Origin of the sequence: Streptomyces sp. B5E4 (assembly GCF_039871555.1) — a bacterium.
GTDB lineage: Bacteria > Actinomycetota > Actinomycetes > Streptomycetales > Streptomycetaceae > Streptomyces.
In genome coordinates this window covers 115,344-170,738 of record NZ_JBDPMI010000008.1, presented here as the reverse complement: position 1 = coordinate 170,738, position 55,395 = coordinate 115,344, and the positions used below count along the sequence as shown (strand labels likewise).

Sequence of the window (55,395 nt, the reverse complement as noted above, 5' to 3'; positions counted from 1 at the left end):
CGCGGCGGAGTCCTTCGGCGGGCTGCACGTGCTGGTCAACAACGCCTACGCCGTCCACCGTGACCCGCCCCGCTTCGAGGACTGGCAGGAACCCGACTGGTACGAGGACTTCGAGGTCACCCTGCACGGCGCGGCGCGCTGCACCCGCGCGGCGCTGCCGCTGCTGGCGGCCGCCCCGGGCCGGGCCGCGATCGTCAACATCGGCTCCGTCAACGCCGAACGCCACTACGGCGAGCACGCGTACAGCGCCGCCAAGGCCGCGCTCGTCTCCCTCACCCGCACCCTGGCCGTGGAGAGCGCGGAGCGCGGGGTGCGGGTGAACCTCGTCGAGCCCGGCACCGTACGCACCGCCGTCTGGGCGGACCGGCCCGAGGTGCTGGCCCGGGTCGTGGAGCACTATCCGCTGGGCCGCGTCGGCGAACCGGACGACATCGCGGCGGCGGTGGCGTTCCTCGCCTCCCGCGACGCGGCCTGGATCACCGGCGTCAGCCTGCCGGTGGACGGCGGGCTGCTGGCGAGCCACCTCGCGATGTCCCGCGGCATCGCGGGCGACGGGGCGTGACCGGCCGCCGCGGCACCGCGGCGGGCGGCCCCGCCCGCGGGCGCCGGTGACGGCGGGCTTCCGCTCGGCTACGTTGTCGGGGCCGCGCCCCCGACCCCGGACGGTGGAGTTCATGTCAGAGGAAACGTTCAACGACGGCGCGCAGCAGGTGGTCGTCGACACCTCCGTGCCGCACTCGGCGAGGATCTTCAACTACTGGATCGGCGGCAAGGACAACTACGAGCCGGACCGCACCGCCAGCGCCCGGTTCCAGCAGGTCTTCCCGGAGATCGTCGATCTCGCCCGCAGCGGGCGGCAGTTCCTCCGCCGGGTCGTCGGCCACCTCGCCGGGGAGGCGGGCGTACGGCAGTTCCTGGACATCGGCACCGGGCTGCCCACCGCCGACAACACCCACGAGGTGGCCCAGCGCGTCGCCCCCGACTCCCGGATCGTCTACGTCGACAACGACAAGCTCGTCCTCGCCCACGCCCGCGGCCTGCTCACCAGCACCCGCGAGGGCGTGACCGCGTACATCGACGCCGACGTCGAGGACCCCGAGGCGATACTCGCGGGCGCGGCGCGCACCCTGGACCTCGACCGGCCGGTCGCCGTCATCCTCATGGGCATCCTGGCGCACGTCGACGGCTACGAGCAGGCCCGGTCGGTGGTGCGGCGGCTGATGGACCCGCTGCCGCCCGGCAGTTACCTGGCGATACGCGACGGCGTCGACGAGAACGAGAAGTACAGCCGCGCCATCGCCGGCTACAACGCCACCGGCGCCGTGCCGTACCACCTGCGCAGCGCCGCGCAGATCGCCGGCTACCTCGACGGCCTGGAGCTTGTCGAGCCCGGCGTGGTGTCCTGCCCGCTGTGGCGGCCCGAGCCGGTGGACGTCGGCAGCCCCGTGGAGATGGCGGTCCTGGGCGGGGTCGGCCGGAAGCCGTAGCGGCCTCGCGCCCCCGTGGCACGCCCGCCGCCGCGGGCATCTTTGCCGCTCGCAAAGTTCGGGCCAAGGTGCGCTTTCGCCCCCTGTGGCGGGTTACCCTTCGCCGGGTAGCGTGAGCTTTGACGGCGACGGCCCATCGCCTGCGGAGGACCGATGACGGTGCCCATGGCGGCAGTGCACGACCCCGAGATCCCGCTCGCCGGCGAACACGGGCGCGGCGGCCGGCCCGTCTGCAGATCCGTCCTCGGCTCCCGCCTGCGCCGGCTCCGCCAGGACCGCGGGATCCGGTTGCAGGCGGCCGCCCGCCAGATCGGCGCCTCGGTCGCCAAGCTGTGCCGGCTGGAGCTGGGCCAGGGCGGCTGCAAGGACCACGACGTCGCGGCGCTCCTCGACTTCTACGGCGTCGCCGACGAGAACGAGCTCGACGAGTACGCGGCGCTGACCCGCGGCGCCAACGCGCCGAGCTGGTGGCAGGAGTACAGCGACCTGATACCCAGTCAGGCGGAGACCCACCTCGGCCTGGAGGAGGCCGCCACCGTCATCCGCAGCTACCAGTCCCAGCGCATCCCGGACCTGCTGCAGACCGCCGCGTACGCCCGCGCGATCACCCGGCTCGGCTTCCCGCGCGACCCGGTGCAGACGGTGGAGCGCCGGCTGCACCTGCTGGAACGTCGCCAGGACGCCCTGACCCGCGCCGATCCGCCGCGCTGCTGGGTGCTGCTCGACGAGGCGGCGCTGCGGCGCTCCGTGGGCGCCCCGGGGGTGATGGAGGGCCAGTTGCAGCACCTGCTCCGGCTGCACCTCGAACACCCCACGGTCACGCTGGACGTGGTGCCGCTGGCGGCCGGCGGGACGGCGGCGGTGGCGCAGTCGCTGACGATGCTGCGCTTCGCCGAGCCCGAACTGCCGGACGTGGTCTGCCTGGACCAGCTCACCGGCACCGTGCGCATCGACAAGCCGAGCGAGGTCGACCGCTACCGGCTGGCGCTGGACAACCTCGCCGCGGCCACCAGCACCAGCACCGACGCCGCCGAGTTCCTGACCCGCCTGCTGCACGGCCACTGACGGCGCCGGGCGCCGCCGGGGCGGGCGTGCGGCGCACCGCGCACGGTGACGTGTGCGGCCGGGCCGCACGGTGCGTACGCGCCGCACCGATTCCTTTTCACGAGGGCGACGGTCATACGGGCAGACACCCGAGACCCGGAGAGCCGTCGCTGCCCGTCCCCGCCGCCCCCTCGCCGACCCGCCGCACGCCCCGCGCGCGGGAGCGCGGCAGTGGCTCGCGCTCTCGGTCCTCGTGCTCGCCGGGACGGTCCTGTCCCTCGACTCACCGGGCTGTATCCGGCCCGGACCTCATCGTCGGCGCCGCCCCGCCGGCGCGCGCGGGCTCCGCCGCCGCGCGGGGCGCGTTCGTCGACGGCTTCCGCGTCGTCGCCGCGCCGGCGGCGGTCACCGCCGCACTGCTGGCCGTGCCGGCACCGAGGAAGCCGGGACGATGACCGAGGCCGCGCCGCCGATCCCCCCGCCCGCCCCGACGGCGGGCGTGGCTCTCGTACGGGCGCAGCCGGCCCCGTGCCCAGCGAACTGCCGGAAGCCCGCCGACGCCGGCCCCGCCGCCGTCGCCCGGGAAACCGTCGAACCGGCGGCCGCGTCACCGAGATCGTCGACTGCAAAGGGGCGCGGACCGGGGCCCTGTTCGCCGCCTTCGGACGGCCGCGGACCGCCGGGCGACACACCCCACCGGCCCGCTGTACCGCCCCCGCGTGCCCACCGGCCACACTGACCCCATGACGGAAACGGAATCCTTCGCGTACGACGTGGTGGTCCTGGGCGCCGGTCCCGTGGGCGAGAACGTCGCCGACCGCACCCGCGCCGCCGGCCTGTCCACCGCGGTGGTCGAGAGCGAACTCGTCGGCGGCGAGTGCTCGTACTGGGCCTGCATGCCCAGCAAGGCCCTGCTGCGGCCGGTGATCGCGCGCGCCGACGCCCGCCGCGTCCCCGGGCTCGCCGGCCTGGTGACCGGCGACCTCGACGCGCCCGCGGCCCTCGCCCACCGGGACGAGTACACCTCCCACTGGCAGGACGACGGCCAGGTCGCCTGGCTGGAGGGCATCGGCGCCGACCTCTACCGCGGCCGGGGCCGCCTCGCCGGGCCGCGCACCGTGGCCGTGACCGACGCCGACGGCGTGGTGCGCACGCTGACCGCCGGGCACGCCGTCGCCGTCTGCACCGGCAGCCGCGCCGTACTGCCCAAGCTGCCGGGCCTCGCCGACGTCCGGCCGTGGACCAGCCGGGAGGCCACCAGCTCCGCGACCGTCCCCGGCCGGCTGATCGTCGTCGGCGGCGGCGTGGTCGGCGTCGAGATGGCCACCGCCTGGCAGGCACTCGGCTCCCAGGTCACCGTCCTCGTCCGGGGCGGCGGCCTGCTGGACCGCATGGAGCCCTTCGCCGGCGAGCTGGTCACCGAGGCGCTGACCGAGGCGGGCGCGCAGGTACGCACCGGCACCTCCGTCACCTCCGTGGTCCGCGAGAACGGCACCGTCCTCGCGACCACCGACGCCGGCGACACCATCGAGGCCGACGAGATCCTCTTCGCCACCGGCCGCGCGCCCCGTACCGACGACATCGGTCTGGAGACCGTCGGCCTGGAGCCCGGCTCCTGGCTGGCGGTGGACGACAGCCTGCGGGTCGAGGGCAGCGAGTGGCTGTACGCGGTCGGGGACGTCAACCACCGCGCGCTGCTGACCCACCAGGGCAAGTACCAGGCGCGCATCGCGGGCGCGGCCATCGCCGCCCGCGCGCAGGGCGTGCCGCTGCTGGAGTCGGACCCGTGGGGCGCGCACGCCGCGACCGCCGACCACGGCGCCGTCCCGCAGGTCGTCTTCACCGACCCCGAGGCCGCGGCCGTCGGGATGTCGCTGGCGGAGGCGGAACGGGCCGGCCACCGGGTCCGCGCGGTGGACGTCGAGCTCGGCTCGGTCGCCGGCGCGGGGCTGTACGCGGAGGGCTACCGCGGGCGGGCCCGCATGGTCGTCGACGTGGACGAGGAGATCCTGCGCGGCGTCACGCTCGTCGGTCCCGGGGTCGGGGAGCTGATCCACTCGGCGACCGTCGCGGTCGCCGGGGAGGTGCCGGTGAGCCGGCTGTGGCACGCGGTCCCGTCGTACCCGACGATCAGCGAGGTGTGGCTGCGGCTGCTGGAGGCGTACCGCGGCTGACCGCTTCCCGGCCCGGGAAATCCCGTCGCCCCCCGCGGACGGGGGCCGCTAGCCTCCGCAGGGCGCCGCCGCGAGACCCGCGGCCGTGGAGGGAGACGGGATGGCGGACGAGCGTGGGGGAAGCGGGCGGTTGAGCCTGCTGCTGGACCAGTTCGACATGGCCAGGGAGGCGGCGGAGCTGCGGCTCGCCGGGCTCGGCGACGAGGAGTTCCGCTGGGAGCCGGTGCCCGGCTGCTGGTCGGTCCGGCGGCGCTCGGAGGCGACCACGCCGCGGGCGTACGGGCCGGGGGAGTGGGTGCTCGACAAGGGCGCCGCCGACATCCCCCACAGCGAATACGCCGGGGTGGCGCAGGAGGTCGCCGACGGCATGTCCGTGGAGAAGGTCGCCCGGGACTGGGACGTGAGCGTCGAGCGGGTCCGCGAAGTCCTCGCCCACACCGGCCCGCTGGAGCCCGACGAGGCCCCGGTCACCACCATCGCCTGGCGGCTGGGGCATCTGCACACGGGCGTCGCCGGCGGCTGGGAGTGGACCTTCGGCGAGCGGCGCCGGGACCCCCGGCTGCTGGTCGACTTCACGCCCTCCGCCGAACTCGCCGTGGCACGGTTCTGGGAGGACGTCGACCGCTGGCGCGACAGCGTCGCCACCGTGACCGAGGAGCAGTTGGACACGGTCGGCTTCTCGCAGTACCCGTACGCCTCCGACTCCGACAACGCCTACGTCGAGGTGCTGTGGGCGGGCAACCTGGAGTTCATCCACCACATGTCGGAGATCGCGCTGCTCCGCGACCTGTGGCGGGCCCGCTTCACCGGGGCCTGAGCGCACCGCGTGCCTCGTACACCCTCCGGGGCGTACGAGGCACGCGGCCTACGGGGCGCCCGGCCTCAGATGCCGAACTCCGAGGGCGACAGCCCGAGCACCGAGCACGCCTCGCGGATCACCTGCTGCTCGGCCGGGTCGACGTGGCCGTCGGCACCGGCGATGACGAACGCGGTCTGGATCACCGCCCGCGCCTCCGCCGGCTTCTTCTTGGCCTTGGCGATCTCCTGCAGCGCCTCCGCCTTGCCGCCCTGGAAGTCGACCGTGAGCCGGTCGAGATGCTTGGTGAACCGCTGCCGCAACTGCTCCGGCGGGAAGTTCTGCAGCACGTCGTTGCTCACGATCATCGACTCCATGCGCTCCCGCTCGGCGGGGTGCACGTGTCCGTCCGCAGCCGCCACGAGCGCGCAGACCGCCATGCTGGCGTCCCGGTACGCGCCGCTCTTCAGCTCCGTCTTCATCGAGCTGAGCTGCGACTTGAACATGCTCACGAGCTGGGCCTTGCTCCCGCCGCCCGAGCCCGCCGAGCCCTGGCTCCCGGACCGCGCTCCGCCGCCCCGGGACTGCTGAAGGCCCTTGGCCTGGTCCTTGATCCGATCAAACATCGACACTGAATGCCACCTCGGGTTGCGGGCGTGCGCCCGGCTCGTCGGCACCGCGGTCGTCGTACCGAAGACAGCGGTGCCGCGGTCAGTCTCTCAACGCATCGGCAGGACGCGGAGGTTCCGCATGCACCCGTCCGGGGGAACGGCGGAACCGCGGTGGGCGCGGCGCCGTCGGAGAGGCGTACCGGGGGAAACGAGGGGGGAACGGCATGACGGGGGATCGGGCCGGCGCGCGGGTGCGCGGCAGCACGTGGTTGATCACGGCGGCGATCGTCGTGGGCGCGCTGCTGGCGAGTGGTGTGTGGTGGGTGGTGGAGGGCTCGGACGGCTCGCGCGTGTCCGGCCCCGACGGCGCCACGGGCACGGTGGTGCCGGGGGCGAAGGCCGTGCACTTCGAGCAGGGGCACGGGCTCGCGGCGGTACGCGCGCTGCTGCGTTCGCCGGCGGACGTGCAGGCGTTCGCCGGCTGGTATCCGCAGGAGAGCGTCGGCGCCCGGCTGCGGGAGAGGCTGCTCGACCGCGACCTGGACGCCGAGGCGCTGGTCGCGACCGGCTGGAGCAGCGGCTGCACCAGCGCCGAGGGCGCGGTGCTCACGTACGCCGAGAACACCGGCTACGCGGCGCGGCTGACCGGCACGACGACGTACGAGACGTGCGACAGCCCCTGGGACGTGCTCACGGTCTTCGCCGTCCCGGAGAAGGACGTCGGCGCGGACCCGAGGATCGGCGGTGCCCCGCCGGGACCGCCGGGACCGGCCGAACTCCTCGCGTACGCGCCGCTGGACGGCGCCGCGGCGGGCCGCGGGCCGCGGGCGGCCGAGGTCAGCCAGCCGGACCAGTTCGACGCCTTCGTCCGCCCGCTGCCGGCGGAGGCGGCCGCGGTGCTGCGGAGCAGGCTGGGGAGCCTGTACGACTCGGAGCTGCCGGGTCCTGCGCGGCGCTTCGCCTTCGAGGGGCGGGGCTGCGGTGACGAACCGCTGCTGGAGATCACGTCGCAGCGGCTGGTGCCGGTGCGGGCGGGCGGCGCGTGCCGGGATCCGCGGCCGTATGTCGCGGTGTTCTCGGTGCCGGCGGACCGGGTGCCGTCGAGCGCGGTCATCGGTGGCCGTCTGCCCTAGCGATGTCGCACACACCGGCGAAAGTATCCGGAAGCCACTGTTGTCGCGCCGCGGGCCTCTTCCTGCGGGTTGCGAGCGCTCCCACTCCGGCTTGGAGGTCCCTCCATGCGCTTCCACCCGCTCACCAGGCCCCGACCACTCGCATGGGCGGTCGCCGCCGTCGTGGCCGTCGCGGCGATGTTCGCCGCCACCCTCGACGCCCGGCCGGGGTTCGCCGCCGACCGCGGTGCGAGCGCCGCGCAGGCGGCGCCGGGGGTCGAGGACGGCGACGCCTTCGGCCCGTACACCGGCAACCCCGGCGCAACTGCCGGTGGACACCCACGAGATGGTCGGCATGATCGCGCCCCGCGGACTCCTCCTCATGGAGAACCCGCACGTCGACGGGCTCGGCGCCCGGTCCGGCAGCGTGGCGGCACTCGGCGGGGCGGAGGTCTGCAAGGCGCTCGGCGCGGGCCGGAACATCAGCTACTGGTCCGACGTGCGGGACGGCACCCACTGCGCCTCCCGGGCCGGGTGGCGCGGGCCGCCGCAGCAGAGCATCGCGACGTTCCTGCGCGGCGCGGGCAGCGCCCCCGGCGTCTTCCGGATCTCGCCGAAGAAGCCCGGCAACCTCGCCGAGTGGCGCACCTGGCAGACCCCGGTCCTCACCGACGGCGGCTGCGCCCGCCGGAGCCTCTCACGCCACCCCCTCGGCCTACGCGGACCCGAGGGGGTGGCTCCGCGCGCTGAGCTGCGGCGCTCTCTGTGAGACCTTGGGCATGATCACCGGCTCCGCGGCGGCACCGCCGCGGCGCTCGCAGCCGCGCGACGTCACCGGGAGGAGCGCTGAAGTCGTACACCGCCGACGCCCTCAAGGGGCTCCCGCGCCTGGCCGGCCTCGTCGAGCGGCTCCGCGCGCCCGCCGTGGCGCAGACGATGCGCGCCGCGATGGCCGCCACCCTCGCGTACGTCGTCGCCCTCCAGCTCACCAGCGGGCCCAAGCCGCTCACGGCGCCGCTGACCGCGCTGCTCGTCGTCCAGGTGACCTTCTACGCCACGCTCACCACCGGCATCCGGCGTGTCACCGCCGTCGTGGTCGGGGTGCTTATCGCCAGCGGGTTCAGCGCGCTGGTCGGGCTGAGCTGGTGGAGCCTCGGGCTGATCATCCTCAGTTCGCTGGTCGCGGGCCGCATCGTGCGGGTGGACGAGTTCGTGCCCGAGGTCGCGATCAGCGCGATGCTCGTCCTCGGCGTCGCCCACGTGGGGGACACGGCGTTCACGCGGATCCTGGAGACGCTCACCGGCGCCGTCGTGGGCCTCACGTTCAACCTGGTGCTGGCGCCCCCGGTGTGGGTGGAGAGCGCCGGCGAAGCCATCGAGGACCTGGCCCGCCGCATGCGCCGCCTGCTGCTGCGCAGCGCGGAGCAGCTCACCGAGGTCACCTCGCCCGCGGTCGCCGCCGACCGGCTGTACGCGGCGCGTGAGCTGGACGAGTTCGTCGGCGAGGTCGACACCTCGCTGCGCCGCGCCGAGGACAGCCTGCGGCTCAATCCCCGGGTGAGCGAGGGCCTGATGCACCGGGTGGTGCTGCGCACCGGGCTGGACACGCTGGAGATCTGCGCGGTGGTGCTGCGCGTCCTCACCCGCAGCCTGGCGGACCTGGCGCAGGCCCGGCGGAAGGGGGAGCCGCTGTTCCCGCGCGACGCGGGTGTGGCGCTGCAGGACCTGTTCGGCTACCTCGCCGACGCGCTGGTGAGTTTCGCGCAACTGGTCTCGACCGAGGTCTCCGAGAGCGCCGAGACCGCGGCCGGCCGGCTGGAGGCGGACCTCTCGGCGGCCCGCAGGGGACGCGACCGGGTGGAGTCCCTGCTCCTGGAGACCGTGGGGCGCGACGAGGAGAACTGGTTCCTGTACGGCGCGCTCCTCGCCGACGTCAACCGGATCCTCGACGAACTCGACACCGAACACCGCTCCGCCCGTCTCCTGGAAGCACTGGACCGCAGCAGCCGCGACTACCGCGAGCACATCCCCCGGCTCTCGCGCCTCAGCGCCTGGCTCACCCGCTGACCCCGCGGGCCGGCGGCGGCCCGGGCCGTACCGCCCGCGTCAGCGATGGGCCCCTGCCGCCGCCGCCAGTTCGTCCAGCGCCCGCAGCGACTCCGCCTCCGGCAGTGTCGGCAGGTCCAGCAGCACCCGCTCCAGACCCAGCTCCGCGTACGTCTCCAGCGCCGCCGGCTCGTGCGACGCGGAGTACGGCACCACCGGCGCGTCGCCCGCCACCTCGCGCAGGCGCCGCATCCGCCCGCCCAGCTCCCCGGCCGGCACCCGGCTGGGCAGCCACGTCGCGCCGTACGCCGCGACCCGCTCGAAGGCCGGTTCGCCGCCCCCGCCCACGTAGAGGGGCGGATGCGGGCGCTGCACCGGCTTGGGCCAGCAGAACACCGGGTCGAAGTCGACGAACTCGCCGTGGAACTCCGCCTCGTCCTGCGTCCACAGCGCGATCATCGCGCGCAACCGCTCGTCCAGCAGCCGCCCGCGGGTGCGCGGCTCCGTGCCGTGGTTGCGCATCTCGGATACGCACGTCGCGTACCCGCTCGGCTACGCGCGCCACGCACGGTCGCACACCCCGCGGGCACCCGCAAGATCAGCCCCCGGCGGCGACCGCCCGGCGGGCGGGCCCGGCGTCCCGGTGGCACAGTTGCGTGCAGAGGGGCGGCCGCGTCCCGCGGCTCGCCCTGCCGGCGCTACGCGCAGGTCCGAAAGGACGGAACAGTGACGCAGAACGAGCAACGCACGGTGCACGCTCTCCTGGGGGAGTACGGGACCACGTATGCCGAGGACGCGGGCATCCGGCTGCGGAACACCCCGCAGCCCCTCTACCGGCTGCTCGTCCTCTCCTGCCTGCTCAGCGCCCGGATCCGGGCCGGTGTCGCGGTCACCACGGCCCGCGCGCTGTTCCACGCCGGGATGGGGAGCCCGCGCGGGATGGCCGACGCCACCTGGCAGCAGCGGGTCGACGCGCTCGGCGAGGGCGGCTACCGGCGCTACGACGAGAGCACCGCGACCCAGCTCGGCGACGGAGCCCGGCTGCTGCTGGACACCTACGGCGGCGACCTGCGCGGGCTGCGCCGCGAGGCGGACGGCGACGCCGCCCGGATCGGCAGCCTGCTGCAGCGGTTCCCGGGCCTCGGCCCCGCCGGCGCGGCGATCTTCCTGCGCGAGGTCCAGGGCGTGTGGCCGGAGGCCGCCCCGTACATCGACGCCAAGGTCGTGCAGGGCGCCGGCCTGGTGGGTCTGCCGAAGGACCCGTCCCGGCTCGCCCGCCTCGTGGGGGAGCCGCAGCTCCCGCGGTTCACCGCGGCGCTGGTGCACTGTGCGCTGGAGAAGGGCGCGGCGCAGCAGGTCAGGGAGCACGCGCACGCCTGAGCGCAGGCGGTCCCGCCCTGCCGGGCCCAGGGCGCCCGCATGACATCCTCGTGGCATGACCGTCGATGTCCGCCCCGCCTCGGTCTTCGAGGACGTCCGGGCCGTGCTCGGGCCGAAGTCCCCGGATGCCGGCGTGTGCTGGTGTCTGAGCTACCGGATCCCCTCCAAGCTCAACCAGGAGCTGCGTGGGCCCGCCCGCGGCGAGTACGTCGCGGGGCTGTGCGCGGCCGAGCCGGCGCCCGGGGTGCTCGCGTACGACGGGGACGTGCCGGTGGGGTGGGCGGCGGTGGCGCCGCGGGCGGAGACGAGCTTCGCGCGCAACCGCAGGATCCCTCATCTCGACGACCTCCCGGTGTGGGCGCTGTGGTGTGTTCGCGTACGCCCCGGCCACCGCAAGAAGGGCATCTCGCACGCACTGATCGCCGGCGCGGTCGACTTCGCCCGCGCCCACGGCGCCCCGGTGGTCGAGGCGTACCCGCTGGACAACGGGACCGCCCGGGTCGACCTGACGATGGCGTACGCCGGGCTGAGGAAGAACTTCGAGCGCGCCGGCTTCACCCACGCCGCCGACACGACGTCGGTGCTGGCCGGCCACCCCCGGGTCCTGATGCGGCTCGACCTGCGCTGAGCGCGTACCGGCGAGCCCGGGGACACTCGGGTCGGAAGAGGAGGGATGTCTAAAATGCCGCCGGATGGGGTACACGAGGCTGAATGAGAGTCGGCGTGATCGATGCGGGATCCCACACGGTGCGCCTGGTGGTCGCGGACGCGGACGGCCAGGTGCCGCTGCCCGTGCACACGGCCAAGCGGCAACTGCGCCTCGCGGAGCTCGCCGACCCCGACGGCCGGCTCGGCGACCGGGCGGTGGCGGAGCTGGCCGCCGCCGTGGGCGCCGCGCGTGAGGAGGCCCGGCGCTGGCGGGTGGCGGAGCCGTTCGCCTTCGCCACCGCGGTCGTACGCGACGCCCCCAACGCGCGCGACATCGTCCGCGCCGTCCGCGAGCGCACCGACGTGGTCCTGCAACTGCTGCCCGGCGAGAAGGAGGCCGAGCTGACGTTCCTGGCGGCCCGCCGGTGGATGGGCTGGCGCGCCGGCCCCATGGCCGTCCTCGACATCGGCGGCGGCTCGTTCGAGGTCGCCTGCGGCCGCAGCCGGCTGCCCGACTTCGCCATCGCGCTGCCCCTGGGTGCCGCCCGGCTGACCCGGGAGTTCTTCGGCAAGCAGGACCCGCCGCCGCCCGCCGCGGTCAAGGCCGTACGCCGCCACGTGCGGCACCGGCTGCGCGACGTGGCCGCGCGCATCCGCTGGGAGGCGCCCCGTACCACCGTCGTCACCTCCCGCACCATGCAGCAGCTCGCCCGCCTCTGCGGTGCCGCACCCGGCCGGCACGGCCCGTTCGTCCCCCGCACGATGGCGCAGGAAGACCTCCGCCGCGCCCTCAAGCAACTGCGGGGGCTGCCGGCCGCCGAACGCGCCCGGCTGCCCGGCATCTCGCCCGCCCGCGCCCGGCAGTCGCTGGCCGGCGCCGTGGTCGCGCACACGGCGATGAAGCTGATGAGCATCGACGTGGTCACCGTCTGCCCCTGGGCGATCCGCGAGGGCATCCTGCTGCGCACCGTCGAGGAGGGCAGCGTGAGCTGGTGGACGGCCCCGGCCGGCGACGAGCCCCGCGTACCGGGACAGCGCAGGCCGCACCCGGGCGGCCTCGGGCTCGACCAGCTCCTGCCGCCGGTCAACCTGGCGAACTGAGCCCGCTTCGGCCCTCTCCAGCGGCCGAACCGGCGGCTGTGGCGGCGCGTTGACCACGCTGGCGGCAAGCGGCGTGGTACCCCGGATCTCATGGACGCAGAGGCCCAGGACAACGACGGCAGCGCGGCCCGGGATCCCGCGGCCCGAAGACGCCACCCCCTGCTCTTCCGTGTGGCGCAGGCCAAGCTGCGGCCCCGCTGGCGGCTGAGCGAGATCACCGTCACCGAGGAGCCCGAGATCCGGCGCGCCGTGCGCGCCGCCGCGCTCGGCAACGCCATGGAGTGGTTCGACTACGGCATCTACGCCTATCTCGCCGTCACCCTCGGCGAGGTCTTCTACTCCGGTGCCAGCGAGGGCACCCGCACGATGCTGTCGCTGGCGACCTTCGCGATCTCCTTCGCCGTACGCCCCCTGGGCGGGGCCTTCTTCGGCCCGCTCGGCGACCGCGTCGGCCGCAAGCAGGTGCTGGCGCTGACGATGATCCTGATGGCCACGGCCACCTTCTCCATCGGGCTCATCCCCAGCTACGACACCATCGGCCTGTGGGCACCCCTGCTGCTCATCGTCGCGCGGCTGATGCAGGGCTTCTCCACCGGCGGCGAGTACGGCGGCGCGGCGACCTTCATCGCCGAGTACGCCCCCGACAAGCGGCGCGGCTACTACGGCAGCTTCCTGGAGATGGGCACCCTCGCCGGCTACATCGGCGCCTCCGGGCTCGTCCTCGTGCTCACGGCGGGCATCGGCGAGGACGCCATGGCCTCCTGGGGCTGGCGTATCCCGTTCCTCATCGGCGGGCCGCTCGGCGCGATCGGCCTCTACCTGCGGCTGCGGCTGGAGGAGACGCCCGCCTTCGTCAAGTCCGAGGCGGGCCGGGCCACCGTGGCGGAGGTGACGGGCGGTGCCGAACCCGTCGAGGCCGGGAAGGCCGAGGGGAAGCAGGCGCCGGGGGAGCTGCGGCGGATCGTGGCGGGGCAGCGGCAGACGATGCTGCTGTGCATCGCGCTGGTGGCGGCGTACAACGTGGCCAACTACATGCTGCTCACGTACATGCCGACGTATCTCACGGAGGTCCTGGACTGGCCGCGCGCCGAGCAGCTCGCCGTCGTCATCGCCACCATGGTCGCGATGATCTCCGTCGTCACGCTCGTCGGCCGCGCCAACGACCGGGTGGGCCGCAAACCGCTGCTGATGATCGGCATGGCGGGCTTCCTCGTGGTGACGGCGCCGGCCTACGTCCTGGTGCGGGAGGGCTCCGTCCTCGCCGTCTTCGGCGGCATGCTGCTGCTCGGCGGGAGCCTCATCTGCCTCCAGGGCACCATGTCGGCGACGCTGCCGGCGCTCTTCCCCACGGAGATCCGCTACGGCTCGCTGGCCATCGGCTACAACGTGTCCGTCGCGGTCTTCGGCGGCACCACCCCCGCGGTCATCGAGGGGCTGGTGCACGTCCTGGACACGCCGATGGCGGCGGCGTACTACACGATGGCCTTCGCCGTCGTCGGCATCGTCTCCGTGTCGCTGCTGACGGAGACCGCCGGGCTGCCGCTGCAGGGCTCCCCGCCCGCGGTGGCGACGGCGGCGGAGGCAGAGGAGGTCGTACGCATGCAGCGCCGGAACCCGCTCTGACCGCCGCCGGGCCGCTCGGGCTCAGCCGTGCAGGGCGGGCCGGTAGATCAGCTCCTGGATGCAGCCGTCGAGGGTCCGGGTCTCGATCAGGTCGAGGTCGAAGTCGGCCGCGCCCTCGAAGACCGGAGCGAGCCCGGACCGGCCGGTGATCACGGGGAAGAGCGTCACGTGCACCCGGTCGACCAGGCCGGCGGCCATCAGGGACCGGTTCATCGCCAGGCTGCCGTGCGAGCGCAGCGGCACGTCGGACTCCTCCTTCATCCGCGCGACGACGTCGACGGCGTCGCCGTGCGCGATGGTCGCGTCCGGCCAGTCGAAGGGCTCCGTCAGGGTGGTCGACACGACGGTCGCCGGCAGTTGCGTCATCCGGGTGACCCACGGGTCGCGCACGTCGTCGCCCTCGGAGCTCTCGGCGATCATCCGGGAGAACATCCGGTGGGTGTGGGCGCCGAAGACCATCCGCTGCTCCTCGCCGTACAGGCCGAGGCGGCGGTCGAGCAGTTCGGGGCCCTGCTTGCCCCAGTAGCCGGTCCAGTCGCCGCCGGCGGCGCCGTAGCCGTCGAGGCTGCTGAAGACGTCGAAGGTGTACGTGGCGGTCATGATGCGCTCCTCACGAGGCCGTTGATCGGTACGGAGGTAGGACGGGGCGGGGGACCGAAACTCATCGCCGCGCAGGTTTCGTACGGGCGCCGCCGGGGGAGGGGTCCGGAGATTGGGAGCGCTCCCAATCGGTGTCCCCCACCCCCCTCCCGGAGGAGGAGTCGCAGTGTCATCGCTCTCGAACGATCGCACCGACGCGCGGAGCCTGCCCGTCCGCGCCCTCCTGGCCGTCCTGGCCGCCGCCGCGCTCCTGCTGACGCCCTGGACGGGCGGCACCGCCCAGGCCCACGGCTCCGCCGCCGACCCCGTCTCCCGCAACTACGGTTGCTGGCAGCGCTGGGGCAGCGACTTCCAGAACCCGGACATGCAGCAGCAGGACCCCATGTGCTGGCAGGCGTGGCAGCACGACACCAACGGCATGTGGAACTGGAACGGCCTGTACCGCGAGGGCACCGGCGGCAACTTCCAGGCCCACATCCCCGACAACCAGCTGTGCAGCGCCGGCCGCACCCAGGACGGCCGCTACGACTCCATGGACACCCCCGGCGCGTGGAAGACCGACGCCATCGGCACCAGCTTCACCGTCGACGTCCTCGACCAGGCGTACCACGGCGCCGACTACCTCTACGTCTACGTGACCCGGCAGGGCTACGACGCGCGGACCGACGCGCTCGACTGGGGCGACCTGGAGCGCGTGGCCACCGCCGGCCCGTACGGCCCCGCCAACCACTACACCGCGAACGCCAGCGCACCGGGACGCAGCGGCCACCACATCGTCTACACCATCTGGAAGGCGTCGCACGCGGACCAGATCTACTTCTTCTGCAGCGACGTGACGTTCTAGCCGCGCGAAGGCTGGCGGAAGTCCGCACCCGTCCGACGTCGTCCCAGCTCAGGCCCGTACCGCGGGCACTTCGGGATGGCGCAACACTGCGGCAACGCACTTCCGCGCGACACGCGCCTGTCGTGCCGTCATGCCTTCCGCAGCACGCCTGAGAGAGCAGCCCGCCGCCGGCCGGACGAGCCCGGCCGGCGGCGGTGCGGGCGCTCACGGCACGGCCGCCGCGCGGCGCCGCCGGCTGCGCGCGGACCGGGCGCGCCAGCTTGCCGACCTGCTGCGCGGCCAGGTGCTCGGCGGTGCGTACGCCGACGGCGTGCTGCCGCACGAGTCGGTCCTCGGCGCCGACTACGACGCCACCCGCAACACCGTGCGCCAGGCGCTCGACCTGCTGCGCTCCGAACGCCTGCCGGATGGACAGGGGCCACGACCGGAGCCGGGGAGTCGACACCCCGCCCTGGGTGGCGAAGGCGGAGCGCCGCCGCCGGGAGACGGACCCCGCGAACCGGACCGGCGTGCTGGTGGCGGAGCTGTGCCAGATCGGCCGCACGCGGGGCTTCCTGGTCCGCACCGGTGCGGACGGGCGCACCCGGGAGATCGGCGCCGAACCGCACGAGATGGGCGGCAAGGTGCGGATGCGCCAGGCGCATCACGAGGTACGGGCCGTACTGGGCCGCGGGCCCGACCGTGCGCTGGAAATGGCCTGGGACGGCATCGGCGACCGGCTGGGCTGACCGGCTCCGCCCCGCCCGTACGGAATGCAGCGCTCCGGCGGGCCAACGCGCATGTTGCAAAAGGAACTCGACCGGGGAACGCGCCGAACATACGCGCGGAAGGCATGTCTATGATCAGTCATCAGTCTGTCCGGCACCCCCGTCAGCCCGACCGGCCCCCGGCCGCCCGATCGTCGATGGATCTCATATGCCTCTGCACCACGTGCGTAGAAAGGCGGTCCCCCTCGCCGCCGCCGTAGCGATGCTGTCCGTGCTGGCCGCCTGTGGCGACAGCGACGACGACGGCGGCGATGACGGCAAGAACAGCGCCTCCCCGGCCGCCGAGGCCGGCGGCGCCACGGACCTGAGCAAGGAGTGCCCCGAGACGATCGTGGTCCAGACGGCGTGGTGGCCGGACATCACCTCCGCCGGCGCCATGTACCAACTCCTCGGCGACGACATGGACGTCGACGCGAACGCCAAGAAGGTCACCGCCCCGCTCGTCGCCTCCGGCGGCAAGGACACCGGGGTGAAGCTGGAGCTGCGCTCCGGCGGCCCGGCGATCGGCTTCAACCCGACGTCCTCGCAGATGTACACGGACGACAGCATCCATCTCGGCATCCCCCAGGGCTTCGACGAGGCGATCCAGAACTCCGACAAGCAGCCGACGCTCGCGGTCATGTCGCTGCTGGCGAAGAACCCGCAGGTCATCATGTGGGACCCGGAGAAGCACCCGGACGTGAAGTCGATCGAGGACATCGGTAAGACCGACACCACGGTCGTCTACGTCCCCACGCCCTACATGGACTACCTGACCAGCAAGGGCATCCTGAAGAAGGACCAGGTCGACAGCTCCGGCGACGGCTCCCCGGCGCGCTTCGTCGCCGCCGGCGGCGACATCGCCACCTCGGGGTACGCCACCGAGGACCCGTACATCTACGAGAAGGAGCTGCCCGACTGGGGCAAGCCGGTCGCATCGCAGCTCGCGTACGAGTACTACCCGAACCCCGGCCCCTCGCCGGTCATCCGCCCGGCGGACAAGGCCGAGCTGGCGCCGTGCCTGGAGAAGCTGGTGCCCGTCATCCAGCAGGGCGCGGTCGACCTGATGGAGAACCCGGACCCGGTCATCGACAAGGTCATCGAGCTGCGCGACACCTTCAAGGCCGACCAGCCGTTCTCCAAGGGCGTCGGCACGTACTCGGTGGAGCAGATGCAGGCGCTCGACCTCGTCGCCGAACCCGGCAAGCCGGTGGGCGAGTTCGACACCGGGCGGGTGCAGGAGCTGATCGACGTCGCCGGGCCGGTCTTCGAGTCGCAGAAGAAGCCGATCAAGGACGGGCTGACGCCCGAGGACCTGGTCACCAACGAGTTCATCGACACCTCGATCACGCTCGGCGGCGAGTGAGGCCGGTGGCTGCGGGTACGGAGGCGGACATGACGATGGACGAGGCCGGGCGCGAAGGGAGAATGCCGCTGCCGGACGCGCGCAAGCCCCACCCCTCGCGCTTCTGGGACTACGCGCTGGGCGGCCGTGACAACGTGCACGCCGACCGCGACCTGCTGGAGGAGGCCGAGCAGATCATGCCCGACCTCAAGGTGCTCACGCGGGAGCAGCGGCTCTTCGTCGACCGCACCGTCGAGTACTGGGTCGGCGAGGCCGGCGTGCGGCAGATCCTCGACATCGGCGGGGGCATGCCCACGGACATCTACGACAACGTCCACGAGGTCGCCCACCGCATCGCCCCGGAAACCCGGGTGGTGTACGTCGACAAGAACCCCGTCGCCGTCGCGCACATGGCGGCGCTCCAGGCCGACGGCGAGTACACCGTGGCCCTCGAAGGCGACGCGCGCGACCCCGACAGCATCCTGTTCAACGACGTCGTCAGGGCCACCCTGGACTTCACGATGCCCGTCGGCGTCCTGCTCTCGGGCATCCTGCACTTCCTCACCGACGAGGAGGACCCGGCCGCCATCGTGTCGCGGATCCACGAGGCGGTGGTGCCGGGCAGTTACCTGGCGGTCAACCACATCTCGTCCGACATCGACCCGCGTGTGCCGGACGTCATCGAGATATTCCGCCGGGCCAGCGACCCGCTGATCGACCGGGGCCGCGCCGAACTGGAGCGGATCCTGGGCGCCTGGACTCCGGTCGAGCCGGGCCTGGTCCCGGTCAGCCGGTGGCGCCCGGCGGGCGAGGTGCGACACGCGTGCGACGCCTACGGGGCCGTGCTCCGCAAGGTGTGAGGCGAACCGCGCCGCACGGCGCGGGCGGTGCGGGTCCTGGCCTGCCACCGCCGTACGCCACGCCCCAGAAGAAACCTTCCGGCAGCCGTCCCGCCGGGAATTGACGAATAGTCGCCGTCCGCGTACCGCCGGTGAATGGGCGGCGCGTTTTTCCGACGGTGGGGGAGCGGATGTCAAGCGGTCGCCAAGCCCGCGTAAAGTCAAAGGCAAGCGAGGGCTGGGAGGATCCGGGCATGTTCCCAGGCCGATCGCGGGGCTGCTCACCCTTGCCCACGCCTGCTTCGGGCCGGCGGGGAATTTGCGGTTCCGATTGCTGTTGAGGTCGACCCCCTGGAGGGAAGAATGCCCGAGGCCGCCAAGCTGGAAACCATCTTTTCGGCCGTGGAGGAAACCTCTCGGTTAGTGGACGCGCCGTGTTCCCGGGAGAAGGTCTGGCCGGCTCTGGAGACCTTCGGCCGGTGGATCGTGGACGACGCCCACATCATCTTCAGCATGGGGACGGGCGAGCGGTACCGGGGCGAGCTGGCTTTCGACTTCACCCTGCCCGCCGAGGCGGGCGACCCTTATGCCGCCGCGGTGGCCGGCGGTCTGCTGGACAAGACCGACCATGCGATCACGGGGCTGTTTCCCGAGATTCACGAGCGCTTTCCCGTCGACGCCTACGCGGTGGACTTCGGCGTCGTCGGCGGTTTCCGGAAAGCGGTGACCTTCTTCCCGCTCGCCAAGCCGCAGAGCATGAAGGCGCTCACCGAACTGCCGTCCGTTCCACCGGCCCTCGCCGAGCACGCCGGTTTCTTCGCCGAGGCCGGTCTCGACGGCAAGGTTTCGGCCATCGGCGTCGACTACCGCAGCCGCAGTTGGAACCTCTACATCAGCGGGCTCACTCCCGAGTACACGCGCCCCGACGCCATCATCCCCGCCCTTCGCAGCATGGGGCTGCCGGAACCGAGCGAGCACATGCTGGAGTTCATCGGCACCTCGTACGCCATGTACCCGACCTTCGGCTGGGACACCACCCGGATCGAGCGCATGTGCTTCTCCACCAGGACCTCGGACCCGGACCTGCTGCCGTCCCGAATAGCGCCCGAGGTCGGGAAGTTCGCCCGCGACATGCCGACCGTGCACGGCGGCGAGCCCAGTTACGTCTACGCCGGCACGGTGGCCCGGGGGGAGGAATTCTTCAAGCTCGCCTCGTACTACCAGATGTCATCTCAGGTATCCGACCGGGTCCGTCCCGCGGACTGAACCCGGCCGGAAAGCACGTGAGCACAAGGAGCCGAGCATGACCGAGACCCCCGAACGCACCGAATCCGAGGACCCGGCCACGCTGTCCGTCCACCTCCGCAACCACGAACCCGCTCCTGCCGCAAACGCCTGCACCCGGCGTTCCGGCGCAACCGGGGGAGGCGCCTGATGGCCGCTCCCGTGCTCATCGCCGGCGGCGGCATCGGCGGGCTCACCACCGCGCTGAGCCTGCACGCCGCGGGCATCGACTCGCTCGTCGTCGAGAGCGCCCGCCGCATCGAGCCCCTCGGCGTCGGCATCAACCTCCTCACCCACGGCGTCCGCGAGCTGACCGAACTGGGCCTCGGCGACGAACTCGCCGAACTCGGCGTGGCCACGGCCGAGTACGTCTTCTGCGACAAGTCCGGCAACCAGCTCTTCACCCAGCCGCGCGGCAAGGCGACCGGCTCCCAGTGGCCGCAGTACTGCATCCACCGCGGCGAGCTGCACCTGATGCTTCTGGAAGAGGTCCGCCGGCGGCTCGGCGCCGACGCCGTCCGCACCGGCACCCGGCTGCACGACTTCACCCAGCACGACGGCGGCGTCGAGGTCCGCGTGACGGACCGCGACAGCGGTGCCACCGAGACCCTCCAGGCCGCCGCGCTGATCGGCGCGGACGGGCTGAACTCCACGGTCCGTGCCCGGCTGCACCCCGACGAGAGGCCACTGGCCTGGTCCGGCCAGCGGATGTGGCGCGGTGTGACCGAGGGCGTCCCGGCGTTCCTCACCGGCCGCTCCTGGGTCGGGGCGAGCGACGGCGACGTGACGCTCGTCGCGTACCCGATCGGCAAGGACCGCACCAACTGGGTCTGCCTGGTGCGGGTCGCCGAGCCGGGCCTGCTGCCCGAGGCCGCCGACGGCCCCGTCGACGACCGCCGCGAGGGCCTCCTCAAGGAGGTGCTGTCGCACTACGAGGGCTGGTCGATGGGCTGGCTCGACGTGCGCGACCTGCTGGAGCGCTCCGGGGACGTCCTGGAGTACCCGATGGTCGACCGCGACCCGCTGCCCGCCTGGGGCAGCGGCCGCGTCACGCTCCTCGGCGACGCCGCCCACCCCATGTACCCGGCGGGGGGCAACGGCGCAACACAGGCCGTCCTGGACGCGCGCGTGCTCGCCTACGAGCTGGCGCGGGCGGACGGGGACGTGCCGGCGGGGCTGGCTGCGTACGAGCACGCCCGCCTGGAGGAGGCCAACGGCGTCGTCATGGCCGCCAGGGCCATGGAGCGGGCCACGAGCCCCGACACGTGGGACCGCGCCCGGGTCACCCAGATGATGGAGATGTACCGCAAGAAGGCCGAGAGCGAGGTGGCGCAGCTCAACTCCCGCCCCTCCTACGACCCGCCGCACCGCGAGTAGAGCCGCCGGTCGCGACGGGCCCCGGCCGGAACGAGGACTCGGTGCGCGGGCACGCAACGGTGCCCGGCGGCGTCCCGGCGACGGGAACGCCGCGGAGTCGAGACCGAAGGGGCCCGCCGGCATCCGCCGGCGGGCCCCGGCTGCTCTCCGACGCGGCACCGGCCGCGGCCGGCTCCGGCCTCCGGCCGCGGACCGGCGCGTACGTCCGCATCCGTCCCCCCATGGCGGCGTACGCGATCTCCCCCCACCAGCACCACCGCCACATCCGACGCATGCGCCAGGAGACGCCATGACCTCGTCCGTGTCCCGACCACTCGATACCGCCGCTCCGGTGTTCACCGACCACCACGACCTGCGGGCCCGCAACCGCCTGGCCGTCGAGCAGTACATGCAGACCGGCGCGGAGGCCCGGCTGCGCCGCTACACCCTCTACACCGACGACGGCACAGCGTCGCTGTTCTACACCGACATGGGGCGGCCCATCGTCGTCAGGGGGCGCGAGAACCTGAAGCGGCACGGTGAGTTGTCGATGGAGGTGCTGCCGGACTGGCAGTGGATCGACGTGCACATCTATCAGACGCAGGACCCCTCGGTCATCTGGGTCGAGTGCCAGGGCGAGGGCACCATCCGCTTCCCCGGATATCCCCAGGGCCGCTACCGCAACCACTTCATCCACGGCTTCACGCTCAGCGACGGACGGATCCTCGCCAGCCGCGAGTACACCAACCCGATCGAGCACATGCGCGCGCTGAGCATCGAGACCCCGCACATCGAGCGGGACTGGATCCCCTCCTGACGGGCGCGTGGCACGCCCCGTGCCGGGGTCCCTTACCTGCGGGGTAATCGACCCCGGTCCGTCCCGCTGCGAAGATCGGGAGTACGGACCGCGCCACCGAACGGAAGGACCGCCATGCCCGCCTACGCCCTCGCCAAGCTGCAGGACGCCGCCCCCCACGCGGAGGTCGCCGACTACATCGAGGGGCTGCCGGCCACCTTCGAGCCGTACGGCGGCCGCTTCCTCGTGCACGCCACACCGCACGAGGTGAAGGAGGGCGACTGGCCCGGGGGCGTGGTGATGATCGGCTTCCCCGGGATCGCCGAGGCGCGGGCCTGGTGGGACTCGCCGGCCTACCGGGAACTGGCGCCGCTGCGCTCGCGGCACATCGACGGCGACATCATCCTGGTCGAGGGCGTACCCGAGGACTACGTCCCGACCGTGGCGGTCCGTACGATCCGGGAGGCCGCCGCCCGGGGCACCGCGTAGCGGCGGGGCGTCACCGCGGTCCGGGGCCGGGATCCGCGTCCTCCTCCGGTCCGGGGGCGGGCGCCGGCGGCGGGGGCGGCATGTCGGGGACGCCGAGGCTCCGTACGGCCCGGGGTACGACCACCGCACCCGCCAGCAGGGCGGCCGAGGCCGCCAGGCACGCCACCGTCCAGTCGGCGCCCTCGTAGAGCACCCCCGCCGCCAGCGCCCCGGCCAGCCCGCCCAGCAGGCTCGCCGACTCGTACACCCCCATGGCCCGGCCCGTCCGCCCCGGCGACGCCTCGACGATCACCGCCTGCTGCACCGGCAGCACCACCGCCCAGGACAGCCCGCTGAGGATCCACAGCCCCGCGATCACATACGGGTTGGGCGCCCACGCCAGCCCCGCGGCGAACCCCGCGCCCGACACCGACGCTGCCGTGAGCGCCCGCCGCCGGCCGAAGCGCACGACCAGCCCGTGCAGCCGCTCGGCCGCGGCGCTCATCACGATGGCGCCGGGCAGGAACACGTAGGCCACCTCCACCACCTCCAGGCCGAACTCCCGCTGGAGGTGGAAGAGCAGCAGCAGGGAGACGGCCGCCTCGGCGGTCATGGTGAACGCGACGGCGATCAGCACGGGGCGCAGCCGGCGGCCGACCGAGCCCAGCCCGGCCGCCGCCGCCCCCGCGCCGTGCCCGCTTCCCGCCCCGTCCGCGCCGTCCTTGCCCTCGCTCCCGTGCGGCCTGCGGGGCGCCGTCAGCAGCGCCACCGCCGCCGCCGCGCACGCCGCCGCGCACCCCAGGAACACCCCGCGGTAGTCGATCTGCCCGATCAGCGTCATGCCGGCGACGAACGCGATCCAGGAACCCGTCTCCTGCGCGGCGAACAGCCGCGGGAAGACCGAGGAGTCCTCCGCCAGCCGCTCGCCGACCAGCGCCCGCACCGCCACCCACAGCAGCGCTCCTCCCACGCCGCCCGCCGCGGCCGCGGCCCAGGCGGCGGGCGCGCTGCCGGCCAGCCCGTACCCGGCGGCCGAGACGGCGTAGAGCGCGGCGCCCGCGGCGGCCACGACGGTGCGCTCGTACCGGTCCGCGAGCACGCCCGCGACCGGCCGCACCAGCACCGAGAAGACCAGCTCCACCGCGAGCAGCACGCCGACCTCGGCGGCCCCCAGACCGATCGCCGCGCCCGCCCACAGCGGGAGGAGGAAGTCGATCAGCTCGTACGGGCCGCCCACCAGCGTCGCCGCCAGCAGCCCGCGCTCCTCCCTGGTGCGCGCCGGGCGCGCGCCGCCGTCCGCACCCGAGGCGTCCGCCGATTCTGCGCCGGCCACCGGCCACCCCCTTACTCCGAACGGCGTTCGGACTTTGGGTGAACGATACACTCCCCGCGACCGATCGGGGACTTCGTGAGCACCAGCAGCAGCGCGGCCGAGGAGGCGCAGCGCCGTGCCCTGCGGCTGCTGTGGGCGGGCGAGCCGGACCGGGCCCGCGGCCCGGTGCGGGGGCTGACCCTGGCGGGCATCGTCGCCGCCGCCGTGGAACTCGTCGAGGAGCAGGGGCTCGACGCACTGTCCATGCGGGCCCTGGCCGGCCGCCTGGGCATCGGCACCGCCTCCCTCTACACCTACCTCCCGGGACGCGCCGAGCTGGAGGCGCTGATGCTGGACTCCTGGGCCGCCGGTGACGTGCTCCCGCACGAACGGCCCGGTGACTGGCGGCAGAAGCTGGAGGCGAGCGCCCGCGAGGACTGGGAGGATCTGCGCCGCCGGCCGTGGATCGCCCGGCTGGGCTCCACCGTGCAGGTACCGGGGCCGAACATGCTGCGCTGGCTGGACTCGATGCTGCGGATCTTCGACGGCACGGGGCTGAGCGAAGCGGAGAAGCTCGCCGTGGTCGAGTCCGTCGATGCGTACGTGCGCGGCCTCGGCCGGCTGCATCTGCCGGAGGCCGCCGAGGCCGGCGCACCGGCCGGGGAGCGGGTGCGCCTCCGCGACGAAGGCGTCGCCGGGCTGGTCGACTTCGCCCGGTTCCCGGCGCTGCGCCGGGCCGTCGTCGCGGGCGCGGCGCCGTATCAGGGCGACCAGTTCGAGTTCGGGCTCCAGCGCCTGCTCGACGGCATCGCGGTCCTCGTCGTGAGCCGGGAGTAGCGGGTGGCGCGGGGGGCGCAGGCGGGCCCTTCGGGTGCGAACCGGGCGCACCCGGCCGCGGGAGGGGCGCCGGAACGCGTGAGCCCCGGCCGGCGGGTGGCCGGCCGGGGCGACGTGCCGTGTCGCGTGTGCTGTGCCGGGGCTAGAAGACGCTGACGCCGTAGGCGTTCAGGGCCTCGACGACCGGCTGGTAGAACGTCGTGCCGCCGGAGGAGCAGTTGCCGCTGCCGCCGGAGGTCAGGCCGAGGGCCGTGCTGCCGGCGAAGAGCGGGCCGCCGCTGTCGCCGGGCTCGGCGCAGACGTTCGTCTGGATCATGCCGTACACGACGTCACCGCCGCCGTAGTTGACGGTGGCGTTCAGGCCCGTGACGGACCCGCCGTGCAGACCGGTGGTGCTGCCGCTGCGCCGGACGGACTGGCCGACCGAGGGGTTGGCGGCGTTGGTGATGTCCTGGTAGCTCCCGTTCCACAGATACACCCGGCCGTCCGCCGCTGCGGGGTTGGAGTGCCGGATGATGCCGTAGTCGTTCGTCGGGAAGCTGGTGCCGGACCTGGTGCCGATGGACCACGAACTGCCGATGTTGGTGCAGTGACCGGCGGTCAGGGCGAACTTGGTGCCGCTGCTGTTCTGGACGTTGAAGCCGAGCGAGCAGCGGGCGCCGCCGGTGGTGATGGCTTCGCCGCCGGCGATGTACTTGGTGAACTTGCCTTCGGTGCGGTTGATGTCGACGGCTCCGGCGTGCTCGCCGGCCGCCTCGGTGATCCGGGCCACCTCGGCCTTCGAGACGGTGCTGTCGACGGTGACCACGACGGTGTCGCTGGCGCGGTCGACGTACCAGGCGCTGCCCGCGACGTCCGCTTCGCCGACCGCCTGGTCGACGGTCCGGAGCTCTGCCGCGCTGAACGAAGGTGAGGCTTCCTGTGCGTTCGCACCCGCGGGCAGCGCGAGCGCTGCCACGGCGGCGAGGCCGGCGGTCGCGGTGATGAACCGCAGTTTGCCGCGGGAAGCCCCGGTGGGGGTGGTGCGAGGGATCTTCACAGATGTCTCCTCTGGTCTGGGGGAAACCAGGGCCCGAGGTGACGGGCCCGTGAGACACACCGTCAGCGGCCCGGCTTTTGCCGTGCCCCTGACATGTCGTAGGGGAGTCTTGGGCACCCGGCGGCGAAGCGCAAGACCGCCCCGGCCGGGTGCCGTCCCGTGCGCCCCGCCCACATCCCCGCGCCCCACCCGTACGCCCCGCCGCGCCCGTTCGCGGCGCGCGCGCCCAAATGCCCGCCGGATTCGGCCCGTTACGACCGCCCCAGGGGTTTTCGACCCGTACTCTGTGACGGCGCACATTCATCGCCGCGACACCCGCGCGACGTATTGCACAGTCGGCCCGAAACAGAATGGCAATTCATTGCCAGGCATCCCTGCCGAGGCGCTTGCTCGTGTTGAAATGGCCTGTCGGACAGATATGGTGCAGGAGCAGGTCCGGATCCGTGCAAGGGGCAAGGGGGGCTCGACCCGGTGGTGCGTGTTTCAGTCCGATCTTCCACCGCGGCCGTGGTTCCGCCGCGGCGCTCCCACATCCCGAGTACGCGACCCGCGCAGCGGTGTGCCCGCGGCGCGCCAAGGCCCGCCGGGAATTCCGACCGGCCCCGCTGACCGTGCGGGTCCTGTTCCGTGCAGCAACCCCGGAATTCCATGAAATCCGCCGGTGCGGGAAGCACCTCCGACGCCCACGTGCCCGGCGGGCGTTGACCGTCTGAGGGACAACGAAGTCCTTACGGTCCATATCCTTCCAGCCGCCATCCAGAGAAAAGGGAAGCGAGACCACTTATGTCCACCGACAAAGAGGTACGTGACCACAACCGCGCCATCGTCGACAAGTACATGCACTGCCGCGGCCAGGACCGGCTGGAGCGGCACCTGCTGTTCACCGAGGACGGCACCGGCGGGCTGTGGACCACGGAAACCGGCGAGCCCATCGTCATCAGCGGCCGCGACACCCTGGGCGAGCACGCCGTCTGGTCGCTGAAGTGCTTCCCCGACTGGGCCTGGATCAACATCGAGATATTCGACACCCAGGACCCCAACCGCTTCTGGGTGGAGTGCGACGGCGAAGGCAAGATCCTCTTCCCCGGCTACGAACCCGGCCACTATCGCAACCACTTCCTGCACTCCTTCCTCTTCGAGGACGGCAAGATCAAGCAGCAGCGCGAGTTCATGAACCCGTGCCAGCAGTTCCGCGCCCTGGGTATCGAGGTGCCCTCGGTACGCCGCGAAGGCATCCCGACCTGACCGCTGCCGGCCCACCACCCGCGAACCTCGACACGCACACCCGGCAGGGGGAGACCGTGCCAACCTCAGTCCAGGAATTCCACGCGCGACCCGCTCTCCAGCAACCCGTGTGGGAGGACACCGGCCAGGTGCGACGGGTCCGCGAGGCCCTCGACGCCGCGCCGCCGCTCGTCACCGACGACGGCGCGGCGCGGCTGCGGCGCGTCCTCGCCGACGTCGCCGAGGGGCGCGCCCACCTCATCCAGGCCGGCGACTGCGCGGAAGACCCCGCGGAGTCCACCCCGTACCACGTGCGGCGCAAGAGCGCGCTCCTCGACGCGCTCGCCGGCACCGCGGCCGGGATCACCGGCCGCCCCGCCTTACGCGTCGGCCGCATGGCGGGGCAGTTCGCCAAACCCCGCTCCAAGCCCGTCGAGCAGATCGGCGACGTCACCCTGCCCGTCTACCGCGGGCACATGGTCAACGCCCCCGAGCCCGACGTGCGGGCGCGCCGCCCCGACCCGTGGCGCATCCTCTCCTGCTTCCGCGCCGCCCAGGCCGTCGTACGCGAACTCGACAGCGTCAACACCGGCCGCCCCGACGCCGAACGGGTGTGGATCAGCCACGAGGCGCTCCTCCTCGACTACGAGATACCGATGCTGCGGCGCACCGCCGCCGGCGCGCAGTACCTCGCCTCCGCGCACCTGCCGTGGGTCGGCGAGCGCACCCGGCGGCCCGACGGCGCCCACGTCGCGCTGCTGGCCGACGTCGTCAACCCCGTGGCGTGCAAGGTCGGTTCCGGCACCACCGCCGAGGACGTCACCGAACTCGCCGCCCGCCTCGACCCGGACCGCACCCCCGGGCGCCTCGTGCTCATCGCCCGCATGGGCGCCGGATTCGTCTCCAGCCGGCTGCCCGCCCTCGTGCAGGCCGTGAACGCCGCCGGACACCCCGCCGTGTGGATCTGCGACCCCATGCACGGCAACACCATCACCGGCCCCGACGGGCAGAAGACCCGCCTCATGGGCGCCATGCTCGCCGAGATCCACGGCTTCTGCGACGTCCTCGGCGCCGCCGGCGGCACCAACGGCGGACTCCACCTGGAGACCACCCCGGACCCGGTCACCGAGTGCGCCACCGACGTGGCCGCCATCGGCTCCGCCGGCCGGCGCACCACCTTCTGCGACCCCCGGCTCAACCCCGGCCAGGCCCACCGGCTCGTCGCCGCGTGGGCCCAGGCCCGCTGACAGCGACACCGGGCACCGGAGCCACCCCGGCCCCGGCGGCGCGGCCCGGCCCACCAGCCCGCGCGCCCACCGCACCCTGAAAGGAGCCCCACCGTGGTCGGCATACCCGCCATCGACCCGTACGAGCTGCCGACGGCAGAGACCCTGCCGGCCAACCTCGCGCAGTGGACACCGGACCCCGCCCGTGCGGCGCTCATCGTCCACGACATGCAGCGGTTCTTCCTGCGGCCCTTCCCCGAGCAGGTCCGCTCCCCGCTCGTCCACAACGCCGCGCTGCTCCGCAAACGCGCCGCCGAACTCGGCGTACCCGTCGCCTACTCGGCACAGCCCGGCGGCATGACCCCCGAAGAACGCGGCCTGCTCGTCGACTTCTGGGGCCCCGGCATGCGCACCGCACCCGAAGACCGCGAGGTCGTCCCCGAACTCGCCCCCGCCGACGGCGACTGGCTGCTCACCAAGTGGCGCTACAGCGCCTTCTTCAAGTCCGGGCTGCTGGACAGGCTGCGCGCCGAGGGCCGCGACCAGCTCGTGCTGTGCGGCGTCTACGCCCACGTCGGCGTCCTCGCCACCGCCATCGACGCCTTCACCCACGACATCCAGGTGTTCCTCGCCGCCGACGCCGTCGCCGACTTCAGCGAGGACCGGCACCGCATGACCGTCGACTACGTGGCCCAGCGCTGCGGCATGGTCGTCCCGAGCGCGGAGATCTTCGCATGACCACCGCCCCCGGACCCCGCCCGGACGCCGCGGACCCCGGCACCGCGCTGCTCGACCGGCTGCTGACCGGGCCCCTCCCGCCCTCCTACGCCCTCCTGCACCGCCCCGAAAGCGGCACGCCCGGAACGGTCGACGTCCTCCTCGGCGACGTCACCCACCCCGCCACCCTCGCCGGCCTCCCGCTGCCCGCCCCCGCCGGCCCGCCCGCCGCCACCGCCCACCGCACGCTCCTCGTCGTGCCCTACCGGCAGCTCACCGAACGCGGCTTCGCCGCCCCCGACGACGGCGCCCCGCTCATCGCCATGAACGTCACCGAGCAGGCCGCCGTGCCGCTCGCCGACACCCTCACCCGGCTCCCCGACACCCCCGCCGCACTCACCGGCCACCGGTTCGACCTCTCCGACGAGGAGTACGCCGACGTCGTACGGCGCGTCGTGACCGGCGAGATCGGCACCGGCGAAGGCGCCAACTTCGTCATCAAGCGCACCCTCCTCGCCGATGTCGGCGAGGACCCCGCGCGTGCCGCGCTGACCGTCTTCAGGCGCCTCATCGCCCTGGAGCCCAGCGCCTACTGGACGTTCGCCATCCACGCCGACGGCCGCACCTTCGTCGGCGCCACCCCCGAACGGCACCTGTCCGTCCACGAGGGCCGCGCCGTGATGAACCCCATCAGCGGCACCTACCGCTACCCCGCCGGCGGCCCCACCCTCGACGGCCTCACCGCGTTCCTGCGCGACCGCAAGGAGACCGACGAGCTGTACATGGTGCTCGACGAGGAACTGAAGATGATGTCCCGCATCTGCCCCGCCGGCGGCCGGGTCACCGGCCCCGCGCTGAAGGAGATGGCGCGGCTCGCCCACACCGAGTACTTCATCGAGGGCCACACCGCACGCGACGTACGCGACGTGCTGCGCGAAACGCTCTTCGCACCCACCGTCACCGGCAGCCCCGTGGAGAGCGCCGCCCGCGTCATCGCCCGCCACGAACCACACGGCCGCGGCTACTACAGCGGCATCGCCGCGCTCGTCAGCGACGAGCCCACCGGGAGCCGCACCCTCGACTCGGCCATCCTCATCCGCACCGCCGACCTCGCGGACGACGGGCGGCTCTCCCTCTCCGTCGGCGCCACCCTCGTACGCCACTCCTCCCCGGAGGGCGAGGCGGCGGAGACCCGCGCGAAGGCCGCCGCGCTCCTCGACGCCCTGGGCGCCGACGGCGCCGCGGACCCGGCGGCCGGCCCCGCGGGAGCCGCGGCAGCGCCCGCCTCCGCCGAGCCCGCGGCCGCCGACGCCGCCACCGGTGCCCCGCGCTTCGCCGACCACCCCGCCATCCGCGACGTGCTACGCGACCGCAACACCGGCATCGCCGACTTCTGGCTGGCCGCCACCGCCGCCCGGCCGCTGACCGTACCCGCGCTGGAAGGCATGAAGGTCCTCGTCGTCGACGCCGAGGACACCTTCACCGCCATGATGGTCCAGCAGCTCGAAGCCCTCGGCCCCACCGCGGAAGTGCGCCGCTTCGACGAGCCCTACGCCGTCGACGGCTTCGACCTCGTCGTCATGGGCCCGGGGCCCGGCGACCCCCGCGCCGCCGCCGATCCGAAGATCGCCGCGCTGGACACCGCCGTCGCCGGCCTGCTCCGCGACCGCACCCCGTTCCTCGCCGTCTGCCTCAGCCACCAGGTGCTCAGCCTCCGCCTCGGCCTCGACCTGGTCCGCCGCAGCCTGCCCAACCAGGGCGTCCAGCGCGCCATCGACCTCTTCGGCCGCCGCGAACACGTCGGCTACTACAACACGTTCGCCGCCGTCAGCCCCGCCGACGACCTCGACATCCCGGACGTCGGCCGCGTCCGCGTCAGCCGCGACCCGGCCACCGGCCAGATCGACGCGCTGCGCGGCCCGCACTTCTCGTCCTACCAGTTCCACGCCGAATCCGTCCTCACCGTCGACGGCCCCCGGCTCATCGGCGACGCCCTGCTCGGGGCGATCGGCCGGTGAGGCACGCAGCGCCCACCGCATGAGCCCCCCGACCGGGGGCACCCACGAACCCGTATCCGCCCGTCAGGAGCCGTACATGCCCGAACTCGACTACATGCTGGTGGACGCCTTCTCCCGCACGCCGCTCAACGGCAACCCCGTCGCCGTGTTCCTCGACGCCAGGGAACTGACACCCGACCTGATGCAGCGCATCGCCCGGGAGATGAACCTCTCCGAGACCACCTTCGTGCTGCCGCCCCGCGAAGGCGGCGACGCCCACATCCGCATCTTCACCCCCGTCAACGAACTGCCCTTCGCGGGACACCCGCTGCTCGGCACCGCCGTCGCCCTCGGCGAAACCCGCAAACAGGACGAACTGCGGCTGGAGACGGCGATGGGCGTCATCCCCGTCCACCTCACCGACGACGACGGCGCCGTCAAGGTCAGCATGCGCCAGCCCCACCCCGTGTGGGAGCCCTACGCCGAAGCCGACGAACTCCTCGCCGCCCTCGGCGCCGACACCTCCGTCGCCCCCGTCGAGGTCTACCGCAACGGCCCCCGGCACGTCTTCGTCGGCCTGGAAAGCGTCCCCGCGCTCTCCGCACTGCGGCCCGACCACCGCGCCCTGTCCGCCTTCCCCGACATGGCCGCCAACTGCTTCGCCGGCCAGGGCCGGCAGTGGCGCGCCCGGATGTTCTCACCCGCCTACGGCGTCGTCGAGGACGCGGCCACCGGCTCGGCGGCAGGACCGCTCGCCATCCACCTCGCCCGGCACGGCCTGGCCGCCTACGGCGAACAGGTCGAGATACTCCAGGGTGTCGAAATGGGCCGGCCCTCCCTCATGCTCGCCACCGCCGAAGGCGACGGCGAGCAGATCCACTCCGTGCACGTCGGCGGCAACGGCGTCACCGTAGGACGCGGCACCCTCTTCCTCTAGAGCCCGGACGCCCGGCGGGCGGCCACCGCAGAAAGGCACCAGATGCACACCAGCAAGTTCGAAAGCCTCACCGTCGAGAACGACCCGGACTTCCCCGAGTACGACGACCCGCCCGCCGACCCCGTGGACCTCGTGCGGCGCTGGCTGGACCGCGCCGTCGAACTCGAGGTCCGCGAACCCAAGGCGCTCGCGCTGGCCACCGCCGACAAACGGGGCCGGCCCTCCGCGCGCATCGTCCTCGTCAGCGCCGTCGACGACCGCGGCGTGCTGTTCACCAGCCACGCCACCAGCCGCAAGGGCCGCGAGATCGAGGAGAACAACTGGGCCGCAGGACTGCTCTACTGGCGCGAGACCGGCCAGCAGATCAAGCTCTCCGGCCCCGTCGAACCCGTCCCCCTCGCCGAGTCCGACAGCCTGTGGCAGGCCCGGGCCATCCCGCTGCACGCCATGTCCGCCGCCTCCCGGCAGAGCGAACCGCTGGCCGACCCGGCGGCGCTGCGCGCCGAAGCAGCCCGCCTCGGCGCCGACGGCAAGGCCCTCGACCGCCCGGAGCGCTTCTACGGCTACCGGCTGCAGCCCCACGACATCGAGTTCTGGGCCCACCGCCCCGACCGGCTCCACCTGCGGCTGCGCTACGACCGCGAAGGCGACGGCTGGACCTCCGTCCGCCTCCAGCCGTAGCCGCGCGCGTACGACGGCGAACGGCGCGGGCGGACCGTCAGGTCTCAGGCCTTCGTCGCCTCGATGATCGCGGCGTGCCGCGAGACGTGCAGCACCTGCCCCGGCTCCAGCCCCGCCTTGCGCATCAGCGCCTCGTACTCCGCCTGCGTCCTGCCCTTGCCGTTCAGGACCGTCAGCATCACCATGTCCACGTCCTTGGCCGGATGCGGCTCGTTCCCCTCCGGCACCAGCGCGTTGACCATGAGCATCCGGCCGTCGTCCGGCATGGCGTCCCGGCACACCTCCAGGATCCGCACACACTGCTCGTCGGGCCAGCTCGCCAGCACGTGCTTCAGGATGTAGACGTCGCCGCCCTCCGGCACCGCCGAGAAGAAGTCGCCGCCCACCGCCTGCCACCGGCCCGACAGCTCCGGCACATCCAGCACATGCGCCGCGACCACCGGCTCACGGTCCATCAGCGTGCCCTCAAGATGCGCGTTACGGCGCAGGATCGCCAGCAGCTGCCCGCCGCGACCACCGCCCACGTCCACCACCTTGCGGGCGGAGCCGAAGTCGTACGCCGCGGCGACCTGATCGCTCAACGCCTCCGAGAACGACGCCATACTCGCGTCGAACCGCATGCCCAGCTCACGGTTGCCGAACAGATACTGGTAGAAGGGCATCCCGAATTCCGCCTCGAACGGGTTCCCGCCCGTACGGACCGCCTCGGACAACCCCGACGCCGGCCGCAGGAAGATGTCGTGGCCGTGCGCCTCCACGTACGAGCGCATCGATCCCGGCACATCCTCGCGCAGCAACTGCGCCAGCGGCGTCAGCGCGAACCGGCCGTCGTCCTCCTGCCGGAACACCCCGTACGCCGCCAGGTAACGCAACAGCCGTGCCAGATAAGGGCCGTCGAGCCCCGCCTCCGCGGCCAGGTCCTCGGCGCTGCGCGGACCGCCGGCCAGCAGATCGGCGAGCCGCAGTTCCGCGGCCGCGTGCAGTGCGGCGGTCCGCAGATAGCCGAGCGACAAGTCCAGTAGCTGCTCGGTGACATCGGTAGATTCGTCCATGCGCACACCTTAGGTCGCACCCGGCACGGCGGACAGGTGGTCAGCCGTGGCAGGTTCCTGTTACCATGCGCCCCGCAGCCGGGCGGTTACTCGAAGACGATGCCGAGACCGTCGAGATCGGCCTTGATGTCGATCGCCGTGATCCTGCCGTTCTCCGCCGCGAAGCAGAACGCCACATGCGGCCGCCCGCGCACCAGCCACACCAGGCCCGCCCCACCGTCGATCAGCGCCGGAGCCGGATTCCACGTCCGCCCCGCGAAGACGCGCGTCACGGCGTCCGCACCGCGGATCTCCGGCACATCCGTGATCGGATGCATCCCGCGCAGCCCGGCCTCCAGACTCATCCGCATCGCCGCCGCATCCGTACGCAGCACGATGTCGGGCGCCAGCATCGCCAGCAGCGCCTCGAAATTGCCCTCCCGGGACGCCGCGAGAAACGCCGTCGCGAGATCCGACTTCCCCGACGGGCAGGAGCCGGCCGCGTCGTACACACCGAAGGCCTCCCCCCGCCGCGCGGTCGGCGTCGACCGCTGCACACGCCGCCGCGCCCGGCTGGCGAGCTGCCGGGCGGCGGCGGGGGAGCGGTCGACGATCGTCGCGATCTCCTCGAAGGGCACCGCGAACATGTCGTGCAGCACGAACGCCAGCCGCTCGGCCGGCGTCAACGTGTCGAGGACGACCAGCAGCGCCAACCCGACCGAGTCGGCGATCACCGCCTCCTCCTCGGGATCCTCCGGCGACAGCTCGTCCCGCGGTTCGCCCGCGTCCGTCGTGTCCACCAGTACCTCGGGCCGTGACCTGCGGGACTGCAGCATGTTCAGCGACACCCGGGCGACGATCGTCGTGACCCAGCCGCTGAGGTTCTCCACCTCGCTGGTGTCCGAGCGGCTGAGCCGGATCCACGCCTCCTGGACGGCGTCGTCCGCCTCCGGGACCGAACCGAGCATCCGGTACGCCACCGCGCGCAACCGGGGCCGGTCGGACTCGAAACGCTCCGCCAGCCAGTCGTGTTCACTCTTCAATGCCACGGTTCCTCTCCCCGTTACCCGTCATGAATCTGACCCGCGAGAACACGCCGATGTGACGAGCCCGCGCCCACCCGGCCGAGGGCTACCTGCCCCGCTACCGTGACCGGATGCGCGAAACCCCCGATGAACTGCGACGCCTCCAGGAACTGCTCGACACCTCCCTGGCCCGCTCCACCGGTCACCTCCGCTCGATCATCGACACCGACCGTACGCTGACCGCGGAACAGCTCACCCGCGTCCTCACCGGCATGTGCACCCTCGCCCTTTCCACCGTGACCGCCAAGGGCGAACCCCGCATCAGCGGCGCCGACGGCCACTTCCTCCACGGCACCTGGTACTTCGGCACCGCCCGTACCGCGGCCAAGGCCCGGCACCTCGCCGCCCGGCCCGCCGCCAGCGCGGCGCACATGCGCGGCGAGGACCTCGGCGTGTTCACCCACGGCGACGCGATCACCCTCAACCCCGAGCACGGCGCGCCGGACCCCGAATGGCCGGAACTCCTCGCCTACTTCAAGGACTTCTACGGCGAGAACGCCTTCCGCTGGGACGAGGAAGTCGTCTTCTACCGGCTCAGCCCGCACTGGATGACGGTCTTCGCGCCGGACGCCGCCGAGCTGGGCGTCGCCTAGCGCGGGTGTCCCCAGGCTGACAGGACGCGGTGGTGGTGGCACAAGGGCCGAACAGCCCGTTGCCGATGCCCTCTCGGCACGCCCGCCGCGCGGCACTACGCGCATAACCTCCTGCCGAATCGAGACATGGGGGGTTCGCTCACATGCGCAACCACGGAGTCGTCACCGCCGTCGCCGCCGCCGGCGGCGCGCTGACGATGCTCGCCGTCACACCGGCACAGGCAGCCGAGTACAGCTCGCCGCTGAAGGTCCGCGGCATCCAGTACGACGCACCCGGCAGGGATTCAAACAGGTGTTCCGGCGGGAACACCCACCAGGAATACCTGTCGATCAAGAACTACTCGTCCAGCCGGACCGTGAACCTGAAGGGGTGGGTCGTCAAGGACGCCGCCGGGAACCGGTTCACCTTCCGCGCGAACCACTATCTGCAGCCCGGTGACCAGGTGAAGCTGCGCGGCGGGAACGGCCGCGACTCCGACGCGGACAACGTCGTCTACCGCGACAACTGCAACTTCCTGTGGAACAACGGCAAGGACACGATCTATCTGGTCAAGTCGAGCGGCAGCCGGGGGGACGTGCACAAGTACACCAAGGGCGCCGACGACCGGGACGGCAACGGGTACATCACGTACCACGGCTGAGGAGGGGGAGGCGCCGGGCGCCCGGTGCGTGGGCCGTCGCCTCGCGGACGGTGACGGTCATCCGTTGTCCGCCGGTCGTCATCGGCCGGTCGTCAGGCCGCGCCGTGCGGGGTCACCCGAGGTGGGGGCCGGCGTCGAGTGCGGCGGCGAAGTGGCGGGCGAGGGTGGTCGGGTGGGTGATCGCCGTGCCGACGACCACCGCGTACGCGCCGCGCGCCAGCGCCTCCGCCGCCTCGGCCGGCGTGCCGATCCGGCCCTCCGCGAGCACCGGCACCCGCACCGCCGCCGCCAGTCGCTCGACCAGAGAGAGGTCGGGGCCCGCGCCGGGGGCGGGGGAGCGGCCGGTGTAGCCGGAGAGGGTGGTGCCGATCAGGTCGGCGCCCGAGTCCGCCGCCCGCACCCCTTCTTCGTACGTCGAGACATCGGCCATCACGAGCCTGCCCGCCCGGCGCACCGCCTCGAACGACTCCGCCACGTCCCGGCCGTCCGGCCGCGGGCGGTCCGTGGCGTCGACGGCGACGACGTCCGCGCCGGTCTCCGCGACCGCCCGCGCGTGCGCGGCCGTGGGCGTGATGACGACGCCGCCGTCCCCGTCCTTCCAGAGCCCGATCAGCGGCGCGTCGGTCGCGGCCCTGATCGCCCGCAGGTCCGCGAGCCCTTGCGCGCGGACGCCCGCGGCCCCGCCGTCGAGCACGGCCAGCGCCATGCGGCGCATGGTGTCCGGGTCGCGCAGCGGCTCGCCCGGGTACGCCTGGCAGGACACCACCAACCGCCCGCGCAGCCGCGCGAGAAGAGCCCCGCCCCGGCCGTCGTCGCCGCGGTCGCCGAAGCCGTCGGCCCGCGCCGTCACGCGATCGCCTCCAGCGCGAGCCGCGCGGCGCCGAGCAGCGCCGCGTCGTCTCCCAGGGCGCCCGGGACGACCGGGACGTCCGACAGCGGGGGCAGCGTCGTCGCGGTGATCGCCGCGCGCAGCGGGCGCCACCAGACCGGGCCGCACCGGCTCACGCCGCCGGTGACGAGGACGAGTTCGGGGTCGAGCGCGTTGACGAGCCCGCCCACGGCCTCGCCCAGCGCCACCGCGCCTTCGGTCAGCACGGCCACCGCCACCGCGTCCCCGGCCGCCGCGCGCTCCGCGACGGCCGCCAGCCCGCGGGCCGCCGCCGGCCCGTTCCCGGCGGCTTCCCCGGCTGTTTCCCCTGCCGCCTCTCCGGCGCGGCGGCCGTACTCCGCCGCCATCGCCGGGCCGGCCGCGACGGCTTCCGCGTGGCCCGTACCGCCGCAGGCGCACGGGCGTCCCGCAGCGGCCGGGACCGGCAGGTGGCCCAGGTGTCCCGCCGCGGAGCGGGCGCCCCGGTGGGGCCGGCCGCCGAGGATCAGCGAGCCGCCGATACCGGTGCCGGCGGCCACGAGCAGGACGTGCGCGCGGCCGGCCGCCGCGCCGCGCCAGGTCTCGCCGCGTGCGTGTGCGTGGACGTCGTTGTCGACGGCGACGGGTACGCCGAGGCGGCGGCCCAGTTCGTCGCGGAGTGCGGTGCCCGCCCACCCCGGCAGCGCGGCGGTGGCGGAGAGCACGGTGCCGGCCGCGGCGTCGATCACGCCCGCGCTGCCGACGCCCACGGCCGCGTACGGGCCGCCGGCCGCGGCGAGTTCCGCCACGGCGTCCGCCGCGGCGTCGAGGACCGCCGCGGGTCCGGCCGCGGCCGGCGTGGGCGCGGTGCGGCGGTGCAGCAGCCGCCCGTCGCCGTCGACCAGGGCGGCGGCGGTCTTCGTACCGCCGATGTCGAGCGCGGCGACGACGGTCATCGCGGCCCGGCGGCGGGTCGGTTGCGGCGGGGCACGCGTCCTCCCGGTAGGTACGGCACGTCGACGAAGGCGGCGGCAGGAGCAGGTGGAGCCAACGGATGGGAGCAAGAGGTCAGATGTCTGATGTCCGATGCCTGATAGCGTGTGACCGTAGCCCGGGGGGCGAAGCGGGTCAAGAGGCGGGAGTGCGCGCATGACCGAAGCCCGTGCCATGGAAGTCCGTACGAGCCGCGCGGCCGGGACACCGGCCGGCAGGTCGCTGCTGCGGCTGGAGGTCACCGAGGGCATCAAGCGCTACATCCTCGCCAACAAGCTGCGCCCCGGCGACCCGCTGCCCACCGAGGCCGACCTGTGCACAGCCCTGGGCGCCAGCCGCTCCAGCGTCCGCGAGGCGGTCAAGACGCTCCACGCACTCGACATCGTCGACGTACGGCACGGGCACGGCACGTACGTCGGCCGGCTGAGCCTGTCGGCGCTCGTGGAGAGCCTCGCGTTCCGCGGGCTGCTCGGACCGGAGAGCGACGTGCACGTGATGGCGGATCTCGTGGACGTGCGCGAGTTGTTCGAGCGGGGGATGGCGGAGCGGATCGTGGCCCGGCTCGACGGCGACCGGCTCGACGCGCTGGACGCGCTGGTGGAGAAGATGCGCGCGGACGCCGGCGGCGCCGAGGAGGACTTCGTGGAGGCGGACCGGGCCTTCCACGCGCTGCTGGTCGAGCCGCTGGGCAACGAGCTGATGGGGCAGCTCTCGATGGCCTTCTGGGACGTGTACGCCATCGTCGCCCCGCAGTTGCAGATGGCCACGGGCGAGGACCGGGCGGAGACGACCGCCGCGCACGCGAGCATCGTCCACGCCGCCCGCCGCGGCGACCCGGCCGCCTTCACCCGGGCCGTCGCGGCGCACTACGCCCCCGTACGCCGCCGCCTCGCGGCCGGCCGCAACGGCGACGGCGAGGACGGCAGGGACGGCGGGGATGTCGCGGGCGGCGGGGCCGCGGTGCCCCGCTGACCCCCGCAGCCGCGGCGCCCCCGCCGCCCCGTGCGGCTCAGCCCGCCGGCCGCCTCCGGCAGTCGGCGCCGAGCCAGGCGTCGTCGAAGCGGGCGAAGGTGATCGTGCGGTACGGCCCGCGCTCGTAGAGCAGCCCGAAGGTGCCGTCGTCCAGCCGCGCGAGCGTCGAGTACGCTGCCTCGCCCGGCTCCACCACCCGCGCGATCGGCCAGCTCCGCCCGTCGTCGCAGGACATCCGCACGGTGAGGTTGCGCCGGGCGGTGGTGCTCGCGGTGTTGCTGAACAGCAGCCAGTGCGCCCGGGGTGCCGTGCGCGGGGCGTCGGCGTCGTAGCGCAGGATGGCCGCGTTGTTCGTGGGGTCGATCAGCTCGTCGTCCGGTACGGGCGTGCCGTAGGTGACGCCGCCGTCGTCGGAGTACGCGACCAGGCGCGTGTCGGCGCTCGCGGTGCGGCTGTTGAGCATGACGCGCCCGTCGGCCAGCTCGACGGTCTTGTTCTCGTCCATCAGCGGCCCGACCGGCTCGCCCGCCCGCCAGGTCGCGCCGTGGTCGTCGCTGTACGCGCTGACCGCCCGGATGCCGCCGTCCGCCGCGCGGAACGCGTACTGCTGGAGCAGCCGGCCGGAGGAGAGCTGGATGCCGGTGCCCGAGGAGGCGAACATGCCCAGCCAGGAAGGGTCCTTGAGGTCGCGGGTGATGCGGCGCTGGCGCCAGGTGCGCCCGCCGTCGTCGGAGTAGCTGTAGTCGGCGTGCAGGGTGGTGGTGGAGTCGTGGGCGTTGCCGGGCCCGGAGTTGAAGAAGCCGATGCCCTTCGGGCCGTAGGCGTGGAAGAGGAAGATCCGGCCGGTGTCGCGGTCGACGAGGAGGCTGGGGTCGCCGGCGCCCACGCCGCCGTCGTAGTCGGCGACGATCTGCGGGGGGCTCCAGGTACGGCCCTTGTCGGTGCTGCGGCGGACCAGGACGTCGAGGTTGCCGGGCAGGTCGGCGGAGCTGTCGTTGCGGCGGTCGTAGGCCGCGATGAGCGTGCCGTCGGGGAGCACGTCGAGGGCGGGGATGCGGTACGTGTGCGCGCCGTCGCCGGAGACGGCGAGGTCGGTGGTCTCGAAGAGCGGTGCGCGGGCGGCGGGCGCCGGGTCGCCGAAGTCGCGTGCGGCGGCCGGGGTGAAACCGCCGGCGAGGACGGCGCCGGCCGCGAGGAGCGCGGCGGTTCGGGCGGACAGGGTGGTGCGCACGGGATACCTCCACTCGTGGGGCGGAGGCACCGGACATCAGACGTCCGGAACGTAGGGGCTGCGGTACGTTCCGTCAACGCCCCGCGCACCCCCGGGGCGGGGCGGGACCCAGCGGGCGGGCCCGCGAAGGCCCGCCCGGCTAGCCGCGCTTGAACCTGCGCATCAGCCGTCCCCAGGTGCCCAGCCGCAGCGCCTCGTACTCGGCGAACCGCTCCCGGTCCGCGGGCTCGGCGACGTCGTCGAAGACCGCACGCGCCTCCGCGCGGAGCGCCGGGTCCTCGTGGAGCATCAGCACGAACAGCATCCCGTCGCGCCACAGGGCACGCAGCGCGCCGGAGCGGCCGGGCGGGTACGAGGTGAGCCCGTGCAGGGCGCGGAGCAGCGGCAGATGCTCCGCCACCCGGTCGGGACGGAGCCGCAGCGCCAGCCGCAGCGCGAGCTCCAGCTCCGCGTCGGCGGCCCGCGGCCCGCGGGCGAGGACGGCGGTGACGGCCCGTGCCGCGGACGGGGCGTTCTCGGCCATGTGCCGCAGCCGGCGACGGAGTTCGCCGTCGTGGCCGGGCGGCTTGCCGTGCGCGGCGAGGACGATCGCGGCGTGGACGGCAGCGGCGGGCGGCGGCGCGTCCATGACGGCCCCGCCGAAACCCGGGGCCCACGGGTCGCGCGCGTCCCCCGCTTCCCCCGGCGAGGCGTCCAGCGGATCGAGCGTGCCGAGGGCTTTCAGGGCCCTGAGGGGCCCGTACCGGTCCGTGGCCGAGCGGCTCATCGCGAGGAAGACGAGCGCGTCGCCGATCTCCCCGTCCGCCGGCCGGCCCGAGCCGTCGCCGGGCAGCTTCTTCATCACGTGCATCAGGCTGACCCGGGCCTGCGGCCGGGACTCGGCCTCGAACCGGGCCCGTACCTGCGCCATCGTGGCTCCGTAGTGCTCCAGCGCGCGCAGCACCTCGGGGAAGGCCATGTCGTCGGGCTCGATGCCCGCGGCGGCGTCGAGCAGCGCGAGCACGGCGCCGTCGAGGTGGGTGCCGCGCAGTGCCGTCGCGGCGTGGAGGATGCAGGCCCGGTCGCGCAGCGCGCGGCCGAAGACGGGCGCGGCGCGGTCGTCGCCGATGCGGCGCAGCGCCTCCACGAGGCCCTGCTTGAGGTCGTACGGGTCCTGGTAGTGCTCGTCGCGGGGCTCGCGCTGGGGGAGGCTGTCGCTGGGGACGGTGCGGTACCGCTCCAGCTCGAACACCCTGCCCACGCCGTGCTCGTCGACGAGCGCGTCACCCTCCTCGTACCAGGCGTCCCACACCGCGGTGACGGCACCGACCCGCTCCAGGTGCGCGGCGTGGTCGGCGAGGAGGGCGTCGAGCCGGTCGACGAGCACGGGGACGACCTCGGGACCCCGCTCCTGCAGCGTGACGATCGCCCGCTCCCGGAGGCTCACCTCGTCGTAGCCGCCGTCCCCGGTCCGCCACAGGGCCAGCCGTTCGATCAGCTCGCCGACGTCGTCCGCCACCGTCTCACCCCTGCGCTACGGGCCGTTTCCGAAGCCAGGACCGTACCGGAACGGGACCGGGACGGGTCCCGAACGGCAGAACCCGTCCGTTTCCGTCCCGCCAGGGGGCACTTCACGACATCGCGGAGCAGGATCCGGATCCGGCACGGCCCCGCCCGGGGCGCACCACCCCGGGCGGGGCCCGCCGTTCAGTCCGCGATGAAGCGGTTCCCCAACCGCCCCGTGCTCTCGCTGCGTTCACGCTGCCGGCGGATGACGTACGTGCCCGGGGCGATGCCCGTGCCGCCGTGTTCCGGGTGGATGAGGTACGCGACCGCCGTGGCGTCGAGGACGCCGAGGGCGAGGCGCTCGGGGTCGTCGACGCGGCGGCTCCAGCGGCAGGTGCCGGGATCGGCGACGAGCGTGTGCGGGTTGCCGCCGGCGGCGCCGCGCAGCAGCTCGATACCGCCCGTGGGGACGGCCGCCCAGCGGGCGTGCGGCGGGACGGTGACGTCGTCGAGGAGCGCCAGCGGTACGACGATGAGGTCGCCCTGCGCCTGCGGGCCGGCGACGACGGGGATGGTCACCTCGCGCTCCAGATGGGCGAGGACGTCGAGGCCGGTCCTGGCGGTGAGGTCGGCGAGGGTCACGGCTGCGGACGTGGTCATGTGCATCACCTCGGGGTGAGAGAAGGGAAGTTGAGAAAAGGAGAGCGCCCGCACGTCAGGTGCGGCGGGCCAGCCGGGCGTACTGCGGGCCGCTGAGTCCGTACGACCAGCCCGCCGCGGCGACGGGGTCGTCGATGCCCGCGGGCACGCTCAGCCCGTACCGGCGCCGCCGCCCGTCGGGCTCGACGGAGCCGTTGACGACGAGCAGGACGCGCCCCGGTGTGCCCCATACGCGCCGTGGCACGTGGTAGAGGTGCAGGTGGGACCCGGCGTTGCCGGGGTCGGGGGCCTTGGCGAGCAGGTGCAGTCCTGCCCGGTCGATGTACGTGTCCCAGCCGAGCCGCTCGATGGCGCAGCGGCGCACCTCGACGTTCGGCTCGCGGTGGATCCGCGCCACCGTGGGCTCCGTGACGACCCACCGCGGCACGGCGGTGCCGTGCAGGGCGTACACCTCGGCACCGTCGGCGTACCGGACGGCGGGGCCGTCGGGGCGGTGCAGCCGCAGTTCGCCGTGGCGGGCGCCGGGCAGCGGCTCGGTGTGCGCCTCGGCGGGCCGCTCCGCGACGAGGCACACCCCCTCCCCCGGCCACCACCAGCCGGCGGTGCGGGCGAGGTCGGCCCACAGGGCGAGTTGACGGGTGTCGGCGGCGCCGTAGGCGGCGAGTCCGAGGCGGGCATGGATGTCGTAGTGCCCGATCCAGTGCGCGTCGTGCTGGCCGTGGAAGGTCAGCCCGAGCGGTTCGGCGTCGGTGACGGGCAGGAGGGCGGTGCGGATCGCGGGCCGCGGCCCGTCGAGCAGCGTGGCGGCGAGCGGGTCGCGGACGGCGGTCCACAGGATGTCGCGCAGCGCGTACCCGTCGTGGAGTCCGTCCTCGGCGGTCATGCCGCGCGCGGCCTGGTACCACGGCCGGCGCGAGCGGGGGCCCAGCACGGAGGGCCGCCGGACGCACCGGTCCAGCCGGGTGTGCAGCGCGGACAGCAGTGAGGCCAGCCGGGACGCCACGGGCCACTGCGCCCCCAGTGCCGGTGCGTCGGCGGCCCGCAACCGCGGGCGGCCGAAGGCCGGTTGCCCGGCGCGCAGCGCCCGCGGGGCAGCCGCAGGGGAGGGGATCCAGACGAACCGCGGTGGCGGCGCGCCGACCAGACGGTAGAGCCCGGTGACGGCGGCTTCGGCGGCCGGCCGGTCCGCGGGCAGGGTGGAGAAGGCGTGCCCCAGCCAGTCGTCGCGCAGCGCGACGGCGAGGGACAGGCATGCGCGAGCAGAGGAAAGTGAACCGTCGAAGCGGGGAGAAGCCCCGCGCGTAGAGGTCACCGCGGTCACCAGAGGGAGGCGGTGTGCGCCTTTCCGTGAGTCATGGCGGCCAGGTTGCCAGCGACGGCGCGGCGGCGCAAGGGGAATGACGGGTCACGGGCGCGGTACGGACGGCGGCCGGGAGACGGTGCGGCGCCGCCGCGCCGCCGTGTGATCGAATGCGGGAAAGGCCGTCGAGGTACGAAAAGGGGCAGGTGAACGGGCGTGGTCTTCGTGGAGGTGCCGCTGACGGCGGCGGTACGGGAGGCGACGGGCGTCACCGGCCCCGCAGAACGGCTCTACGGCGGCGAGGAGTCCGCCGCCTGGCGGGTCGGCGCGCACGTGGTGCGGATCGGCGCGTACGACAAGGACACCGCGGAGGCGGAGTGGTGCCACCGCGTCGCGGTCGCCGCGCGCAGCGGCGGCTGCCCGGAGGCGCTCGCTCCGCTGCCCGTCCCGGGCCGGGACGACGGCGCCACGGTCGTACGGGTCGAGGGCCGTGCGGTGTCGCTCTGGCCGTACGTCGACGGCGTCTGGGCCGACGGCGACGACCCCCGCTCGGCGACGGCCGCGGCCCGCATGCTGGCCCGTCTGCACCGCGCGCTGGCCGGCGCCGAACTGCCGCGCCGGCCGAAGCCGAGCTTCCTCGAAGCCGGCCTCGCCGGCGACGTGGCGTACGACGACCCGCGGCTGCACGACCCGCAACTGGACACGTGGCTGGCCGGGTTCGGCGCCCGCGCCCGGCTGCGGCACGCCCTGCACGGCGACTACTACCACGGCAACCTGCTGGTCGACCGCGACGACCCGGCGCGGATCGTCGCCGTACTCGACTGGGACGAGTCGCTCGTCGCCCCGCCCGAGGTGGACGTGGGCAGCGCGGCACTGGAGTTCGCCGACGAGTTCTGCGAGAACCCGGCGGACGCGCGCCGCTTCGCCGACGCATACCTGGAGGCCGGTGGCACGGCCGAGGCGCTGGACGACGAGTCGCTGACGCAGTTGATGCGGCACCGGCTGCGGCGCGAGGGCGTGTACTTCGCGCTCGCCGTGGCCCGGGGCGTCCGGCACGACGACGAGGACCTGGAGTACCACCGGCGCCGGATGGAGGCGTTCGCCAGGCTCCGGCCGTAGCCGGTTCGCCCGCCGGCGGGGCGCCCGGAGAATCGGCTTGTCCGGCGCGCGGCGGCGAACTACGTTGCCGAGGTGGATCAATTCGTACCCTCGTGGGCGGCGTTGCGCGCCGCGGTCGCCGACCTGGGCGACGAGGACTTCGCGCAGCCCTCCGGCTGCACCGGCTGGCTCGTCCGCGACCTCGCCTGCCACCTGGTGATCGACGCGCAGGACGTGCTCATCACCCTGGTCACCCCAGCGGACGGCGAGCCGACCGTCGACGCCGCGCGCTACTGGCACGTGAGCGACGAGCCGCCGACCGGCGCGGACCCCCTCGACGCGCTCACCGTCCGGCTGGCCGCGGCGTACGAGGACCCGGCGCTGCTGAAGTTCCACCTCGACGACGTGGGCTCCGCCGCGGGACGGGCCGCGCAACTCGCCGACCCGGCCCTGCGGGTGAGCACGCAGGACATGGTCCTCACCGCGGGCGACTACCTCGCGGCGTACGTCCTGGAGTGGACCCTGCACCACCTCGACCTGACCGCGCACCTCCCGCACGTGCCAGGACCGCCCGCCGCGGGCCTGGCCGGCACCCGGGCCCTGCTGGAGCGGATCGCGGGCGCGGCGTTCCCGGGGTCCTTCACGGACACCGACGCCCTCCTGGTCGCCACCGGCCGCCGCACCCCCACGGCAGCGGAACGCACCGCCCTCGGCCCGCTCGCGGCGAAGCTCCCCCTGATCCTGGGCTGACCCGGGGCCGCCGGCCAGGGCTACGCGGCCCCGATACGGGCCCGGACGTCGTCCGGCAGCCGGCAGGGCTCCTCCCGCGGCAGCAGCGCGGCGGCCTCCTGCCGCCTCTGCTCCCGCAGCAGCGCGCGCACCTTCCGCGCGAGCGGCGTGACGTCCTCGATCCCCCGGATCCACTCGTCGACGTAACCCCCCACCGCGGGACCGGAGAGCCCGATCTGAATCGCGCGCCGGTCCAGGGGCCGCAGCGCCAGGTCCCGCTCGGGATCCCACTGGATGCGCACCGGGCTGGTCCTCTTCGCCGCCAGCCAGTCGTCGTGGGTGGCGTACCTGCGCCCGTCGTGGTGGCTCAGGCAGGAGTGGCGCAGCGCCCACTCGAACCCCTGCCTGCTGATCTCGACGGCCAGCACGCGCTCCTGACCGGGCTTCTCCGCCCAGCCGCAGCGGTACATCATCCACAGGAACGACGGCTTGATCCAGGTCATCCGCTCGCGCTTGAACGGCGGCACGAACGTGCCCGCCCGCAGCGCCGGTCCGGCGACGGCGGGCGCGTACGCCTGGTAGACGGTGACGGTGTCCGCGGTCTGCTTCGCGCGGACCTGCCGCGGTTCGGGTGTCACCCGGGGAACTCCTCCGCCTGCGTGGGGGATCCGGTCAGGAACGCCCCCGTGGCCGCCGTGAAGAGGGCCGGGTCGTCCAGCCACGGGTGGTGGCCCGCGGCGGGCTGGACGGCGTAGCGCGCCCTTCGGAACAGGGCCGCGTACGCGGCCATCGCCGGGGGCGGCGAGTTGAGGTCCACCTCGCCGGCGAGGACCAGCGCGGGGGCGGGCAGACAGGCCAGGGCGGCGCGGGTGGCGGGCGGGTCGTAGGCCCCGGGGGCGCCGTAGGCGGCGGCGGCTTCGGCGTTGCGGTCCTTCTCGGACGCCGCGTCCAGCGCGCGGGCCGCGTCGTCCCAGCGGCCGTGGAAGAACGGCGCGAGGGCGTCGCGCTCACCGCCGCGGCCGGCGGTCAGGTCCTCCAGGGCCGCGTACGCGGCCGGGAACCACGGCTCGCCCGCGCGCAGTCGCGCCGTCGTCAGCCGGACCTCCGCGGAGATGTCGATGCCTACCGCCGCGACGCTCGGCGTGATCAGCGCGAGCCGGCCGACGCGCTCCGGGTGGCGGGCCGCGTAGAGCACCGCGAGGTTGGCGCCGGCGCAGTGGGCGAGCAGGTCGAGGCGGTCCAGGCCGAGGTGCGCGCGCAGCGCGTCGATGTCGGTGACGAGCCGGTCGCAGCGGTACGAGGCGGGGTCCGCCGGGGTGGCGGAGGCGCCGGTGCCGCGGAGGTCGAGGCGGATCAGCCGGCGGTGCGCGGTCAGGCCGCCGAGGTCGCCGAGGTAGGCGGAGGACTGCATGGGGCCGCCCGGCAGACAGACGACGGGGGCGCCGTCGCCACCGGAGTCGTGGTAGGCGAGCCCGGTCCCGTCGGGGGCGGAGAAGGCCGTCATGGCCACGACCCTGTCAGCGGCGTTCCCCGCGCGGCAACCGGATTCCGGCCCGCCGGCCGGGCGATCGCGTACCCGATCGGGTGCGGGTGCCCAGCTCAGGCATTGACAAATTTATTTGTCAAGGGTTGGCTTGGCGGCATGGAGGACATCGACGTGATCGCGGACCCGGCCTCGGCCGCCGCCGCCCTGGATCCGGTGCGGGCCCGGCTGCTCGCCGAACTGCGCGCGCCCGCCTCGGCCTCCGCCCTGGCGAGCCGGCTCGGCGTGCCCCGGCAGCGGGTCAACTACCACCTGCGGCTGCTGGAGAAGCACGGCCTCGTGGAGGTTGCCGGCACCCGCGTCTGGGGCGGGCTGACCGAGCGGCAGCTCGTGGCCAGCGCCGCCGGGTACGTGGTCTCCCCGGAGGCCCTCGGGGCGGCCGCCGGAGGGCCGCGGCCGGACGGCGACCGGCTGTCGGCGGCGTATGTCGTCGCGCTGGCGGCCCGGGTGGTCGCGGAGGTCGGCGGCATGGCCCGTCACGCCGTACGCGGACGCAAACGGCTGCCGGTCTACGGGCTGGACGCCGCCGTGCGGTTCCGCTCGCCGGCCGACCGGGCGGCGTTCGCCGAGGAGCTGACGGCCGCCGTCAACGGGCTGGTCTCCAAGTACCACGACGAGGCCGCGCCGGACGGCCGCTGGCAGCGGCTGGCGGTCGCCGTCCACCCGGTGCCGAAGGACGTCGACCCCGGCGCACCGCAGGGGCCGGACGTACCGGAAGCGACGGCAGCGGCTGACACCCCGGACGCTCCCGAGGGCGAGGCGCGGCCGTGACCGACGACGACCCCACCGCCCGCCTCAGCAGCCACGAGATCGTCGTGCCCGGCACCCCGGAAGAGGTGTGGCGCGCCATCGCCACCGGGCCCGGCCACGCCGCCTGGCTCTTCCCCGCCGACATCGACCCCGCCGCGGGCGGCGCGATGACCGTGCGCCGCGAGCCCTACGGCGAGACCGCGCAGGCCACCGTCACCGACTGGGACCCGCCGCGCCGCTTCGGCTACGAGGAGCCGGCGGGCCCCGGCGCGCCGCCGCTGGCCACGGAGTTCCTCGTGGAGGCCGCGGGCGGCGGCAGTTGCGTCGTACGCGTCGTCAACGGCTTCCGGCACGACGGCGAGGGCTGGGAGGACCTGGTCGACGGGGCCGGCGAGGGCTGGCGGATGTCGCTGACCGTCCTGCGCGCCTACCTGACGCACTTCGCCGGCCGGCCGGTCGGCAACGTCGACGTGCTCGTCGGCCTCGGCCTCTCCGCGGCCGAGCGGCCCCGCGCCGCCGTCGTCCTCGACCGCCTCCTCGGGCTCGCGGCGGAATCCGCCGGGACCGCGTTCCGCACCCCCGCGGGCGTACCGGAGCTGGCCGGCACGATCGAGGACCGCAGCCCGGGTTACGTACTGCTGCGCGCCGCCGAGCCGCACCCCGCGCTGTACGCCTTCTCCTGCTTCCCGATGGCTCCCGGTGCCCCGCTCTCGGCGAACCTCCTCGCCCGCCTGTACGGCGCCCCGCCCGGCGCCGCCGCACGCGAGGAGGACAGATGGCGCACCTGGCTCACCGGCGCCCGAGAGGCGTTCGGCAACTGAGCACGCCTACCGCGTACGACAACTGAGGACCACGACAACCGCGTTCGACAAGTGAGGATCGCCATGCTGCTGAAGGACAAGAACGCCCTCGTCTACGGAGCCGGCGGCATCGGCCGCGCCGTCGCGCTGGGCTTCGCCCGCGAGGGCGCCACCGTGCACCTGGCCAGCCGGACCCCCGCGCGCCTGGAGGCCGTTGCCGCGGACGTGTGCGCGGCCGGCGGGACCGTGTCGACGGCCGTCGTCGACGCCCTGGACGAGACCGCCGTCGACGCGCACGCCGACGCCGTGGCCGAGGAGGCGGGCAGCGTCGACGTCTCCGTCAACCTCGTCTCCGTCGGCGACGTGCAGGGCACGCCCCTGGCCGAGATGACGCTGAGCGACTTCGAAGCGCCCGTCCACAACGCCGTGCGCACCACCTTCCTGACGTCGAAGGCCGCCGCCCGGCACATGATCCGGCAGAAGTCCGGCGTGCTGCTCACCTTCGGCGGCGTCGGCGACCCCCTGCACGACTACTTCATCGGCGGCTTCCAGGTCGCGCTCAGCGCCGTCGACATGCTGCGCAAGCAGCTCGCCGCCGAACTGGGCCCGCACGGCGTTCGCGTCGTCGGGCTGAAGACCGGCGGGATCCCGGAGTCGGTCCCGGAGGGCTTCGAGGGCCGCGAGGAACTGGTCGCCTCGCTGGTGGAGCCGACGATGCTGGGCCGGACGGCGACGTACGAAGACGTCGGCAACGCCGCCGCGTTCGCGGCCTGTGACCGGGCCGCGTCGATCACGGCGTCCGAGCTGAACATCACCTGCGGTGCGATCGTGGACTGACCGTCCCGGCCCGATCGAAAGATGTGCAGACGGGATACCTCCGGGAGCGCTCCCACGCTACGCTCCCAAGCCACGCCGCGCCCCGTCACCGGGAGGGGGCGCGGCGGCTTCCGGGGGAGTCCCATGCGCAGACGCTCACGTACCAGCACCCGCACGTCCCGTGCCCTCGCCGCCGCGCTGGCCGCCGGCCTCCTCGCCGGCTGTGCGCTGCTCGACGACGGCCCGCCCGGGGCCGCACCCGACGGCGGCGGCGCGGGCGGCGAAAGCGGGCCGGTCACGCTGACGGTCGGCGTCTTCGGCGTCTTCGGCTTCGAGGAGGCCGGGCTCTACGACGAGTACGAGAAGCTCTACCCGGACGTCACCATCGTGGAGAAGGCCGCGCCCAGCAACGAGGAGTACTACCCGGCGCTGCGCGACGCCCTCGACTCCGGCCGCGGGCTCGCCGACATCCAGGCCGTCGAGGTCGGCAACATCAGCGAGGTCGTCGGCACCCGCGCCGACCGGCTGGCGGACCTCGGCACCGCGACCGGCGTCGACGAGGGCGCGTTCCTGCCCTGGAAGTGGGACCAGGCGACGACCGACGAGAACAAGACCGTCGGCCTCGGCACCGACATCGGCCCCATGGCCGTCTGCTACCGCAAGGACCTCTTCCGCGCCGCCGGGCTGCCGACCGACCGCGACGAGGTCGCCGCGCTGTGGTTCTCCGACTGGGAGAAGTACCTCGGCGTCGGCGCGGACTACATGGCGAACGCCCCCGCGGGCACCGCCTTCGTCGACTCGGCCGCCGGCGTCTACAACGGCTCGATCAGCAGCTTCCCCGTCCGCTACTTCGGCCGCGAGGGCGAGGCGATCTACCGGGACAGCCCCGCCGTCGAGATCTCCTGGGACCTGGCGATGCAGGCGGCGCAGGGGGAGATGACGGCGCGGCTGAAGCAGTTCACTCCCGCCTGGGACGAGGGCTTCGCCGAGGGCGGCTTCGCCACCGTCATCTGCCCGTCCTGGATGCTGGGTTACATACAGGAGAAGGCGGGCCCCGCGGCGGCGGACAAGTGGGACATCGCCACCGCACCCAAGCCCGCCAACTGGGGCGGCTCGTTCCTCACCGTTCCCGAGGCCGGCGAGCACAAGGAGGCGGCGGCCCGGCTCGCGGCCTGGCTGACCGCGCCCGAGCAGCAGGCCCGGCTCTTCGAGAAGCGGGCGAGCTTCCCCAGTTCGCAGGCCGCATACGAGCTGCCGCAGGTCGCGGACGCCACCCACCCGTACTTCAACGACGCGCCGACCGGCGAGATCTTCTCCATCGCCGCCAAGAGCATCCCGACCCTCGAACTCGGCGCGAAGGACCAGCCGATCCAGCAGCAGATCACCGACGCGGGCATCCTGCCGGTCGAGCAGCAGAAGCTGACGCCCACGCAGGCGTGGCAGGCCGCGGAGAGGAAGATCGACGAACTGCTGGACCGCTGACGCCGCGGGATCCCGCCGCCACGTCCCCTCAACCCCCGCCCGCGAGCGGCGAGTCGGCGGCAAAGGCGCGGCGCAGCCGGCGTACGCCCTCGCGCAACTGCGCGGTGCCCGTGCCGGCGGCGTAGCTCAGCCGCAGGTGCGGCGCCGGCGCCTCGGCGGTGAAGTACGGGGCCCCGGCCGTGACCGCGACGCCGTGGCGCAGCGCCGCCGCGGCCACGGCCGCCTCGTCGGCGCCGTCCGGCAGCCGCAGCCACAGGTGGTAGCCGCCGAGCGGCGGCCGGTCCGGCACGAGGCCCGGCAACTCGCCGTGCAGCGCGGCCAGCACGGCGGTGCGGCGCTCGCGCAACGCGCCGCCGAGCGCCCGCAGATGGCTCGCCCAGGCGGGGGCGCCGACGAGTTCGAGCGCGGTCTCCTGCAGCGGGCGCGGCACGAAGAGGCTGTCGACGACCTGGACCGCGCGCAGCCGCTCCAGCACCGGCCCGCGCGCCGACAGCGCGCCGATCCGCAGGCTGGGCGAGGCGGCCTTGGTCAGCGAACGGACGTGCACCACCACGCCGTCCGGGTCGTCGGCGGCCAGCGTCGGCGGCAGCGGTGCGGCGTCCGCGTGCGCGAGCCGGCGGGCGAAGTCGTCCTCGACGACGAACGCCCCGGCGGCGCGCGCGGTGCCGAGCACGGCCGCGCGCCGCCCGGGCGCCAGCACGGCGCCGGTGGGGTTGTGGAACAGCGGCTGGCAGACGAACACCCGGGCGCGGGTCGCGGCGAACGCCTCGGCCAGCAGATCGGCCCGTACGCCGTCGGCGTCGAGCGGCACCGGCACCGGCCGCAGCCCCGCGGCGCGGGCCACGGCGAGCAGCCCCGGGTACGTGGGCGACTCGACCAGTACCGCCGAACCGGGGGCGGCCAGCGCCCGCAGCGCGGTGGTCAGCCCGCTCTGCCCGCCGGCGGTGACCAGCACGTCCGCGGCGCCGAGCGGGCCCGAAGGGCCGCCGATGTCGCGGGCGAACCAGTCGCGCAGCTCCGTCAGCCCCGCGACCGGCGGCCGGGACCAGGTGCCCGGCCGCCGGCCGGCCCGCGCCAGCGCCCCGGCCAGCGCGCGCTCCGGGCGCAGCGAGGCGTGCGGGTAGCCGCCGCTCAGGTCGACGACCTCCGCCGGCGGCGCGGCGAGCGTGGCCAGCACCCCGGCGGCGTCGGCGGCGCGCGGGCCGGTGTCGACGGCGGCGTACGGCGGGTCCGCGGTCAGGGCCACCTCCTGCCACGAGACGTCGCCGAGGGTGCGCGCGGGCGCGCGGGCGGTGGCCTTGAACACCCCGGCGCCCGGCCTGCTGGTCACCAGCCCCTCGGCGGTCAGGGCGGCGATCGCGCGGGAGACCGTCACGGGGCTCACCCGGTGGCGCGCCACGAGCGCGCGGCTGGAGGGCAGCTTCTCCCCCGGGGAGTAGCGGCTCAGCTCGTCACGCAGGACCGCGACCAACTGGGCAACACTGCTACTGTCGTTCATGACAGCACAAGATAGCGCTACTCTGCCGGCGGCGATATCGGTCCGCGGCGGCACGCTCCTGGCCGCCCTCGCCGTGGTGTCCTTCTCCTTCAGCTTCCCCGCCACCGTCTGGGCCCTGGACGGCCTCGGTCCCTGGACGGCGACGGGCGTCCGCGGCCTGCTGGCCGGCCTGCTCGCGGCGGGCTGCCTCGCCGCCGCCCGGGCACCGGTCCCGCCACGGCGCGACCGGGTCGCGCTGCTGACCGTCGCCGGCGGCTGCGTCCTCGGCTTCCCGCTGCTGACCACGCTGGCGCTGCAGACCTCGACCACCGCGCACTCCGCCGTCGTCATCGGCGTGCTGCCGCTGGCCACCGCCGTCTGCTCGGCCGCGCTGACCGGCCGCCGCCCGTCGCCTGCGTTCTGGACCGCCGCCGGCGTCGGCGCCCTCGCGGTGCTCGTCTTCACGCTGGGCCAGAGCCGCGGCCTGCCCGGCACCGGCGACCTCTACCTCTTCGGCGCGCTGCTGCTGTGCGCGGCCGGCTACGCCCAGGGCGGCCGGCTCGCCGGGCACATGCCCGGCTGGCAGGTCATCGCCTGGGGCTGCGTCGCCGCGCTGCCCGTCTCCGTCCTCGTCACCGCGCTGGCGCTGCCGGAGGAACCGGTGCACCCGACCGGGCGGGCGGTGGCGGGTCTGGCGTACATCGCGGCGGTGTCGCAGTTCGGCGGGTTCGTGCTCTGGTACCGCGGCATGGCCGTGATCGGGGTGTCGCGGGCGAGCCAGATCCAGCTCGCCCAGCCGCTGCTCACCCTCGTCTGGTCGGTGCTGCTCATGGGCGAACACCTCGCTCCGCTCGCCCCGGTGACCGCGGTGATCGTCCTGGCCTGCATCGCCGTCACCCAACGCGCGCGTACCTGACGGCGGGTACCCCGGGACGGCCGGTCGGCAGCGTCCCGTACGGCGTACGACGGAAGGTCTCCGCACCTGTGCCGACCGCCTGTAGGGTGGCAAAGGGACATCAGAGGTGGAGGGGTGATCGTGGGAGTTTCCCTGGCCAAGGGCGGTAACGTCTCGCTCAGCAAGGAGGCACCGGGTCTGACGGCCGTGACCGTGGGGCTCGGCTGGGATGTGCGCACCACGACAGGCGCGGCCCATGACCTGGACGCCTCGGCGCTGATGTGCGGCGCGTCCGGGAAGGTGCTGTCCGACCAGCACTTCATCTTCTACAACAACCTCACCAGCCCGGACGGTTCCGTCGAGCACACCGGCGACAACCTCACCGGCGAGGGCGACGGCGACGACGAGTCGATCAACGTGGACCTCAGCCTGGTCCCGCTGCAGGTCGAGAAGATCGTCTTCCCGGTGTCCATCCACGACGCCGATCTGCGCGGGCAGAACTTCGGCCAGGTCAGCAACGCCTTCATCCGGGTCGTCAACCGCAGCGACGGCGTCGAGCTGGTCCGCTTCGACCTGAGCGAGGACGCCTCGACCGAGACCGCCATGGTCTTCGGCGAGCTGTACCGGCGGGCCGGGGAGTGGAAGTTCCGCGCGGTCGGCCAGGGTTACGCCTCGGGGCTGCACGGCATCGCCACCGACTACGGCGTCAACGTCGGCTGACCCCGCCCGCCGCGGCGACGGCCGCGGGCACGACGGCCAGCGCGAGTATGCCGCCGCCCACGGTCAGCAGGGGATAGCCGGCGCCGGCGACCACCGCGCCCGAGGCCAGGCCGCCGCCGGCGCCCGCGGCCGATATCGCGACGTCGACCAGGCCCTGGGTACGGGCCCGGGTGGCGGGCGGTACGGCGTGGGTGACCATCGCCGTACCGCTGACGAGCCCCAGGCTCCAGCCCGCCCCCAGCAGCGCGAGGGCCACCGCGAACACGGCCGTGGACTCGGTGGTGGTGGCGGCGACCACCCCCGCGGCCAGCATGGCCAGCCCCGCGGCGACGGCGACGGCGAGAGGGCCGCGGCGGTCCACGAGCCAGCCGGACAGCGGCGCCGGCAGGTACATCGCGCCGATATGGACGGCGATGACCAGGCCGGAGGCGGCGGTGCCGTGGCCGTGTGCGTGCATGTGTACCGGCGTCATCGTCATGATCGCGACCATGACGATCTGCGTGACGACCATGACCAGCGCGCCCGGCAGCACCCCCGCTCCGCGGCGCCCGGCCTCCGGCTTCGCGCCGGGCCCGGCCGCGGGCGGCGCGGCGGCGGCCTCCGCCGCGTCGAGTTCGCGCGCGAGCAGCAGCGGGTCGGGGCGTAGCCACACCGCCAGCACCAGGGCGGCGGCGCCGTACGCGGCGGCCGAGACGAGGAACAGTCCGGACAGCCGCGGGACGCCGAGCGCGGCGCCCAGATCGCCCGCGGGCACGGCCAGGTTGGGCCCTGCCACCCCGCCCAACGTGGTGGCGACGAGCACGGTGGACACCGCGCGGGCACGGTAGGCGGGCGCCGCCAGATCGGCGCCCGCGTAGCGGGCCAGCAGGTTTGTGGCGGTGCCCGCGCCGTAGACGGCCATCGCCGCGAACAGCAGCACCGAACTGCCGGCGACCGCCGCCGCGACGACCCCCGCGCTGCCGACGGCGCCGGTCAGATACCCGGCGGCCAGCCCGGGGCGGCGGCCGTACGCGTCGGAGAGCCGGCCGACGACGGCCGCCGCCAGCGCGGCCCCGGCGGTGGCCAGTGCGCCGAGCAGCCCGGCCAGGCTCGTGGAGCCGAGCATGTCCTGCGCGAGCAGGGCGCCGTTGGCCACGCCCGCGGCGAGACCGGCGCCGCTGAGCACCTGGGCGGCGAACAGGACGGTCAGGGCACGGCGTTGCGCGCGGGCCCGCGTGCGGACGGCGGGTACGGCGGGCGCGGTCGTGGTCACCTGGGTTCCTTCATGGGCGAGGGCGCGACGCATGGGCGATGCGCCGGTACGGCGCCGACGGTACGCGTCGGTCTCCGGCGCGACGGCGGGCGGGTCACGGGTGCGGGCCCGGCCGGCGGACCCGCGCCTGCGGATCCTTGACGCCCGGTGGCGGCCCGGACCGTCCGGCCGGTGCGGACCCGGCCGGACGGTCGGCGGGATCAGCCCCGCAGCCCCCAGTCGAGCCGGTCGTGCAGCCCGGCCGACTCGAAGGCGGCGGCAAGTTCGGCGCGGCCCTCGGTGAAGTGCGACCAACTGTCGTAGTGGACGGGGACCACCCGGCGGGCGCCGAGGACCCGGGTGGCCCCGGCCGCCTGCGCGCTGTCCAGGACGAGCGGCTCGCCGCCGAAGAGCACCGGCACCCGCGGTGCGCCGGCGAACAGGATCGCGGTGTCCACCGGGCCGAACCGCTGTGCCGTCTCCGCGACCGCCGCCGTGGAGGCGTTGTCGCCGCTGACATAGACGACGGGGAGCCCCTCGCCGGTCAGGACGAATCCGACGACCTCCCCGATCGCCGCTTCCACGACCGCGCGCGGCTCGGGTCCGTGCACGGCGGGTACGGCGGTGACCGTGACCGTGCCGCCGCCGGGCCGGTCCAACTCGGCCGTCTCCCAGTCGGCCAGCCCCCGGGCCCCCGCCCCGAGCCGCTTTCCGCCGCCGGGTGTGGTCAGCGTCACCGGGACGTC

The 55,395-nt window shown here is 74.1% G+C and carries 56 protein-coding genes and 2 pseudogenes (2 of these 58 running past the window's edge); 40 read left to right on the top strand and 18 right to left on the bottom strand.

The window, feature by feature from the left end; genetic code table 11:
- From ABGA99_RS13695 to ABGA99_RS13675, 5 genes are all read left to right on the top strand, one after another.
- Positions 1-562 carry the 3' portion of a glucose 1-dehydrogenase gene (locus ABGA99_RS13695; protein ID WP_347577461.1) on the top strand. The gene continues 227 nt to the left of window position 1, outside the view, so 562 of the gene's 789 nt are visible here — the last part of the coding sequence; its start codon lies beyond the left edge, outside the window; the stop codon is at positions 560-562.
- A 112-nt stretch (positions 563-674) separates the two neighbouring features.
- The gene (locus ABGA99_RS13690; protein ID WP_347577460.1) at positions 675-1,487 is read left to right on the top strand and encodes an SAM-dependent methyltransferase; all 813 of its coding nucleotides are present in this window, start codon (positions 675-677) and stop codon (positions 1,485-1,487) included.
- A 153-nt stretch (positions 1,488-1,640) separates the two neighbouring features.
- Positions 1,641-2,552 (top strand): helix-turn-helix transcriptional regulator, encoded by a 912-nt coding sequence (locus ABGA99_RS13685; RefSeq protein WP_347577459.1) that lies wholly within the window; start codon positions 1,641-1,643, stop codon positions 2,550-2,552.
- Positions 2,553-3,274: 722 nt separating this feature from the next.
- Positions 3,275-4,705, top strand: coding sequence for an NAD(P)/FAD-dependent oxidoreductase (locus tag ABGA99_RS13680; protein WP_347582725.1), 1,431 nt, complete (start codon positions 3,275-3,277; stop codon positions 4,703-4,705).
- Between the two features lie 100 nt (positions 4,706-4,805).
- Positions 4,806-5,522, top strand: coding sequence for a DinB family protein (locus tag ABGA99_RS13675; RefSeq protein ID WP_347582724.1), 717 nt, complete (start codon positions 4,806-4,808; stop codon positions 5,520-5,522).
- Positions 5,523-5,587: 65 nt separating this feature from the next.
- Here ABGA99_RS13675 and ABGA99_RS13670 read toward each other — a convergent pair whose 3' ends face one another.
- Positions 5,588-6,133, bottom strand: a complete 546-nt coding sequence (locus tag ABGA99_RS13670) for a TerB family tellurite resistance protein (protein WP_347577456.1) — start codon at positions 6,131-6,133, stop codon at positions 5,588-5,590.
- Positions 6,134-6,336: 203 nt separating this feature from the next.
- Here ABGA99_RS13670 and ABGA99_RS13665 point away from each other — a divergent pair, with 203 nt between their 5' ends.
- The 3 genes from ABGA99_RS13665 to ABGA99_RS13655 all read left to right on the top strand — a co-directional run bounded on the left by ABGA99_RS13665 (position 6,337) and on the right by ABGA99_RS13655 (position 9,291).
- Complete coding sequence (locus ABGA99_RS13665; RefSeq protein ID WP_347577455.1) at positions 6,337-7,245, top strand: hypothetical protein; 909 nt, start codon at positions 6,337-6,339, stop codon at positions 7,243-7,245.
- A gap of 310 nt (positions 7,246-7,555) precedes the next feature.
- Positions 7,556-7,993 (top strand): hypothetical protein, encoded by a 438-nt coding sequence (locus tag ABGA99_RS13660; protein ID WP_347582723.1) that lies wholly within the window; start codon positions 7,556-7,558, stop codon positions 7,991-7,993.
- Positions 7,994-8,160: 167 nt separating this feature from the next.
- Positions 8,161-9,291: an aromatic acid exporter family protein gene (locus tag ABGA99_RS13655; protein WP_347577580.1), complete on the top strand. Its 1,131-nt coding sequence runs from the start codon at positions 8,161-8,163 to the stop codon at positions 9,289-9,291.
- 39 nt (positions 9,292-9,330) lie between these two features.
- On the opposite strand, the pseudogene ABGA99_RS13650 reads toward ABGA99_RS13655, so the two are convergent.
- Positions 9,331-9,795: pseudogene (locus ABGA99_RS13650) on the bottom strand (LLM class flavin-dependent oxidoreductase); the annotation flags it as partial.
- A 201-nt stretch (positions 9,796-9,996) separates the two neighbouring features.
- Here ABGA99_RS13650 and ABGA99_RS13645 point away from each other — a divergent pair.
- The 4 genes from ABGA99_RS13645 to ABGA99_RS13630 all read left to right on the top strand — a co-directional run bounded on the left by ABGA99_RS13645 (position 9,997) and on the right by ABGA99_RS13630 (position 14,022).
- The gene (locus ABGA99_RS13645) at positions 9,997-10,650 is read left to right on the top strand and encodes an endonuclease (protein WP_347582722.1); all 654 of its coding nucleotides are present in this window, start codon (positions 9,997-9,999) and stop codon (positions 10,648-10,650) included.
- Between the two features lie 55 nt (positions 10,651-10,705).
- Positions 10,706-11,278, top strand: a complete 573-nt coding sequence (locus ABGA99_RS13640) for a GNAT family N-acetyltransferase (RefSeq protein ID WP_347577452.1) — start codon at positions 10,706-10,708, stop codon at positions 11,276-11,278.
- Between the two features lie 83 nt (positions 11,279-11,361).
- Positions 11,362-12,399 (top strand): Ppx/GppA family phosphatase, encoded by a 1,038-nt coding sequence (locus tag ABGA99_RS13635; protein WP_347577451.1) that lies wholly within the window; start codon positions 11,362-11,364, stop codon positions 12,397-12,399.
- Positions 12,400-12,489: 90 nt separating this feature from the next.
- Positions 12,490-14,022 (top strand): MFS transporter, encoded by a 1,533-nt coding sequence (locus ABGA99_RS13630; protein WP_347582721.1) that lies wholly within the window; start codon positions 12,490-12,492, stop codon positions 14,020-14,022.
- 21 nt (positions 14,023-14,043) lie between these two features.
- Here the strand turns inward: ABGA99_RS13630 and ABGA99_RS13625 are convergent, their stop codons facing one another.
- Positions 14,044-14,622: a dihydrofolate reductase family protein gene (locus ABGA99_RS13625; RefSeq protein WP_347582720.1), complete on the bottom strand. Its 579-nt coding sequence runs from the start codon at positions 14,620-14,622 to the stop codon at positions 14,044-14,046.
- A 166-nt stretch (positions 14,623-14,788) separates the two neighbouring features.
- Here ABGA99_RS13625 and ABGA99_RS13620 point away from each other — a divergent pair, with 166 nt between their 5' ends.
- The 10 genes and pseudogenes from ABGA99_RS13620 (at position 14,789) to ABGA99_RS13575 (ending at position 22,321) form a co-directional block, all read left to right on the top strand.
- Complete coding sequence (locus tag ABGA99_RS13620; protein ID WP_347577448.1) at positions 14,789-15,466, top strand: lytic polysaccharide monooxygenase auxiliary activity family 9 protein; 678 nt, start codon at positions 14,789-14,791, stop codon at positions 15,464-15,466.
- 130 nt (positions 15,467-15,596) lie between these two features.
- Positions 15,597-15,872, top strand: a pseudogene (locus tag ABGA99_RS13615) (GntR family transcriptional regulator); the annotation flags it as partial.
- 1 nt (position 15,873) lies between these two features.
- Positions 15,874-16,194, top strand: coding sequence for a hypothetical protein (locus tag ABGA99_RS13610; RefSeq protein ID WP_347582759.1), 321 nt, complete (start codon positions 15,874-15,876; stop codon positions 16,192-16,194).
- Positions 16,195-16,381: 187 nt separating this feature from the next.
- Complete coding sequence (locus ABGA99_RS13605; protein WP_347582719.1) at positions 16,382-17,578, top strand: hypothetical protein; 1,197 nt, start codon at positions 16,382-16,384, stop codon at positions 17,576-17,578.
- Between the two features lie 29 nt (positions 17,579-17,607).
- Positions 17,608-18,417, top strand: coding sequence for an SAM-dependent methyltransferase (locus tag ABGA99_RS13600; protein WP_347577446.1), 810 nt, complete (start codon positions 17,608-17,610; stop codon positions 18,415-18,417).
- Between the two features lie 342 nt (positions 18,418-18,759).
- Positions 18,760-19,662: an aromatic prenyltransferase gene (locus ABGA99_RS13595; RefSeq protein ID WP_347582718.1), complete on the top strand. Its 903-nt coding sequence runs from the start codon at positions 18,760-18,762 to the stop codon at positions 19,660-19,662.
- A 37-nt stretch (positions 19,663-19,699) separates the two neighbouring features.
- A complete protein-coding gene (locus ABGA99_RS13590; RefSeq protein ID WP_347577444.1) occupies positions 19,700-19,831 on the top strand; it encodes a hypothetical protein in 132 nt (43 codons plus the stop codon).
- Entirely contained in the window at positions 19,831-21,057 is a 1,227-nt protein-coding gene (locus ABGA99_RS13585; protein WP_347582717.1) for an FAD-dependent monooxygenase, read from the top strand. The genes ABGA99_RS13590 and ABGA99_RS13585 overlap by 1 nt, the downstream gene beginning before the upstream one ends.
- Before the next feature lie 289 nt (positions 21,058-21,346).
- Positions 21,347-21,853, top strand: a complete 507-nt coding sequence (locus ABGA99_RS13580; protein WP_347577442.1) for a PhzA/PhzB family protein — start codon at positions 21,347-21,349, stop codon at positions 21,851-21,853.
- A gap of 114 nt (positions 21,854-21,967) precedes the next feature.
- Entirely contained in the window at positions 21,968-22,321 is a 354-nt protein-coding gene (locus ABGA99_RS13575) for a DUF1330 domain-containing protein (protein WP_347577441.1), read from the top strand.
- 10 nt (positions 22,322-22,331) lie between these two features.
- On the opposite strand, the gene ABGA99_RS13570 is transcribed toward ABGA99_RS13575, so the two are convergent.
- Positions 22,332-23,633 (bottom strand): MFS transporter, encoded by a 1,302-nt coding sequence (locus ABGA99_RS13570; RefSeq protein ID WP_347582716.1) that lies wholly within the window; start codon positions 23,631-23,633, stop codon positions 22,332-22,334.
- A gap of 75 nt (positions 23,634-23,708) precedes the next feature.
- Between ABGA99_RS13570 and ABGA99_RS13565 the strand changes: the two genes are divergently transcribed.
- Entirely contained in the window at positions 23,709-24,449 is a 741-nt protein-coding gene (locus ABGA99_RS13565) for a TetR/AcrR family transcriptional regulator (protein WP_347577439.1), read from the top strand.
- 142 nt (positions 24,450-24,591) lie between these two features.
- On the opposite strand, the gene ABGA99_RS13560 is transcribed toward ABGA99_RS13565, so the two are convergent.
- Positions 24,592-25,443, bottom strand: a complete 852-nt coding sequence (locus ABGA99_RS13560; protein WP_347577579.1) for a S1 family peptidase — start codon at positions 25,441-25,443, stop codon at positions 24,592-24,594.
- 828 nt (positions 25,444-26,271) lie between these two features.
- On the opposite strand from ABGA99_RS13560, the gene ABGA99_RS13555 reads away from it, so the two are divergent.
- The 6 genes from ABGA99_RS13555 to phzG all read left to right on the top strand — a co-directional run bounded on the left by ABGA99_RS13555 (position 26,272) and on the right by phzG (position 32,270).
- On the top strand, positions 26,272-26,733 hold the full coding sequence (locus tag ABGA99_RS13555) for a PhzA/PhzB family protein (RefSeq protein ID WP_101420450.1): 462 nt from the start codon (positions 26,272-26,274) through the stop codon (positions 26,731-26,733).
- 56 nt (positions 26,734-26,789) lie between these two features.
- Positions 26,790-27,959 carry a 3-deoxy-7-phosphoheptulonate synthase gene (locus ABGA99_RS13550; RefSeq protein WP_347582715.1) on the top strand — a complete coding sequence of 390 codons (1,170 nt, stop codon included), beginning with the start codon at positions 26,790-26,792 and terminating at the stop codon, positions 27,957-27,959.
- 93 nt (positions 27,960-28,052) lie between these two features.
- Positions 28,053-28,676, top strand: coding sequence for an isochorismatase family protein (locus tag ABGA99_RS13545; protein WP_347577437.1), 624 nt, complete (start codon positions 28,053-28,055; stop codon positions 28,674-28,676).
- Positions 28,673-30,673, top strand: a complete 2,001-nt coding sequence (locus tag ABGA99_RS13540; RefSeq protein ID WP_347577436.1) for an anthranilate synthase family protein — start codon at positions 28,673-28,675, stop codon at positions 30,671-30,673. Before ABGA99_RS13545 ends, ABGA99_RS13540 begins: the two co-directional genes overlap by 4 nt.
- Positions 30,674-30,749: 76 nt before the next feature.
- Positions 30,750-31,589 (top strand): PhzF family phenazine biosynthesis protein, encoded by an 840-nt coding sequence (locus ABGA99_RS13535; protein WP_347577435.1) that lies wholly within the window; start codon positions 30,750-30,752, stop codon positions 31,587-31,589.
- 42 nt (positions 31,590-31,631) lie between these two features.
- Positions 31,632-32,270, top strand: a complete 639-nt coding sequence (gene phzG / locus ABGA99_RS13530) for a phenazine biosynthesis FMN-dependent oxidase PhzG (RefSeq protein ID WP_347577434.1) — start codon at positions 31,632-31,634, stop codon at positions 32,268-32,270.
- A gap of 44 nt (positions 32,271-32,314) precedes the next feature.
- Here phzG and ABGA99_RS13525 read toward each other — a convergent pair whose 3' ends face one another.
- Together ABGA99_RS13525 and ABGA99_RS13520 are read right to left on the bottom strand one after the other, a co-directional pair.
- Positions 32,315-33,322, bottom strand: coding sequence for a methyltransferase (locus ABGA99_RS13525; RefSeq protein ID WP_347577433.1), 1,008 nt, complete (start codon positions 33,320-33,322; stop codon positions 32,315-32,317).
- Positions 33,323-33,408: 86 nt separating this feature from the next.
- Positions 33,409-34,269 (bottom strand): sigma-70 family RNA polymerase sigma factor, encoded by an 861-nt coding sequence (locus ABGA99_RS13520; protein WP_347582757.1) that lies wholly within the window; start codon positions 34,267-34,269, stop codon positions 33,409-33,411.
- Between the two features lie 188 nt (positions 34,270-34,457).
- Here ABGA99_RS13520 and ABGA99_RS13515 point away from each other — a divergent pair, with 188 nt between their 5' ends.
- Positions 34,458-34,979 (top strand): pyridoxamine 5'-phosphate oxidase family protein, encoded by a 522-nt coding sequence (locus ABGA99_RS13515; RefSeq protein WP_347577431.1) that lies wholly within the window; start codon positions 34,458-34,460, stop codon positions 34,977-34,979.
- A gap of 143 nt (positions 34,980-35,122) precedes the next feature.
- Positions 35,123-35,620 carry a lamin tail domain-containing protein gene (locus ABGA99_RS13510; protein WP_347582714.1) on the top strand — a complete coding sequence of 166 codons (498 nt, stop codon included), beginning with the start codon at positions 35,123-35,125 and terminating at the stop codon, positions 35,618-35,620.
- 112 nt (positions 35,621-35,732) lie between these two features.
- Here the strand turns inward: ABGA99_RS13510 and ABGA99_RS13505 are convergent, their stop codons facing one another.
- On the bottom strand, positions 35,733-36,470 hold the full coding sequence (locus tag ABGA99_RS13505; RefSeq protein ID WP_347577429.1) for an N-acetylmannosamine-6-phosphate 2-epimerase: 738 nt from the start codon (positions 36,468-36,470) through the stop codon (positions 35,733-35,735).
- Entirely contained in the window at positions 36,467-37,423 is a 957-nt protein-coding gene (locus ABGA99_RS13500) for an ROK family protein (protein ID WP_347577428.1), read from the bottom strand. The genes ABGA99_RS13505 and ABGA99_RS13500 overlap by 4 nt, the downstream gene beginning before the upstream one ends.
- A gap of 193 nt (positions 37,424-37,616) precedes the next feature.
- Between ABGA99_RS13500 and ABGA99_RS13495 the strand changes: the two genes are divergently transcribed.
- A complete protein-coding gene (locus ABGA99_RS13495) occupies positions 37,617-38,432 on the top strand; it encodes an FCD domain-containing protein (protein WP_347582713.1) in 816 nt (271 codons plus the stop codon).
- A gap of 37 nt (positions 38,433-38,469) precedes the next feature.
- On the opposite strand, the gene ABGA99_RS13490 is transcribed toward ABGA99_RS13495, so the two are convergent.
- The 4 genes from ABGA99_RS13490 to ABGA99_RS13475 form a co-directional block, all read right to left on the bottom strand.
- Complete coding sequence (locus ABGA99_RS13490; protein WP_347577426.1) at positions 38,470-39,663, bottom strand: sialidase family protein; 1,194 nt, start codon at positions 39,661-39,663, stop codon at positions 38,470-38,472.
- A gap of 139 nt (positions 39,664-39,802) precedes the next feature.
- Entirely contained in the window at positions 39,803-41,161 is a 1,359-nt protein-coding gene (locus ABGA99_RS13485; protein ID WP_347582712.1) for a hypothetical protein, read from the bottom strand.
- Positions 41,162-41,349: 188 nt separating this feature from the next.
- Positions 41,350-41,808: a hypothetical protein gene (locus ABGA99_RS13480; protein ID WP_347577424.1), complete on the bottom strand. Its 459-nt coding sequence runs from the start codon at positions 41,806-41,808 to the stop codon at positions 41,350-41,352.
- Between the two features lie 55 nt (positions 41,809-41,863).
- Positions 41,864-43,120 (bottom strand): DUF6745 domain-containing protein, encoded by a 1,257-nt coding sequence (locus tag ABGA99_RS13475; protein WP_347577423.1) that lies wholly within the window; start codon positions 43,118-43,120, stop codon positions 41,864-41,866.
- A 204-nt stretch (positions 43,121-43,324) separates the two neighbouring features.
- Here ABGA99_RS13475 and ABGA99_RS13470 point away from each other — a divergent pair, with 204 nt between their 5' ends.
- Positions 43,325-44,227: a phosphotransferase gene (locus ABGA99_RS13470; protein WP_347577422.1), complete on the top strand. Its 903-nt coding sequence runs from the start codon at positions 43,325-43,327 to the stop codon at positions 44,225-44,227.
- A gap of 72 nt (positions 44,228-44,299) precedes the next feature.
- Complete coding sequence (locus tag ABGA99_RS13465; RefSeq protein WP_347577421.1) at positions 44,300-44,956, top strand: maleylpyruvate isomerase N-terminal domain-containing protein; 657 nt, start codon at positions 44,300-44,302, stop codon at positions 44,954-44,956.
- Between the two features lie 20 nt (positions 44,957-44,976).
- Here the strand turns inward: ABGA99_RS13465 and ABGA99_RS13460 are convergent, their stop codons facing one another.
- Positions 44,977-45,573 (bottom strand): DUF4291 domain-containing protein, encoded by a 597-nt coding sequence (locus ABGA99_RS13460; protein ID WP_347577420.1) that lies wholly within the window; start codon positions 45,571-45,573, stop codon positions 44,977-44,979.
- Positions 45,570-46,439, bottom strand: coding sequence for an alpha/beta hydrolase (locus tag ABGA99_RS13455; protein ID WP_347577419.1), 870 nt, complete (start codon positions 46,437-46,439; stop codon positions 45,570-45,572). The genes ABGA99_RS13460 and ABGA99_RS13455 overlap by 4 nt, the downstream gene beginning before the upstream one ends.
- A 138-nt stretch (positions 46,440-46,577) precedes the next feature.
- Here ABGA99_RS13455 and ABGA99_RS13450 point away from each other — a divergent pair, with 138 nt between their 5' ends.
- The 4 genes from ABGA99_RS13450 to ABGA99_RS13435 all read left to right on the top strand — a co-directional run bounded on the left by ABGA99_RS13450 (position 46,578) and on the right by ABGA99_RS13435 (position 50,326).
- Positions 46,578-47,249, top strand: coding sequence for a helix-turn-helix domain-containing protein (locus ABGA99_RS13450; protein WP_347577418.1), 672 nt, complete (start codon positions 46,578-46,580; stop codon positions 47,247-47,249).
- The gene (locus ABGA99_RS13445) at positions 47,246-48,049 is read left to right on the top strand and encodes an SRPBCC domain-containing protein (RefSeq protein WP_347577417.1); all 804 of its coding nucleotides are present in this window, start codon (positions 47,246-47,248) and stop codon (positions 48,047-48,049) included. The genes ABGA99_RS13450 and ABGA99_RS13445 overlap by 4 nt, the downstream gene beginning before the upstream one ends.
- 63 nt (positions 48,050-48,112) lie before the next feature.
- Positions 48,113-48,865 (top strand): SDR family oxidoreductase, encoded by a 753-nt coding sequence (locus tag ABGA99_RS13440; protein ID WP_347577416.1) that lies wholly within the window; start codon positions 48,113-48,115, stop codon positions 48,863-48,865.
- A 123-nt stretch (positions 48,866-48,988) separates the two neighbouring features.
- Positions 48,989-50,326, top strand: coding sequence for an extracellular solute-binding protein (locus ABGA99_RS13435; protein WP_347577415.1), 1,338 nt, complete (start codon positions 48,989-48,991; stop codon positions 50,324-50,326).
- A gap of 28 nt (positions 50,327-50,354) precedes the next feature.
- Here ABGA99_RS13435 and ABGA99_RS13430 read toward each other — a convergent pair whose 3' ends face one another.
- Complete coding sequence (locus ABGA99_RS13430; RefSeq protein WP_347577414.1) at positions 50,355-51,824, bottom strand: PLP-dependent aminotransferase family protein; 1,470 nt, start codon at positions 51,822-51,824, stop codon at positions 50,355-50,357.
- 73 nt (positions 51,825-51,897) lie between these two features.
- Here ABGA99_RS13430 and ABGA99_RS13425 point away from each other — a divergent pair, with 73 nt between their 5' ends.
- Together ABGA99_RS13425 and ABGA99_RS13420 are read left to right on the top strand one after the other, a co-directional pair.
- Positions 51,898-52,719: a DMT family transporter gene (locus ABGA99_RS13425; RefSeq protein WP_347577578.1), complete on the top strand. Its 822-nt coding sequence runs from the start codon at positions 51,898-51,900 to the stop codon at positions 52,717-52,719.
- Between the two features lie 120 nt (positions 52,720-52,839).
- Positions 52,840-53,418: a TerD family protein gene (locus tag ABGA99_RS13420; RefSeq protein ID WP_347577413.1), complete on the top strand. Its 579-nt coding sequence runs from the start codon at positions 52,840-52,842 to the stop codon at positions 53,416-53,418.
- Here the strand turns inward: ABGA99_RS13420 and ABGA99_RS13415 are convergent.
- Together ABGA99_RS13415 and ABGA99_RS13410 are read right to left on the bottom strand one after the other, a co-directional pair.
- Positions 53,405-54,670 (bottom strand): MFS transporter, encoded by a 1,266-nt coding sequence (locus ABGA99_RS13415; protein WP_347577412.1) that lies wholly within the window; start codon positions 54,668-54,670, stop codon positions 53,405-53,407. The genes ABGA99_RS13420 and ABGA99_RS13415 overlap by 14 nt on opposite strands.
- A 200-nt stretch (positions 54,671-54,870) precedes the next feature.
- Positions 54,871-55,395, bottom strand: partial view of an MBL fold metallo-hydrolase gene (locus ABGA99_RS13410; protein WP_347577411.1) — the 3' portion only. It continues 264 nt past the right edge of the window; only the last 525 of its 789 coding nucleotides appear in the window; its start codon lies off the right edge, out of view; its stop codon occupies positions 54,871-54,873.

Coding starts and splice junctions, on each gene's coding strand:
- ABGA99_RS13690 (WP_347577460.1), top strand. CDS start 675: ATGTCAGAGGAAACGTTCAACGACGGCGCGCAGCAGGTGGTCGTCGAC.
- ABGA99_RS13685 (WP_347577459.1), top strand. CDS start 1,641: ATGACGGTGCCCATGGCGGCAGTGCACGACCCCGAGATCCCGCTCGCC.
- ABGA99_RS13680 (WP_347582725.1), top strand. CDS start 3,275: ATGACGGAAACGGAATCCTTCGCGTACGACGTGGTGGTCCTGGGCGCC.
- ABGA99_RS13675 (WP_347582724.1), top strand. CDS start 4,806: ATGGCGGACGAGCGTGGGGGAAGCGGGCGGTTGAGCCTGCTGCTGGAC.
- ABGA99_RS13665 (WP_347577455.1), top strand. CDS start 6,337: ATGACGGGGGATCGGGCCGGCGCGCGGGTGCGCGGCAGCACGTGGTTG.
- ABGA99_RS13655 (WP_347577580.1), top strand. CDS start 8,161: ATGCGCGCCGCGATGGCCGCCACCCTCGCGTACGTCGTCGCCCTCCAG.
- ABGA99_RS13640 (WP_347577452.1), top strand. CDS start 10,706: ATGACCGTCGATGTCCGCCCCGCCTCGGTCTTCGAGGACGTCCGGGCC.
- ABGA99_RS13635 (WP_347577451.1), top strand. CDS start 11,362: ATGAGAGTCGGCGTGATCGATGCGGGATCCCACACGGTGCGCCTGGTG.
- ABGA99_RS13630 (WP_347582721.1), top strand. CDS start 12,490: ATGGACGCAGAGGCCCAGGACAACGACGGCAGCGCGGCCCGGGATCCC.
- ABGA99_RS13625 (WP_347582720.1), bottom strand. CDS start 14,622: ATGACCGCCACGTACACCTTCGACGTCTTCAGCAGCCTCGACGGCTAC.
- ABGA99_RS13610 (WP_347582759.1), top strand. CDS start 15,874: ATGGACAGGGGCCACGACCGGAGCCGGGGAGTCGACACCCCGCCCTGG.
- ABGA99_RS13605 (WP_347582719.1), top strand. CDS start 16,382: ATGCCTCTGCACCACGTGCGTAGAAAGGCGGTCCCCCTCGCCGCCGCC.
- ABGA99_RS13600 (WP_347577446.1), top strand. CDS start 17,608: ATGACGATGGACGAGGCCGGGCGCGAAGGGAGAATGCCGCTGCCGGAC.
- ABGA99_RS13595 (WP_347582718.1), top strand. CDS start 18,760: ATGCCCGAGGCCGCCAAGCTGGAAACCATCTTTTCGGCCGTGGAGGAA.
- ABGA99_RS13590 (WP_347577444.1), top strand. CDS start 19,700: ATGACCGAGACCCCCGAACGCACCGAATCCGAGGACCCGGCCACGCTG.
- ABGA99_RS13585 (WP_347582717.1), top strand. CDS start 19,831: ATGGCCGCTCCCGTGCTCATCGCCGGCGGCGGCATCGGCGGGCTCACC.
- ABGA99_RS13580 (WP_347577442.1), top strand. CDS start 21,347: ATGACCTCGTCCGTGTCCCGACCACTCGATACCGCCGCTCCGGTGTTC.
- ABGA99_RS13575 (WP_347577441.1), top strand. CDS start 21,968: ATGCCCGCCTACGCCCTCGCCAAGCTGCAGGACGCCGCCCCCCACGCG.
- ABGA99_RS13555 (WP_101420450.1), top strand. CDS start 26,272: ATGTCCACCGACAAAGAGGTACGTGACCACAACCGCGCCATCGTCGAC.
- ABGA99_RS13540 (WP_347577436.1), top strand. CDS start 28,673: ATGACCACCGCCCCCGGACCCCGCCCGGACGCCGCGGACCCCGGCACC.
- ABGA99_RS13535 (WP_347577435.1), top strand. CDS start 30,750: ATGCCCGAACTCGACTACATGCTGGTGGACGCCTTCTCCCGCACGCCG.
- phzG (WP_347577434.1), top strand. CDS start 31,632: ATGCACACCAGCAAGTTCGAAAGCCTCACCGTCGAGAACGACCCGGAC.
- ABGA99_RS13525 (WP_347577433.1), bottom strand. CDS start 33,322: ATGGACGAATCTACCGATGTCACCGAGCAGCTACTGGACTTGTCGCTC.
- ABGA99_RS13520 (WP_347582757.1), bottom strand. CDS start 34,269: ATGCTCGGTTCGGTCCCGGAGGCGGACGACGCCGTCCAGGAGGCGTGG.
- ABGA99_RS13515 (WP_347577431.1), top strand. CDS start 34,458: ATGCGCGAAACCCCCGATGAACTGCGACGCCTCCAGGAACTGCTCGAC.
- ABGA99_RS13510 (WP_347582714.1), top strand. CDS start 35,123: ATGCGCAACCACGGAGTCGTCACCGCCGTCGCCGCCGCCGGCGGCGCG.
- ABGA99_RS13500 (WP_347577428.1), bottom strand. CDS start 37,423: ATGACCGTCGTCGCCGCGCTCGACATCGGCGGTACGAAGACCGCCGCC.
- ABGA99_RS13495 (WP_347582713.1), top strand. CDS start 37,617: ATGACCGAAGCCCGTGCCATGGAAGTCCGTACGAGCCGCGCGGCCGGG.
- ABGA99_RS13480 (WP_347577424.1), bottom strand. CDS start 41,808: ATGACCACGTCCGCAGCCGTGACCCTCGCCGACCTCACCGCCAGGACC.
- ABGA99_RS13455 (WP_347577419.1), bottom strand. CDS start 46,439: ATGACGGCCTTCTCCGCCCCCGACGGGACCGGGCTCGCCTACCACGAC.
- ABGA99_RS13450 (WP_347577418.1), top strand. CDS start 46,578: ATGGAGGACATCGACGTGATCGCGGACCCGGCCTCGGCCGCCGCCGCC.
- ABGA99_RS13440 (WP_347577416.1), top strand. CDS start 48,113: ATGCTGCTGAAGGACAAGAACGCCCTCGTCTACGGAGCCGGCGGCATC.
- ABGA99_RS13435 (WP_347577415.1), top strand. CDS start 48,989: ATGCGCAGACGCTCACGTACCAGCACCCGCACGTCCCGTGCCCTCGCC.
- ABGA99_RS13430 (WP_347577414.1), bottom strand. CDS start 51,824: ATGAACGACAGTAGCAGTGTTGCCCAGTTGGTCGCGGTCCTGCGTGAC.